General features: G+C 72.1%; 49 protein-coding genes and 6 pseudogenes (1 of these 55 cut by a window edge). 26 read left to right on the top strand and 29 right to left on the bottom strand.

Annotated elements, in window-relative coordinates:
* The 3 genes from IE273_RS36655 to IE273_RS36645 all read left to right on the top strand — a co-directional run.
* Positions 1-197: the end of an ATP-grasp domain-containing protein gene (locus IE273_RS36655; RefSeq protein WP_189819443.1), read on the top strand. The gene continues 1,066 nt to the left of window position 1, outside the view; 197 of the gene's 1,263 nt are visible here — the last part of the coding sequence; its start codon lies off the left edge, out of view; the stop codon is at positions 195-197.
* A 70-nt stretch (positions 198-267) separates the two neighbouring features.
* Positions 268-1,974 (top strand): DUF885 domain-containing protein, encoded by a 1,707-nt coding sequence (locus IE273_RS36650; RefSeq protein WP_189819442.1) that lies wholly within the window; start codon positions 268-270, stop codon positions 1,972-1,974.
* 16 nt (positions 1,975-1,990) lie between these two features.
* Positions 1,991-2,515 carry a hypothetical protein gene (locus IE273_RS36645; RefSeq protein WP_189819441.1) on the top strand — a complete coding sequence of 175 codons (525 nt, stop codon included), beginning with the start codon at positions 1,991-1,993 and terminating at the stop codon, positions 2,513-2,515.
* A gap of 20 nt (positions 2,516-2,535) precedes the next feature.
* Here the strand turns inward: IE273_RS36645 and IE273_RS36640 are convergent, their stop codons facing one another.
* The gene (locus IE273_RS36640) at positions 2,536-3,009 is read right to left on the bottom strand and encodes a winged helix-turn-helix transcriptional regulator (protein ID WP_189819440.1); all 474 of its coding nucleotides are present in this window, start codon (positions 3,007-3,009) and stop codon (positions 2,536-2,538) included.
* A gap of 87 nt (positions 3,010-3,096) precedes the next feature.
* Between IE273_RS36640 and IE273_RS36635 the strand changes: the two genes are divergently transcribed.
* The 3 genes from IE273_RS36635 (at position 3,097) to IE273_RS36625 (ending at position 6,950) form a co-directional block, all read left to right on the top strand.
* On the top strand, positions 3,097-4,365 hold the full coding sequence (locus tag IE273_RS36635; RefSeq protein WP_189819439.1) for an MFS transporter: 1,269 nt from the start codon (positions 3,097-3,099) through the stop codon (positions 4,363-4,365).
* A 99-nt stretch (positions 4,366-4,464) separates the two neighbouring features.
* Positions 4,465-5,772, top strand: a complete 1,308-nt coding sequence (locus IE273_RS36630) for an aminotransferase class V-fold PLP-dependent enzyme (protein WP_229887903.1) — start codon at positions 4,465-4,467, stop codon at positions 5,770-5,772.
* Positions 5,773-6,104: 332 nt separating this feature from the next.
* Positions 6,105-6,950 (top strand): EamA family transporter, encoded by an 846-nt coding sequence (locus IE273_RS36625; RefSeq protein ID WP_189819438.1) that lies wholly within the window; start codon positions 6,105-6,107, stop codon positions 6,948-6,950.
* A 23-nt stretch (positions 6,951-6,973) separates the two neighbouring features.
* Here the strand turns inward: IE273_RS36625 and IE273_RS36620 are convergent, their stop codons facing one another.
* The 6 genes from IE273_RS36620 to IE273_RS36595 are packed head-to-tail and all read right to left on the bottom strand — an operon-like array spanning position 6,974 to position 16,224.
* Positions 6,974-8,410 carry an aminobutyraldehyde dehydrogenase gene (locus IE273_RS36620; RefSeq protein WP_189819437.1) on the bottom strand — a complete coding sequence of 479 codons (1,437 nt, stop codon included), beginning with the start codon at positions 8,408-8,410 and terminating at the stop codon, positions 6,974-6,976.
* Complete coding sequence (gene thpD / locus IE273_RS36615) at positions 8,407-9,318, bottom strand: ectoine hydroxylase (protein WP_189819436.1); 912 nt, start codon at positions 9,316-9,318, stop codon at positions 8,407-8,409. The genes IE273_RS36620 and thpD overlap by 4 nt, the downstream gene beginning before the upstream one ends.
* Entirely contained in the window at positions 9,315-11,321 is a 2,007-nt protein-coding gene (locus IE273_RS36610; protein WP_189819435.1) for a primary-amine oxidase, read from the bottom strand. The genes thpD and IE273_RS36610 overlap by 4 nt, the downstream gene beginning before the upstream one ends.
* A complete protein-coding gene (locus IE273_RS36605) occupies positions 11,318-12,145 on the bottom strand; it encodes a thioesterase II family protein (RefSeq protein ID WP_189819434.1) in 828 nt (275 codons plus the stop codon). Before IE273_RS36605 ends, IE273_RS36610 begins: the two co-directional genes overlap by 4 nt.
* Positions 12,138-15,086 (bottom strand): amino acid adenylation domain-containing protein, encoded by a 2,949-nt coding sequence (locus tag IE273_RS36600; RefSeq protein WP_189819433.1) that lies wholly within the window; start codon positions 15,084-15,086, stop codon positions 12,138-12,140. Before IE273_RS36600 ends, IE273_RS36605 begins: the two co-directional genes overlap by 8 nt.
* 1 nt (position 15,087) lies before the next feature.
* Positions 15,088-16,224 carry an acyl-CoA dehydrogenase family protein gene (locus IE273_RS36595; RefSeq protein WP_229887901.1) on the bottom strand — a complete coding sequence of 379 codons (1,137 nt, stop codon included), beginning with the start codon at positions 16,222-16,224 and terminating at the stop codon, positions 15,088-15,090.
* Positions 16,225-16,679: 455 nt separating this feature from the next.
* On the opposite strand from IE273_RS36595, the gene IE273_RS36590 reads away from it, so the two are divergent.
* Positions 16,680-17,996, top strand: coding sequence for an arginine deiminase (locus IE273_RS36590; RefSeq protein ID WP_229887899.1), 1,317 nt, complete (start codon positions 16,680-16,682; stop codon positions 17,994-17,996).
* A 77-nt stretch (positions 17,997-18,073) separates the two neighbouring features.
* Positions 18,074-18,922, top strand: a complete 849-nt coding sequence (locus IE273_RS36585; protein ID WP_189819432.1) for a class I SAM-dependent methyltransferase — start codon at positions 18,074-18,076, stop codon at positions 18,920-18,922.
* A 678-nt stretch (positions 18,923-19,600) separates the two neighbouring features.
* Here IE273_RS36585 and IE273_RS36580 read toward each other — a convergent pair.
* The gene (locus IE273_RS36580) at positions 19,601-20,188 is read right to left on the bottom strand and encodes a TetR/AcrR family transcriptional regulator (protein ID WP_189819431.1); all 588 of its coding nucleotides are present in this window, start codon (positions 20,186-20,188) and stop codon (positions 19,601-19,603) included.
* 217 nt (positions 20,189-20,405) lie between these two features.
* Here IE273_RS36580 and IE273_RS36575 point away from each other — a divergent pair, with 217 nt between their 5' ends.
* Positions 20,406-21,170: an SDR family NAD(P)-dependent oxidoreductase gene (locus IE273_RS36575; protein ID WP_189819430.1), complete on the top strand. Its 765-nt coding sequence runs from the start codon at positions 20,406-20,408 to the stop codon at positions 21,168-21,170.
* An 82-nt stretch (positions 21,171-21,252) separates the two neighbouring features.
* Here the strand turns inward: IE273_RS36575 and IE273_RS36570 are convergent, their stop codons facing one another.
* Positions 21,253-22,476, bottom strand: coding sequence for an aminotransferase class V-fold PLP-dependent enzyme (locus IE273_RS36570; protein ID WP_229887897.1), 1,224 nt, complete (start codon positions 22,474-22,476; stop codon positions 21,253-21,255).
* Positions 22,477-23,399: 923 nt separating this feature from the next.
* On the opposite strand from IE273_RS36570, the gene IE273_RS36565 reads away from it, so the two are divergent.
* A complete protein-coding gene (locus IE273_RS36565; protein WP_189819429.1) occupies positions 23,400-23,819 on the top strand; it encodes an ester cyclase in 420 nt (139 codons plus the stop codon).
* Here IE273_RS36565 and IE273_RS36560 read toward each other — a convergent pair.
* Complete coding sequence (locus tag IE273_RS36560) at positions 23,803-24,198, bottom strand: beta-sandwich domain-containing protein (protein WP_506005281.1); 396 nt, start codon at positions 24,196-24,198, stop codon at positions 23,803-23,805. The genes IE273_RS36565 and IE273_RS36560 overlap by 17 nt on opposite strands.
* Before the next feature lie 71 nt (positions 24,199-24,269).
* Entirely contained in the window at positions 24,270-24,953 is a 684-nt protein-coding gene (locus tag IE273_RS36555) for an SDR family NAD(P)-dependent oxidoreductase (protein WP_189819460.1), read from the bottom strand.
* Between the two features lie 195 nt (positions 24,954-25,148).
* Here IE273_RS36555 and IE273_RS36550 point away from each other — a divergent pair.
* A pseudogene (locus IE273_RS36550) lies at positions 25,149-25,292 on the top strand (IS5/IS1182 family transposase); the annotation flags it as partial.
* 12 nt (positions 25,293-25,304) lie between these two features.
* Here the strand turns inward: IE273_RS36550 and IE273_RS36545 are convergent.
* The gene (locus IE273_RS36545) at positions 25,305-25,484 is read right to left on the bottom strand and encodes a hypothetical protein (protein ID WP_189819427.1); all 180 of its coding nucleotides are present in this window, start codon (positions 25,482-25,484) and stop codon (positions 25,305-25,307) included.
* Between the two features lie 132 nt (positions 25,485-25,616).
* Between IE273_RS36545 and IE273_RS36540 the strand changes: the two genes are divergently transcribed.
* Together IE273_RS36540 and IE273_RS36535 are read left to right on the top strand one after the other, a co-directional pair.
* Complete coding sequence (locus tag IE273_RS36540; RefSeq protein WP_189819426.1) at positions 25,617-26,396, top strand: hypothetical protein; 780 nt, start codon at positions 25,617-25,619, stop codon at positions 26,394-26,396.
* 103 nt (positions 26,397-26,499) lie between these two features.
* Positions 26,500-27,129: a nucleotidyltransferase family protein gene (locus tag IE273_RS36535; protein WP_189819425.1), complete on the top strand. Its 630-nt coding sequence runs from the start codon at positions 26,500-26,502 to the stop codon at positions 27,127-27,129.
* 376 nt (positions 27,130-27,505) lie between these two features.
* On the opposite strand, the gene IE273_RS36530 is transcribed toward IE273_RS36535, so the two are convergent.
* The gene (locus tag IE273_RS36530) at positions 27,506-28,006 is read right to left on the bottom strand and encodes a hypothetical protein (protein WP_189819424.1); all 501 of its coding nucleotides are present in this window, start codon (positions 28,004-28,006) and stop codon (positions 27,506-27,508) included.
* Positions 28,007-28,116: 110 nt separating this feature from the next.
* On the opposite strand from IE273_RS36530, the gene wrbA reads away from it, so the two are divergent.
* The 4 genes from wrbA (at position 28,117) to msrA (ending at position 30,493) form a co-directional block, all read left to right on the top strand.
* Positions 28,117-28,728 (top strand): NAD(P)H:quinone oxidoreductase, encoded by a 612-nt coding sequence (gene wrbA, locus IE273_RS36525; protein WP_189819423.1) that lies wholly within the window; start codon positions 28,117-28,119, stop codon positions 28,726-28,728.
* A 331-nt stretch (positions 28,729-29,059) separates the two neighbouring features.
* On the top strand, positions 29,060-29,362 hold the full coding sequence (locus IE273_RS36520; protein WP_189819422.1) for a muconolactone Delta-isomerase family protein: 303 nt from the start codon (positions 29,060-29,062) through the stop codon (positions 29,360-29,362).
* A 55-nt stretch (positions 29,363-29,417) separates the two neighbouring features.
* Positions 29,418-29,789 (top strand): SgcJ/EcaC family oxidoreductase, encoded by a 372-nt coding sequence (locus tag IE273_RS36515; RefSeq protein WP_189819421.1) that lies wholly within the window; start codon positions 29,418-29,420, stop codon positions 29,787-29,789.
* Between the two features lie 188 nt (positions 29,790-29,977).
* Entirely contained in the window at positions 29,978-30,493 is a 516-nt protein-coding gene (msrA, locus tag IE273_RS36510) for a peptide-methionine (S)-S-oxide reductase MsrA (protein WP_189819420.1), read from the top strand.
* 100 nt (positions 30,494-30,593) lie between these two features.
* On the opposite strand, the pseudogene IE273_RS36505 reads toward msrA, so the two are convergent.
* The 3 genes and pseudogenes from IE273_RS36505 to IE273_RS36495 form a co-directional block, all read right to left on the bottom strand.
* A pseudogene (locus tag IE273_RS36505) lies at positions 30,594-31,547 on the bottom strand (FAD-dependent oxidoreductase); the annotation flags it as partial.
* Between the two features lie 378 nt (positions 31,548-31,925).
* Complete coding sequence (locus tag IE273_RS36500) at positions 31,926-32,540, bottom strand: TetR/AcrR family transcriptional regulator (protein WP_189819419.1); 615 nt, start codon at positions 32,538-32,540, stop codon at positions 31,926-31,928.
* A gap of 122 nt (positions 32,541-32,662) precedes the next feature.
* A complete protein-coding gene (locus IE273_RS36495; RefSeq protein WP_189819418.1) occupies positions 32,663-33,349 on the bottom strand; it encodes a hypothetical protein in 687 nt (228 codons plus the stop codon).
* A 286-nt stretch (positions 33,350-33,635) separates the two neighbouring features.
* On the opposite strand from IE273_RS36495, the pseudogene IE273_RS36490 reads away from it, so the two are divergent.
* Positions 33,636-33,812 (top strand): annotated as a pseudogene (locus tag IE273_RS36490) (preprotein translocase subunit SecY); the annotation flags it as partial.
* On the opposite strand, the gene IE273_RS36485 reads toward IE273_RS36490, so the two are convergent.
* Positions 33,791-34,228, bottom strand: a complete 438-nt coding sequence (locus tag IE273_RS36485; RefSeq protein WP_229887895.1) for an NADPH-dependent F420 reductase — start codon at positions 34,226-34,228, stop codon at positions 33,791-33,793. The pseudogene IE273_RS36490 and the gene IE273_RS36485 overlap by 22 nt on opposite strands.
* Positions 34,229-34,341: 113 nt before the next feature.
* Between IE273_RS36485 and IE273_RS45345 the strand changes: the two are divergent.
* Positions 34,342-34,479 (top strand): annotated as a pseudogene (locus IE273_RS45345) (hypothetical protein); the annotation flags it as partial.
* 374 nt (positions 34,480-34,853) lie between these two features.
* On the opposite strand, the gene IE273_RS36475 reads toward IE273_RS45345, so the two are convergent.
* The 4 genes from IE273_RS36475 to IE273_RS36460 form a co-directional block, all read right to left on the bottom strand.
* Complete coding sequence (locus IE273_RS36475; RefSeq protein ID WP_189819416.1) at positions 34,854-35,435, bottom strand: TetR/AcrR family transcriptional regulator; 582 nt, start codon at positions 35,433-35,435, stop codon at positions 34,854-34,856.
* A 49-nt stretch (positions 35,436-35,484) separates the two neighbouring features.
* Positions 35,485-36,837, bottom strand: coding sequence for an MFS transporter (locus IE273_RS36470; RefSeq protein ID WP_229887893.1), 1,353 nt, complete (start codon positions 36,835-36,837; stop codon positions 35,485-35,487).
* Positions 36,838-37,248: 411 nt separating this feature from the next.
* Complete coding sequence (locus tag IE273_RS36465; RefSeq protein ID WP_189819415.1) at positions 37,249-37,785, bottom strand: cysteine hydrolase family protein; 537 nt, start codon at positions 37,783-37,785, stop codon at positions 37,249-37,251.
* 285 nt (positions 37,786-38,070) lie between these two features.
* Positions 38,071-38,349: a GlsB/YeaQ/YmgE family stress response membrane protein gene (locus IE273_RS36460; RefSeq protein WP_189819414.1), complete on the bottom strand. Its 279-nt coding sequence runs from the start codon at positions 38,347-38,349 to the stop codon at positions 38,071-38,073.
* Between the two features lie 448 nt (positions 38,350-38,797).
* On the opposite strand from IE273_RS36460, the gene IE273_RS36455 reads away from it, so the two are divergent.
* From IE273_RS36455 to IE273_RS36440, 4 genes are all read left to right on the top strand, one after another.
* Complete coding sequence (locus IE273_RS36455) at positions 38,798-39,271, top strand: hypothetical protein (protein ID WP_189819413.1); 474 nt, start codon at positions 38,798-38,800, stop codon at positions 39,269-39,271.
* Positions 39,229-39,519: a transposase gene (locus IE273_RS36450; protein ID WP_189819412.1), complete on the top strand. Its 291-nt coding sequence runs from the start codon at positions 39,229-39,231 to the stop codon at positions 39,517-39,519. Before IE273_RS36455 ends, IE273_RS36450 begins: the two co-directional genes overlap by 43 nt.
* 162 nt (positions 39,520-39,681) lie before the next feature.
* On the top strand, positions 39,682-40,140 hold the full coding sequence (locus IE273_RS36445; RefSeq protein ID WP_189819411.1) for a nuclear transport factor 2 family protein: 459 nt from the start codon (positions 39,682-39,684) through the stop codon (positions 40,138-40,140).
* 19 nt (positions 40,141-40,159) lie between these two features.
* Positions 40,160-41,389 (top strand): epoxide hydrolase family protein, encoded by a 1,230-nt coding sequence (locus IE273_RS36440; RefSeq protein WP_189819410.1) that lies wholly within the window; start codon positions 40,160-40,162, stop codon positions 41,387-41,389.
* A 740-nt stretch (positions 41,390-42,129) separates the two neighbouring features.
* On the opposite strand, the gene IE273_RS36435 is transcribed toward IE273_RS36440, so the two are convergent.
* Positions 42,130-43,008, bottom strand: coding sequence for an alpha/beta fold hydrolase (locus tag IE273_RS36435; RefSeq protein ID WP_189819409.1), 879 nt, complete (start codon positions 43,006-43,008; stop codon positions 42,130-42,132).
* 137 nt (positions 43,009-43,145) lie between these two features.
* Between IE273_RS36435 and IE273_RS36430 the strand changes: the two genes are divergently transcribed.
* Positions 43,146-45,083, top strand: coding sequence for an AfsR/SARP family transcriptional regulator (locus IE273_RS36430; protein ID WP_189819408.1), 1,938 nt, complete (start codon positions 43,146-43,148; stop codon positions 45,081-45,083).
* A gap of 253 nt (positions 45,084-45,336) precedes the next feature.
* Here IE273_RS36430 and IE273_RS36425 read toward each other — a convergent pair whose 3' ends face one another.
* Positions 45,337-45,966 carry a helix-turn-helix domain-containing protein gene (locus IE273_RS36425; RefSeq protein ID WP_189819407.1) on the bottom strand — a complete coding sequence of 210 codons (630 nt, stop codon included), beginning with the start codon at positions 45,964-45,966 and terminating at the stop codon, positions 45,337-45,339.
* Positions 45,967-46,111: 145 nt separating this feature from the next.
* Between IE273_RS36425 and IE273_RS36420 the strand changes: the two genes are divergently transcribed.
* Positions 46,112-47,098 (top strand): alpha/beta fold hydrolase, encoded by a 987-nt coding sequence (locus IE273_RS36420; protein WP_189819406.1) that lies wholly within the window; start codon positions 46,112-46,114, stop codon positions 47,096-47,098.
* Between the two features lie 48 nt (positions 47,099-47,146).
* Here IE273_RS36420 and IE273_RS44115 read toward each other — a convergent pair.
* The 5 genes and pseudogenes from IE273_RS44115 to IE273_RS36400 all read right to left on the bottom strand — a co-directional run.
* A pseudogene (locus IE273_RS44115) lies at positions 47,147-47,291 on the bottom strand (alpha/beta fold hydrolase); the annotation flags it as partial.
* 134 nt (positions 47,292-47,425) lie between these two features.
* Positions 47,426-47,658, bottom strand: a pseudogene (locus IE273_RS36415) (SOS response-associated peptidase family protein); the annotation flags it as partial.
* Between the two features lie 21 nt (positions 47,659-47,679).
* The gene (locus tag IE273_RS36410; protein ID WP_189819405.1) at positions 47,680-48,582 is read right to left on the bottom strand and encodes an NADP-dependent oxidoreductase; all 903 of its coding nucleotides are present in this window, start codon (positions 48,580-48,582) and stop codon (positions 47,680-47,682) included.
* A gap of 345 nt (positions 48,583-48,927) precedes the next feature.
* Positions 48,928-51,225 carry an ATP-binding protein gene (locus tag IE273_RS36405; protein ID WP_189819404.1) on the bottom strand — a complete coding sequence of 766 codons (2,298 nt, stop codon included), beginning with the start codon at positions 51,223-51,225 and terminating at the stop codon, positions 48,928-48,930.
* 335 nt (positions 51,226-51,560) lie between these two features.
* Positions 51,561-54,266 carry a LuxR C-terminal-related transcriptional regulator gene (locus IE273_RS36400; RefSeq protein ID WP_229887891.1) on the bottom strand — a complete coding sequence of 902 codons (2,706 nt, stop codon included), beginning with the start codon at positions 54,264-54,266 and terminating at the stop codon, positions 51,561-51,563.
* 24 nt (positions 54,267-54,290) lie between these two features.
* On the opposite strand from IE273_RS36400, the gene IE273_RS36395 reads away from it, so the two are divergent.
* Positions 54,291-54,431, top strand: a complete 141-nt coding sequence (locus tag IE273_RS36395) for a hypothetical protein (protein ID WP_189819402.1) — start codon at positions 54,291-54,293, stop codon at positions 54,429-54,431.
* Between the two features lie 1,239 nt (positions 54,432-55,670).
* Here IE273_RS36395 and IE273_RS36390 read toward each other — a convergent pair.
* Positions 55,671-56,780, bottom strand: a complete 1,110-nt coding sequence (locus IE273_RS36390) for an MFS transporter (protein WP_229887889.1) — start codon at positions 56,778-56,780, stop codon at positions 55,671-55,673.
* Positions 56,781-56,992: the final 212 nt, after the last annotated feature.

The following is a 56,992-nucleotide window of genomic DNA, read 5'->3' as shown; positions in this document are numbered from 1 at the left end:
TCGCCTGGAACGAACTGCCGCCCGGCTCGCCGCTGCCCGACCACATCACCTACCAGTCCGGCGAGACGGTGCTCGCGGGGATCGTCGCGGGCGACACCCCCGAGGGCGGCCGGCGCTGGATCGCCGATCTGTTCGCCTCGCTCTCGGTCCGCACCCGGCCGGCCGCTCGTACGACGTCGGAGCAGGTGCCGGCATGAGCACTCAGCACCTGTCGTGCGCGGTGGCCGTCACCGCCGCCGGGCTGCCGTCGCAGAAAGGGTCCCGATCGTGACGGCGTTGAACGATCTCGCGGATCAGTACGTGGACGAGCTGGCCCTACTGGACCCCTGCCTCGCCGCGGCGATGGGCATCGCCGGTCAGGAGACCCGTCTGACCGACTTCGGCCCCCAGGCGGTGCAGGAGCGGGCGGCGTCGGCGCGCCGCATGCTGAAGGCCGTCGAGGACACGCCCGTGGCCGGGGACGCGGAGCGCGTCGCGGCGGCGGTGCTGCGTGAGCGGCTCGCCACGCAGGTGGCGCTGGCCGACACCGACGCGTACGGCACGCTGCTGGACACCCTCGACGGGCCCGTCCAGCGTGTGCGGCAAGCGGTGGGTCTGCTGGATCAGGGCCGCGACACCGTGTGGGAGGTGTTGCTGGCACGGCTGTCGGCCGTACCGGAGGCGCTGGCGGGGCTGCGGGAGAGCCTGGAGGCGGCACGGCGCGGTGGCCGGGTGGCACCGTACCGCCAGGTGATCCGCAACGCCCGGGAGTGCCGTGACATGCGGCAGTACCTGGCGGGGTTGCCCGCCGGGCACGGGGACGGTGTGTTGCGCGGCGCACTGGAGCAGGCCGTGGCGGCCGCGAACGACGCGCTGGCACGGATGGCCGCGTACCTGTCGCGGGAGCTCGCGGCCCACGCCCCGGAGCTGGACGCGGTGGGCGAGGAGCGCTACCGGCTCGGGGTGCGGGAGTTCCTCGGCACCCGGCTGGACCTGCGGCAGACCTACGCCTGGGGCTGGGAGGAACTCGGCCGGGTACAGCGGGACATGGCGGTGACGGCGGCGCGGATCGCGCCCGGCGAACCGGTGCCGGCCGTGCTGGCGGCGCTCGACGAGGACCCGCGCCACCAGATGACCGACAGGGCGCAGTTCCGCGACTGGCTCCAGGAACTCGCCGACGCCGCCATCACCGACCTCGACGGGACACACTTCGCGATCCCCGAGCCGCTGCGGCGGATCGACTGCCGGATCGGCCCCGCCGACGGGCCCGCCTTCTACCTGGCGCCCAGCGAGGACCTGTCGCGTCCCGGCACGGTGTGGTGGACCAGGCCCGAACCGGGCGCGCCGATCCGGACGTGGACCGTGCCGGGCACGATGTTCCACGAGGGTGTCCCGGGCCACCACCTCCAGCTGGGCGTGACGACGCTCAACACCTCCGTGCTCAACCGGTTCCAGCGGCTGTCGTGCGAACTGCACCCGGGGCACGTGGAGGGGTGGGGCCTGTACGCCGAGCGGCTGATGGACGAACTCGGATACCTCGCCGAACCGGCCCACCGGCTGGGGATGCTGGCCACCGGGCAACTGCTGCGCGCCGCACGGGTCGTCCTGGACATCGGGCTGCACCTGCAACTCCCCATCCCCGCGGGCACCGGGTTCCACGAGGGCGAGCGGTGGACGCCACAACTGGGCCGCGCGTTCCTCACGGAGTACTGCGGGCTCGGCCCACCGGGGTTCGTCGAGTTCGAGATCGACCGGTACCTGGGACGCCCGGGGCAGGCCCTCGCCTACAAGCTGGGAGAGAAGGTGTGGCTGGAGGCGCGGGAGGCGGCCCGCCGCCGCGACGGCGCCGCCTTCGACCTCAAGCGGTTCCACCACCACGCGCTGAACCTGGGGCCGATGGGCCTGGACCTGCTGCGCGCGGAGCTGACGCGCGCGGACCGTCCCGCTGAACAGGTGTGGACGGGACGGATACGAGCGGAGCGCACCGCACGGTGAGAAAGCGAGCGATCGGATGATCACGGCAGTGGGACATGCCGACCTGACCCCGACCACGTGGGAGCTGGTGCGGGCCGAACTGCGGGAACGCCTGCGGGGCCTGCCGCCCGACGCGACGGCACTGGTACGCGCCGGCGCCGGACTGCCCCTGGCGTTCGGGCGGGTGGCGCACGAGGTGGGGCGGCGCCTGGTCGTCCTGCTCCCGGAACGGGGCGATGCCTTCGCCGACGCTCCGTGCCACGACCGGCGGGCGCACCGGGAGCTGCTGGCCCTGGCCGGGCGGATACGGATGCTCCCCTTCGACCCGCTGGACCGGGACGCCTGTGTGAGCGCGGACGAACGGCTGGTCAGCGGCTGCACCCGGCTGCTGGCCGTCTGGGACGGTTCACCGTCCAGCGGGCAGGACGCCACCGCCCACATGGTCGCCTACGCCCGTGCCCGCGGTATCGCCGTGGAGGTCGTCTGGCCCGCGGGCGCCGCCCGTGAGCCGGCCGGGCACACCGCGTCGCCGCGCGTGCCCGAGCACGGGCGCGGGCGCTGACCGTCTCGCCGGCCGTCGCCTCACCGCTGTCGTGCGCCGCCGGTCTTCCGCACGTGAGTGGTGTCGGCGTCGAGGAGGGCACCGTCGGCGCCGGTCGGCCTGATGTCCGGCACACGGGCGCCCTGCCGGTCGACCAGGGTGGAGTGCGCCTCGCCGGGTGCGAAGGCGTGGCGCTCCCCCCACTGGCGGAGGGTGAGCAGGACGGGGAAGAGATCGCGGCCGACGTCGGTGAGGACGTATTGCAGGCGGCGGCCCGAGGGCGCGGTCCGCTGGGCCAGGACTCCGTGGGCGGTGAGCTTGCGCAGGCGGTCGGTGAGGATGTTGCGGGCGATGCCGGTCCGTTGCTGGAACTCGGTGAAGGACCGTGCGCCGTCCATCGCGTCCCGGACGATCAGCAGGCTCCACCGGTCACCGACGAGGTCGAGCGTGCGGGCCACCGGGCAGTCGGGATCGGTCCAGGCGGGGCTCGGAGTGCCCGTGGAGGGGCGCGGCATGACACCTCCCGATGAGTTGCGGATTGAGACCATCATGCCCTACGGTCAAAATAGTTTCACTTTGCTACTCATTTTGTAAGGAGTGCGATGGACGTCTGGCGACGGTTACTCCTCGCGACCGTGTGCGGTGTCGCGGTGGCGAGCATCTACGCTGCGCAAACGGTGCTGCCGCCCATGGGAGACAGCCTCGGGGTGTCGGCACAGCACGCCGGGTGGATCGTCTCCACCGGCCAGTTCGGCTATCTGGTCGGTCTGGTGCTGCTCGTGCCGCTCGGCGACGTGGTCGCCAACAGGCGCCGGCTCATCGCGGTGCACATGGCCGTCACCGCGGCGGGCCTGTTCGTGACGGCCGCGGCTTCGGCCGCGTGGGCGGCCTTCGCCGGGCTCGCCCTGGCCGGCATGTTCGCGGTCGTGGTACAGACCACGGTGGCCTACGCCGCGACGGTCTCGCCGCCCGCCGAGCGCGGACGCAACATCGGTGTCGTGACGTCGGGTGTGGTGGTGGGCATCCTGGGCGCGCGGTTCGTCACCGGCGTGCTCGCGCAGGTGTGGGGCTGGCGCAGCATGTACGCCGTGCTCGGCGTGCTCGCCCTCGCCCTCGCCGCCCTCGTCCTGCGCGCACTGCCGCCCGAGGACGGCTCCCGTCGGCCCGCGGGGTACCGACAGGCCGTCGTCTCGCTCGGCGGGCTGTTCGGGCAGCGTCTGTTCCTGACGCGCGGTCTCATCGCGTTCTTCCTCTTCGCGTCGTTCGGCACCCTGTGGAGTGGCCTGTCCCTGCCGCTGGCGCACGCACCGTGGCACCTGAGCGAGAGTCAGATCGGACTGTTCGGCATCGCCGGACTCGCCGGCGCTCTGGGCGCGGCACGTGCGGGGCGGTGGGCGGACGCGGGACGGGCGATCCCGATCAGCGGCCTGGCGCTGGTGCTGCTCATCGCCTCCTGGGCCGCGACCGCGCAGCTGTCCTGGTCCCTGTGGCTGCTCGCCGTCGGCATCGTGGTGCTCGACTTCTCGGTCCAGGTCGTGCACGTGAGCAACCAGCACGTGCTCACCACCGCGCACCCGGAGCGCACCAGCAGCGTCATCGGCGGCTACATGGTCTTCTACTCCCTCGGCTCCGCCCTCGGCGCAGCCGCCACCACCTCCGTCTTCTCCTCCCACGGCTGGGCCGCCTCCAGCCTCCTCGGGGCCGTGTTCGCGACCTGTGCGCTGATCGTCTGGGCAACCGACGCACGCCGGCGCTCCGGGACCGCGTCGGCCGGCGCCGAGGCGGCGGACGCGCACCGCGACGAGGAGGAGAGGCAGAGGAGCGAAACGGAGCAGGTCGGCCCGAGGGCGGACCGTTCCGAGGTCCTCTGAGAACTCCCCCCGGCTCGACCCCCATGCGCGACCGGCAGGTCCGGGCCGTGGTCCGGCGCCCGCACACATGCAGCCCAGTCACAGTCAAGAGGAGTGATCGTGTCCCTTACGAACCCGGAAAGCCTTGTCGACTCCGACACCGCGAGTGTCTCGCAGGTCACGCCGCAGAGCGCACCCCAGCCCTTCGATCCGGGCGACTGGAAATCCGTCCGTGCGCAGTTCCTCCTGTCGCCCGACCTCGTGCACCTGTCCAACTTCTACCTCGCCTCGAATCCGACGCCCGTCCGTGACGCCATCACGAACTACCGGCGCGCGTTCGACGAGAACCCGCACAGCTTCCTCGACGACAACATGTTCGCCCGGGAAGAGGACATGCTGTGGCGTACCGTCTGTGCCGAGGCGGCCGAGTACGTCGGCGGGCAGGCCAACGAGATCGCCCTGACCAGCAGCACCACCATGGGACTGGCTCTGACCTACAACGGCCTGCGGCTGAAGCCGGGCCAGGAGGTCCTGACCACCACGCACGAGTTCTACCCGCACCACGAGGCGATCCGCCTGGCCGTCGACAAGTGGGGCGCGACCATGCGCTCGATCCCGCTCTACGACTCCTCGTTCGACTTCTCCGCCGACGAGGCCATCGCCCGGTTGCGCGCCGCCGTGCGCCCCAACACCCGTGTGTTCGGTGTGGCCTGGGTGCATTCCAACACCGGCGTGCGCCTGCCGATGTCCAGGATCGCCGACGCCATCGCCGACCTGAACCGGAACCGCGACGAAGCCGACCGCATCCTGCTGGTGGTGGACGGGGTCCACGGGTTCGGCGTCGCGGACGAGGACGTCGCACAGATGGGGTGCGACTTCTTCTCCGCCGGTACGCACAAGTGGATCCTGGGACCGCGCGGGACCGGGATCATGTGGGCGAAGGCGGAGAACTGGGCGCTCCTCCAGCCGACGATTCCCAGCCTGATGAGCAAGGAGACCTCCGCGGCGTGGCGACAGGACCGCCGGCCGGCCGGCCCCACGGAAGCCGCGTGGGTCAGTCCGGGCGGATTCTTCTCCTACGAACACCAGTGGGCCGCCGCCGAGGCGTTCCGCTTCGTCCGGCAGATCGGACGCAAGCGGATCCAGGACCGGATCGCGGAGCTGAACAGCCAGATCAAGGAAGGCCTGGCCGCCATGGAGCACGTGACGCTCCACACCCCGCTCGACCCCGAGCTGTCCGCGGGCATCGTCACCTTCGACGTGGAGGGTTACGCACCGCAGGAGGTGGCACGGATCCTCCGCGAGAACCGGGTCATCGCCAACGCCACGCCGTACGGGATTCCCCACGTACGTCTGTCGGCGGGGATCGTCAACTTCCCCGAAGAGATCGACCTGACCCTGAACGTCATCCGGTCGCTGAAGGGCTAGCGGTCCGGCGCCCGGGAGCCCGGCGGACCGAGGGCCCTGCCGTCGCCGGTGCGGATGTCGCGGTCCGCGGCCTTCCAGCCGATCCTGGCGCGTGGCCGCGCCGCGACCCTCCGACCAGACAGCCTGGGAGCGGGGGACACCTCGCCCACCGTTGCAGCACGCTCAACGGCACAGCCGGGACTGCCTGGGTGGGACGTCCTTCGCCGACGCCGGGGAGCGGTCGGTCAGCCGGGTGTCATCATCGTGGGGATCCCGGGTAGGGCGCTCGGTATGTGTGCGCGCCGATGCCTTACCGCCCGGGGAGAGTCCGCAGCCGCCCGCGGGGAGGGCCCGTGAGTGAGACGCTGGCGCTGGCCTCCGCGCTCTGCTTCGGAGTGACCCACTTCGCGAACGGGCTCGTCTCCCGCCGGGTCGACGGCATCACCGTGGCCCTGTACGCACAGCTTGCCGGGACCGCGGTTGCCCTGGTGGCGGCCCTGTCGTCCGTCGGCGGCTCCGCGACGCCGGGTGACTATTGGTTCGGGGCGCTCTCGGGCGTCGGCACGGGCGTGGGGGTCGCCTTCCTCTACCGGGCGATGTCCCAGGGGCAGATGAGCGTCGTCGTCCCGGTCAGCGACGTGGGCGCCGTCGCCCTTCCCGTCCTGGTGGGGGTGGCCCTGCTGGGCGAACGGCCGGCCGCTGTCGCCTGGGTCGGCATCGTGGCGGCGGTGCCCGCGCTCTGGCTCGTCTCCCAGGCGTCGGGTTCGGGCCCGGGCGGGGGCCCGCCGGGGACGGCGGGTGTGCCGGCCGCGCTGGCCGCGAGCGTCGGCTTCGGGGTGCAGTTCCTGGCGATGGCTCAGGTGGGCGCGGGCGGCGGCCTGTGGCCCGTCGTCGTCAGCCGGGTCGCCTCCGTGCTGGTCATCGCTGCCGTGCTCGTCCTCTACCGGTCCCCGGTGACGATGCCCGGCCGGCCGGCGGCGGTGGCCGCCGCGGCCGGTGCGGTCGGCACGGTCGCGATCATCCTGTACCTGGCCGCCACCCGGCACCAGCTGATGGCCGTGGCCACCGTGCTGTCGGCGCTCTATCCGGCCATCCCCGTGCTGCTGGCGCTGGTCTTCCTGCACGAGCGGCTGACGCGGTGGCAGGCCGCCGGACTGGTGTGCGCGACCGCCGCCATCGCGCTCATCGCCCTGCGCTGAACACACCGGCCGCACCGGTCACTTCAGGTGCCGGTGCAGGTCATGACGTGCTTGACGCGCGTGTAGTCCTCCAGTCCGTACGCCGACAGGTCCTTGCCGTACCCGGACTGCTTGAAGCCGCCGTGCGGCATCTCGGCGGCCGTGGGCATGTGACAGTTGATCCAGACGATGCCGGCGTCGATGCGCCGGGCCATGGACACGGCACGGCGGTGGTCCCGCGTCCACACCGACGAGGCCAGGCCGTACCGCACGCCGTTGGCCATGCGCAGCGCCTCCTCGTCGTCGGCGGACGCCTGCACGGTCAGGACGGGCCCGAAGATCTCCTCCTGCACCGCCTCGTCGTCCTGGCGCAGCCCCGTGACCACCGTGCCCTCGTGGAAGAACCCCTCACCCGGCAGCGCCGAACCCCCGGCGACGGTACGGGCGTGCGCGGGCAGCCGCTCCAGGAAGCCCCGGACCCGGTCCCGCTGCGCCGCGCTGTTGAGCGGTCCGAACCAGGCGCCGGGATCGTCGGGCGGTCCCGGCGTCAGCTCCTTGACCTCGCGCACCAGGTGCTCCACGAACGCGTCGTGCACCGAGGCGTCGACGACGATCCGGCACGCCGACGCGCAGTCCTGGCCGGCGTTGTACAGGCCCGCCTCGGCGATGCCCCGCGCGGCGTGCGCCAGGTCCGCGTCGGCCGCGACCAGCACCGGCGCCTTGCCGCCCAGCTCCAGGTGGACGCGTTTGACTTCGGCGGAGGCGGCCGAGGCCACGTCGGTGCCGGCGCGCACGCTGCCGGTCACCGACACCATGGCCGGCCCTGGATGCCTCACCAGCCGCCGCCCGGTCTCCCGGGTGCCGCAGACCACGTTGAGGACGCCCGGTGGCAGGAACTCCGCCGCCAGCTCGGCCAGCATCAGCGTGGTCACCGGGGTGGTGTCCGAGGGTTTGAGCACCACGGTGTTGCCGGCCGCGACGGCGGGGGCGAACTTCCACACCGCCATCATCAGCGGGTAGTTCCAGGGCGTCACCTGGGCACACACGCCGACTGGCTCCCGGCGGACCGAGGAGGTGTGGCCGGGCAGGTACTCGCCCGTGGACCGGCCCTCCAGCATCCGGGCGGCCCCCGCGAAGAACCGGATCTGGTCCGTCAGGGGGCCCATCTCCTCGCGCACGACGAGATGCAGTGGCTTGCCGGTGTGGACCGTCTCCGCTGCCGCGAACTCCGCGGACCGCTCCTCCAGGGCGTCCGCGATCCTGAGCAGGGCCCGTTGCCGCTCGCCGGGCGGGGTGTCCCGCCAGCGCTCGAACGCGTCCTGGGCGGAGCGTACGGCCGCGTCGATGTCGGCCTCGCCGGAGACGGGAGCCGTTCCGGCCGGGCGCCCGGTGGCCGGGTTCACCAGAGGCGTGGTCTCGTCGGTGCGGGCCGGACGCCGGGCTCCGCCGACGAAGTTGTGCAAGGGTTCGCCGAGGTTCACCGGGCCTCCCCGACGGGTGTGAAGTCCCGGGAGGCGATGTACGACGGCCGGGGGGCGGGCGCGGCGTACGGTGGCCCGAGCGTGTTCTCGACGCTGCTGTACACGAGGAAGATGTTGGAGCGCGGACAGGGTGTGATGTTGCCGTTCGAGCCGTGCATGCAGTTGGAATCGAAGAACGTCGCGGACCCGGGCGGCCCGGTGAACTGGTCGATCCCCCCGGCCTCCTCGGCCAGCTCGCGCACCGCGTCCTGGTCCGGCATGCCGACGGTGGGGGAGTGGGTGCGCAGTGACGTGCGGTGGTGACCGGGCGGGGTACGGCCGACGCAGGGCACGAAGGTGCGGTGCGAACCGGGGATGATCAGCAGACTGCCGTTGTACGGGAAGTTCTCCGTCAGGGCGATCGAGACGCTCAGCGCGCGCGGTCGCGGCATGCCGTCCTCGGCGTGCCAGGTCTCGAAGTCGGAGTGCCAGTAGAAGGGCCCGCCGGTGAAGCCCGGCTTGTAGTTCACCCTGCTCTGGTGCACGTACACCTCCGAGCCCAGGAGTTGGCGGGCCACGTCCGCGAGGCGCGGGTCCGCGGCCAGCCGGGCGAAGGCGGGGCTGACGCGGTGCACCTCGAAGACGGAGCGAACCTCCTGGGAGGCCTCCTCCACCACCGTGCGCTCGTCGGCGCGCAGGGCTGGATCGGCGGCCAGCCGGGCGGCTTCCTGCCGCAGGGCGTTCACCTCGTGCGGGCCGAACAACGGCTGCGGAGCATGGCGGTAACCGCGGTCGGCGTAGTCGGTGCACTCACCGGGGGAGAGCGGCCCGTCCGCCGGGTCACCCCACACCACCGGATCGTGCCGGGGCACGCGCGGACCGGGTTCCAGCAGCCGGGTGGGATAGCGGTCGGTCAGTGTGGTGCTCATGGTGCGCTGTTCCTTTCCGGGGTGCGGTCGTCGGGCAGTGGGTCGTGGCAGGAGCCGGCCCGGCAGGCGTCGGGCGCGGGCAGGTCCAGGGCGGGGTTGCCGTCGAAGAAGCCGTTCGGCCGCAGCGTGAACCCCGTGGCTACGACCGGCATCGCCGGCCAGTCCTCGGGCCGTACGACGTGGTGCTCGCCGAAGGTGTGCCACAGCACGATGTCGGTGTCGGCCGTGGGCCGGTCGTCCCGCACGTACTCGGGCAGACCTCCGTCGCCGGGATGCTGGTTGGGGTAGTCGCCGGCGGCGTACATCTGGGCGGGGTCGTGCGCGGTGACCCAGAGGTGGCCGTAGGTGAAGCGGGCCCGGTGCCAGGCCTGGCTGCCCCGGGGCTGCATGGGCAGCAGACCCGAGGACGGGACGAGCTTGTAACCGACCGGCTCGCCGAGGCCGTTGCGCCGGTGCGGGTTGACGATGTTCCAGAAGCGGCCGGTGGCGGACTGCGCGGTGCGCTGCTCGGCCTGCCGCTCCGTGGCCAGCAGGCGCGCCTCGGTGCGCCAGGCGTTGCCGTACGGATTGTGCTCGTCCACCGGCAGCGGCACCGAGTCGACCTCGTACACCGAGTTGCGCGGTCCGTCGACGGCCATGTCCAGGCGCATGGAGAAGAAGTGCTGGTGGTGCGGGCCGTACAGACCGGGCGCCACCGCCGCGCCGTACGGCGGGCAGGGGCCGGAGAACGCCCCCGTCGAGATCATCCCGGTCAGCTTGACCTCGAAGCCGATCGTGCCGTCCAGGTACAGGTACCAGAAGTACCCGTACTGGTAGTTGCCGAGGACGGCGAAGGAGGAGACGACCAGTCGGCGCTGCCGCCGGGTGACGACCCTGCCGGTGCGGAAGTCCGTGTGCTTCCAGGCGATGTTCATGTCCTCTTCGTGCATGCAGATGGCGTGGGGCAGTGTGACCGGCTCGCCGTCCTGGTCGTGCACCACGGCGTCGAAGTAATGGATCTCGCCGAGGCAGTCGCAGCCGAGTTCGAGGGCGTTGACCATGAACCCGGCGCCGTACTCGCCCTCGTCGAAGGCGTTCTTGCGGTAGTGGGTGAAGCCGGGGTCGCCGTACGGCGTGTACATCTCGGCGAGGGAGGCACGGTGCAGCACCGGCCGGACCCGGCCCTTGTCCTCGTATCCCAGCTGGTGCAGCACCAGACCCTCACGGACGGTGAAGCCGAGACGCAGCCGCCACTTCTGCCAGCGGACCGCGTACCCGTCGACCGTGAAGCTCGGCCCCTCGGGCTGGGTGATGTCGATCGGTTTCAAGTCGGTGCGTTCACGCACGGCGGGCGGCCAGTTGCCCTCGTCGTCGCGCTCGTCCGGGTCGTAGTTCCCGGAGAGCGGCGGCAGCGGCACCACGCCCCGGTCGGTGACCTCCAGGACCTCCATCGAGTCCAGGTCCACGAGCGCCACCAGGTTCTCGACCGGGCGGGCGTAGCCGTTGTCGCGGGGACGGGCGCGGAGGAAGGTGAGCGCGTAGGACAGCCGTCGTCCCGGCCAGTCCGGGTGGTCACCGGTGTGGCCGGTCGGCCAGGCGTCGACCATGGCGAGGGAGAAGTCCCCGGCACCGCGCCGGCGCATGCCCTCCTGCCAGCGGGGGTCCGCACGGACCGCGGCGTCGCACTGCGCGAACTCCTCCTCGGTGATGGCGGTGTGGACACCGGGACACGGGCGCCAGAGGGTGACCTCCTCGGTGTCCAGGCAGACCACCGCCTCGTAGGTACGGCGGTGCCGCCGGTCGCGCAGGACGACGCTCACCTCGCGTGGCGGACGGCGCCGCGGATCCTCGTCGGCCAGCCGGCCCTTGTCCGGCTCCTTGAGCGACATCATCACGAAACGCACGTCCGCCGTGAGCCCGCGCCGGGACTTCAGCAGCGTGGCGGCGAGCCGGATCTCGTCGGCGGTCAGCGGCTGGAGCGGATGCCGCGTCGCCACGGTCGTCGTGGCCGGGGAGACGGTCACAGGGACCTCCTGGACAGGTGGGCGGTCGGGGTCCGGGGCGGGGCGTGGTACGGCGTGGCCGCCTGCATCAGGTCGTGGCGCAGAGCCTGCAGGACGAGCGGGCGGCCTGTGTCGAGGTAGAAGTGGCCGCCGGGAAAGCGCCGGTGCCGCACGACGGGGACGCGGGTCAGCTGGCCCCAGTCGTCCAGGCGGCGCGGTACGAGCGTCATGTCCTCGGTGCCGGCGTAGACGGCGATCGGGGTCGGCAGCGGAAGACCGCCCGGGCGGTGCCGGTAGGTCTCGGCGGCTGCGAAGTCCGCGCGGAGCGCCGGCAGCATCAGCCGCAGCAACTCCGGCTCCTCACGGATCTCCGGTGAGGTGCCGCCGAGCCGGATCACCTCCGCGAGGAAGGCGTCGTCCGGCAGGTCGTGGCAGGGGCGGGCCGGCGGAGTGAGGCGGTGCGGGGGCTCGCTGCCCGAGACCACCAGCATCGCCGGCGGCCTGCCCCGGCGCAGCAGGACCCGGGCGGTCTCGTAGGCGGTGACGGCACCCAGGCTGTGCCCGAACAGGGCGTACGGCCGGTCGTCCGCCGCGTGGTCCAGGACCTCGGCCACGTCGTCGGCACAGCCGCGGGCGAGGGCCGTCACACTGGAGCGGGGCGGCTCGGTGTAGCGCCCGTCCCGGCCCGGCAGCACCATCGGGTGGACGTCGATGTCGGGGGCGAGCGCGGTGATCCAGGCGCGGTGGGCGCCGCTGCCCGCCCCGGCGTGCGGGAAGCAGAACACGCGGATCCGGGCGTCGGCAGGCCCCTCCTGGCGCCGGGTGCGGGGCTGTCGGTCAGTCATCGGGGTGGTCGCCTTCCCGTGCGTGCGCTGCGCTCTTGACGAGGTCCCGGACGGTGGGGGACGCGAGGAAGTGCTCCAGACGGACGTCCAGGGCGTGTTCGGCGCGTGCCCGGGAGACGAACCGGGCGGCGTGCAGCGAACTGCCGCCCGCGGCGAAGAAGTCCTCGCCCGGATCCAGCCGGTCCCGGCCGAGCAGCCGGCCCGCGAGTCCGGCGAGCGCGTCCTCCAGGGCGTCCGGCCCGCCGCTCCCGGTCTCCGTCTCGTGGCGCTCCGGCCGCAGGCGCGGCAGCGTGGCGTAGTCGGTCTTGCCGTTGCCGGTGACGGGCAGCGCGGGCAGGAAGCCGTAGGCCGCGGGGAGCATGTAGGCGGGCAGGGTGCGGCGCAGGTGCCGGGTCAGGCCGGTGGTGTCCGGGGCAGTGCCGTCCGCGGCGACGACATGGGCCTCGATACGGTCGTCGACGGCACGGACGGCCGCGGCGCGGACGCCGGGGTGCCGTTCCAAGGCGTGCTGGATCTCGTCGAGTTCGACGCGGTGGCCGCGGATCTTCACCTGGCGGTCGGTCCGGCCGAGGAAGTGCAGGACCCCGTCCCGGTCCATGCGCACGAGGTCGCCGGTGCGGTACATGCGCGCGTCGGGCCGGCCGGCGAACGGGTCGGGCAGGAAGCGCCGCGCGGTCAGGCCGGGGCGCCGGCGGTAGCCGCGGGCCACACCGGACCCGCCGACGTACAGCTCGCCCGGCCGGCCGGGCGGCACCGGCTCGCCGTGCTCGTCCAGCACGTGCACGCGGACGTTGGCCAGCGGCGTTCCGATCGGCACCGGCGCGTCACCGGCCCCGGGACGGCACTGCCAGGACGTGACGTCGATGGTGCACTCGCTGGGGCCGTAGAAGTTGTGCAGCTCCGCGTGCAGTCCCAGCGCGTGGAACCGGTCGACCAGCCGCGGCGGCAGGCTCTCGCCGCCGCAGAAGACGTAGCGCAGGCCGGTCACGTCGGCGAGGGCCGGACCGTCCTCGTCCAGCAGCACGTCCAGCAGGGAAGGGACGCAGGCCAGCACGGTGACGCCGGTGTCCCGCATGAGGGTGAGCATCCGGTGCGGGTCGCGCAGCGCTCCGGGCGGGGGGACGACGAGCGTGGCGCCGGAGATCAGCGGGGCGAAGATCTCCCACACGGAGATGTCGAAGCCGAGGGACGTGTGGTGCAGGACCGCGTCCGACGGGTGCAGCGGGAACGTGGCGGCGTCCCAGTACAGCCGGTTGGTCAGATTACGGTGTTCGACCTCGACCCCTTTGGGCGTACCGGTGGAACCGGAGGTGTAGAGGACGTACACGAGCGAGTCGGCAGCCGCCGGCCGCCTCGCGCTCCGCGGACCCGCCGCGTTCCGGGCGGGCTCCGGCAGGGGCATGACCGGGACGCGCAGCGGCGGCAGACGGTCGAGCAGCCGGGCGTCGCTCAGGACGAGGGCGGCGCCCGCGTCCTCGGACACGAAGGCGTTCCGCTGCGGTGGATGGGCGGGATCGAGCGGCAGATAGGCGGCACCCGCCTTGAGCACCGCCAGGATCGCCGTCACCGCCCCGGGACCGTGCTCCATGTGCAGCCCTATGAGGTCACCGGCGCCGATGCCGCGCCGGGACAGGGCCTCGGCCAGGCGCTCGGCGTCCGCGTCCAGCCGCGCGTAGGTGAGGTCGCCCTCGGCGCTGCGGACGGCGGCGGCGCCGGGATGGCGGGCAGCGGCCGCCTCGAACAGCTCGTGCACACACCGGCCGGCCGGATACCGCACCTCCGTGTCGCGTACGCTCGCCGGTTCCCGCAGTCGGGCCAGCCGGAGCGGGGCCGGCTCGCCGCGGGGACCGGGGTCCGCCGCGGACGGCGAGGGGAGCGGGCCGGCCGGCTGCCTGTACGGTCCCCAGCGCGCCGTCTCCGTCATCAGGCGGCGGTGGCAGGCGGCGACGGGACTCCCGTCGTACAGACCGTAGGCCCCGTGGACGTGCACGGCGTGACGCACGCAGTCCTCCAGCAGCGCGGTGACCGCGGCCGTCAGAGCCAGTGCGCCGGCCAGCGCCCGCCAGGCCCGCTCCGGGCTGATGCCCTGTCCGTCGGCGTCGAGTTCGCGCAGCCGCGCGTCGTTCGCCAGGCGCAGCCCCTCCAGCCGGGTGCGCTGGGCGGCGAGGGGAAAGGCGACGGCCTGGAACGAGCCGATCGGGCGGCCGAACTGCGACCTCCTGCGGGCGCGCTCGACGGCCCGGGTGAGCGCGGCGCGGGCCAGACCCAGCAGGTGGGCGTTGCGCAGCAGCGCGCACCCGGCCCACAGCGGACCGGCGGACACGTCCGCCAGGCCGGGGTACGCGGTGCCGGGACCGTCCGTGGCCACGGCCATGAGCGTGTCGCCCGGGGTCGGGTACGGCGTCGCGCCGGCCGGCCGCCACCCGGTCACGACGTCCGGCGCGCCGGCAGCCGGGAGAAGGACGAGGTCCGGTGGCTCCTGAGCGAAGAGGGCCGGCCCGCGGAACTGGGCGGTGTGGCTGTGCTGTGCGGTCGTCCGGCCGTCGTATCCGCCGCTCCGGCCGTCGAGTTCGGTTCGGTGAGCATGGTGGCACGTGCCCTGGGCGCCGGCGTCGGGCCAGGGTACGGCCACCCCGACGCCGCACGCGCCCGTACGGATTTCCCGGACCAGTCCGGGTGCCGCGCGGGTGAGGAACGGGAGTGCCGCCAGGGCGTCCAGAGGGTCGCTCGGGCCCAGGGCGAGACCCAAGTGCTCGGCCAGTCCTGCGGCGTCGGCGGCCGTCAGCCCCAAGCCCCCGTCGTCCACCGGGAGACAGACGCCGGTCCAGCCGTCCCGCGCCAGCGCGCGGCGTACGTCGGTGACGCGGGAGGGGTCGCACGAGTCGAGGGTGGCGGCGAAGTCCCGGAGCAGCTGCTGCTGCCAGGTGCTGCGACGAGGCATGTCAGATCGGCTCCTCCCACGGGTCGCCGCCGTCCAGCAGGTCAGTGACGACGGTCGACAACTGCATTTCCGAGGTACCGGCGGCGAGCGTCAGCCCGGGTGCCTCGCGGACGGCCACCATCAGGTCGGGGAAGGCGGGAGAGCCCTGCGGGCCTAGCAGCTCCCACGCCAGCCGGGCGACCCGCTGGGCCAGTTCGCTGTTCCACCACTTGGCCGCGGCGGCGGCAGCGGCGCCCAGCCGCCCGTCCGAGAGGTCGGCCACGGCCCGCCAGCCCAGCAGGCGCGCCGCGGTCACCTCGGCGTCCAGCCGGGACAGTTCATACGCGCCCCCCGGTCCGCCGCGCGCCTCCAGCGCGCGGACGAGCTGGTCCAGCCAACGGCGGGCCCGCCCGGCGAAGCAGATGCCGGTGCGTTCCAGCCCCAGGGCCTCGGTGAGCATCGACCATCCGGCGTCAGGTGAGCCGATCAACGCCTCGTCGTCCACCTCGGCGCCGTCGAGGTGCACGGTGAAGAACGGCTCCGGGTTGACCGTCGGCAACGCCTCGATCCGCACGGCGGAATGGTCCAGCGGCACGACGAACAGTGCGGTGGCCGCGTAGGCGTTGTCCCCGCCGCCTGCGACACGTGCCGCGCAGATGCCGTACCGGGCGTCTGCCGTGGTGGCGTTCCAGGTCTTGGTGCCGGTCAACCGCCAGCCATCCGCGATGCGTTCGGCGCGGGTGGCCATGCCGCCGAGGTCGCTGCCGGCGTCCGGTTCGGTGTACAGCACGCAGAAGATGACGCGGCCCGCGGCCATCTCCGGGCAGTGGCGGCGACGCTGCCGCTCGGTGCCGAACGACAGCAGCGTGGTGCCGGCGTTGTCGATGGTGTTCACCCGTGCGCTGTCGGGGACACCGTGCAGGGCGAGCTCCTCGGCCACCGCGGCGCCGGCGGACACACCGGCGCCACGGCCGCCGTACTCCGGCGGCCAGTGCGGGGCGAGCAGTCCACGGCGGCCCAATTCCCGGTAGGTCAGCCGGGGGACCGGACACTCCCCATGCGGCGGTGTTCTCCATATGCCGTTCAGTTCTTCGCGTAATTCCGGCTCTGCCAGCAGATGCCGTACTTCGTTGCGTAAATCGGAGTTCTCAACGGGCATGAGTGAACCGGGCACGAGAGATTCCCACTCGATAGGTGTCCTGTCGGCAGTCCTGCCTTTCCTCCAGTGTGAGAACGTCGCTGGACCGTGTGTCAAGGGCTGTGCAGCGTCGTTCGCAGAGGCCGCCATCACGCTGTTCCCCGTACACAAGATTCAAACCCGCGAATTTGCGCCGCCTTTTTCCAGGGTGTTCGAGCAGGTGAACGGAATGCCTTCACACAACCTTCAGACCGGGCGACTTCACACAGGTCAACGCCGTACCCAGCAGGGATTCAACGGCATTTCACGCGCTCGTCCTAGATCATTTATGGGGTAGGCCGTTGACGCATGCACGCGGTTTTCCCTACGTTGGCCGGACACGGCACCGCTTCCCCGACCGGGGTAATGCGCCGCCTGCTATTCGCGTGCTTTCTTCGGCCGGCCCCGGTCATCCCTCCCTCATCCCAGGAGCGGTCATGAGGCGTTCTCCCGCCCTCTTCGACAACCATCGTCCGCGACAACGCGCACCCACGGGCGGCCCGCCCCCGGAGCCCGCCCGATCACCGGCCCTGAAGGCCCTGCGCGACACGTGCGTCGACAACGAGACCGGCGTCCTGCGCCGGGTCCTCACACACCGCCCGGGAGCCGAACTGAGCCGGCTCGGTCCCGGTAACTGCCACGATCTTCTCTTCGACGACGTGCCCTGGGTACAGCGTGCCCAGGCGGAACACGACGCCTTCACCGGGCTGTTGAGGAGCCACGGCGTCGATGTGGTGGAGCTGGAGTCGGTCCTGGCCGCCGCCCTGGCGGAACCCGGCGCCGGCCGGTCGATGGCGCGGGCGGTGGTGGCCGACCAGCGGCTCGGCCCGCCCGTCGCCGCGGCGGTGGACGCCATGTGCCAGGCGGTGCCGCCCCGTGACCGGGCCGGACTGCTGCTGGCGGGCATCACCGTGCGGGAACTGGCCGCGGAGCACCCGCGCGCGGTCGCGGCCTCGCTCAGCACCCTGACTCGTTCCCCCGACGCATTCGTGCTGCCACCACTGGTGAACTCCCTCTTCGTCCGGGACAGCAGCAGCTGGCTGGGCCGGACTCACATCGCCCACCCCATGGCGAGCACGGCACGGCGGGCCGAGGGACTGCTGTTGGGGACGGCCGCCCGCGCCGCCGGAGCACATCCGCTGGCCGTCCCCGGGCCGGGCGAACCTGTGGAGGGCGGCGACGTCCTGCTCGCGGGCCCCGGATGTGTCCTCGTCGGCGTCGGCCAACGCACCGCGGCCGCCGCCGCGGAGCAACTGGCCCGCGCCCTGCTCGCATCCGGGCAGGCCCGGCACGTGTTCGCCGTCCTGCTGCCACGGGCCCGCCAGTGCATGCACCTCGACACGGTACTGACCATGGTCGACGGGGACACCTTCCTGGCCAGCGGCCCGCATCTGAGCGCGTGCCGGTGGTTCACGCTGCGGCTCGACCGGGACGGGGCGGTGGTGGCCGCGAGCGTCGACGACCCGCTGACCGGGCTGGCCAGGTCCCTCGGCCTGCCCGCGGTGCGGCTGATCGCGGCCGGCGGCGAGCGCACCGATGTCGCCGCGGAGCGGGAGCAGTGGAGTGACGCCGCCAACGTCCTGGCCGTCCGCCCACGCACTGTCATCGCCTACGACCGCAACGTCGTCGCCAACGAGCGTCTGGCCGCCGCCGGCATCGAGGTGCTCACCACCCCCAGCGCCGAGCTGGTCCGGGGCAGAGGCGGTCCGCACTGCCTGTCCTGCCCCCTGCTCCGCGACCCGCCGGAAGCCTGACCCCGCACCCGCCCCGCACCCCTCCTTCCCGTCCTCCCCCTCCCGCTCTCCCGTTTTCCTGTTCCGAGGAGGAACACATGACGACGTACGACCAACGCCCTCGCACCCTCGCCGACCGGGCCGAACAGCAGAAGGACCAAGTCCGGTCCGTGTACCGCCGGGTGGCCGAGGAGTACGACGAGCGCATCCCCGGACTCGGCCCGTGCGACGAGCTGTTCACCGCCACCGAGCACCGCTTCCTGTTGGAGAAGATCCGGCCCGGCGAACGCGTCTTGGACATCGGCTGCGGCACCGGCCGCTTCACCGTGCCCATGGCGGAGCTGGGCGCCCAGGTCAGCGGGCTGGACCTGTCGGAATCGATGCTGGAGGTGGCGGCGGGCAAGCTCCGCGAACGGGACCTGACCGCGGACCTGCGCGAAGGCGACATGGCGCACATGCCCTTCCCGGACGGTTCCTTCGACACCGTCACCAGCATGCTCGCGCTCATGCACCTGCCGCTGGAGGACAGGCCGGCCGTCTTCGCCGAGGTGCACCGCGTGCTGCGGCCCGGCGGCCGGATGCTGCTCGGCGTGAAGAACGCCCTGTTCGAGGAGATGTTCACCGGCGACCGGTTCGCCTCGGTCGACGTCACGGACGTCGCGGCCAAGCAGCTGCAGTTCACTCGGACCCGCAGCGGCGAGGACTACCTCGCGCCCTGGTACAGCTTCAGCCCGCAGGACCTGACGGCGCTGTTCGCCGGCGCCGGGATGACCGTCACCAGGATGCGTGGCAACTCGCCCCTGGCCGCGTGGCTCGCGGACGAGGTCCTGCGGGACGCCTCCGTCCGCTCGTTCGTCGACCGGATCGAGCGGTTCCTCGGCGAGATACCGCCCTTCAACCACCTCGGCTACCACCTGCTCGTGGAGGCGGTGAAACCAGCGGTCTGACCACGGTGTCCACGTGCGGCGGTTGCCCACCACGGCTGCGCGCCTGGTGGAAGACCAGCGCGAACCTCACCTCCGGGGTGGCCGCCGACGTCATCAACTCCCTCCTTCGGTACGTCCGTGCCGCGGCTGCGGCGATCCGGGCCCGTGTCGCCGCCGTGGTCGACATGGTGCCGGCGGCCGTCGACGTCACCGCGACGGTGTTCGTGATGACCGACGGAGGCCGCTTCCACCGCCGGCACCTGCTCGCCGAAGCCCGCCGCCACCTCGCCCTCGTCCCGCGTGGCCGCCGCCGCGACCCCGGCCTGGACGACCGGATCGTGGCCGCCGCCATCTCCACTCACCGCCTGGACATCAACGAGCCGACGACTTCACGCGGTGGAAGCCGACTACCGCCTCTACACCGCCCGATGGTCGCTGTCCGACGTTCCCGCCCGGCGCCGCCCACCAGCCCCCGCGCCCGACCCGGACCGACAACCCCCGGACGACCCTGGCGCGCAGGTCGCACACACAGCGGGGGAGTGGGAGACACCCCGCCTCCCGTTGCCGTACGAGCGGGCTGTCCTCGCAGGCGCGGCGGTCCGTACGGGGAGACCGTGAACCAATCCCCCCGGCGGCCATGCGTATCTGCTGACAGACTCCCGCCACCACCCCCGTGTGGCGGGACGGGGCGGCCGTCCTTCAGCGCGTCAGGACGCCGTGCAGGAGCAGATCGATCAGGGCCGGGGCCAGGCCGGGCTGTTGTTCGGTGTCGGCCATGACGCTGATGCCGCCGAGAGCCATGAGGACGTCCTGCGCCTCGACCTGTGACCGGGTGACGTTCTGACTCGCCCCGGCGGCGAGGAGGTGACGGACCGCCTCGGTGAGGTGGGCGCGGGTGGTCAGCCGCTCGCCCTCGTCGGTCAGCACCACTCGGAGCACGTCGGCCATGCCGTGCTTGGCCGCCATGAAGTCGATGAAGCGTTCCATCCAGGTCCGGAGTGCCTCCGCCGGGGGCAGCGAAGCGGTGAGTTCGGGTGCCGCTGCGCACAGCACCTCCACTTCATGCCGGTACGTCGCCTCGATCAGCAGTTCCTTGGACGGGAACCGGCGGTAGAGCGTGCCGACACCGACGCCGGCCGCGCGGGCGATGTCCTTGACCGAGGCGCCCGTGCCTTCCCGGGCGAACGCCTCTGCCGCGGCGCTGAGCAGCCGGTCCTCGTTCCGTCGCGCATCGGCGCGCAGCGGCCTGTCCTGCCGTCCGGCGCTGTCCGTGCCCTTCCCGGTCAACCTGTTTCCTTCCCCTCGCCCTTGCAACCGGAACCAGTTCCGCTTAGTGTGCGTGCGGTGCATGCGGAACCGGTTCCGGTTACGAGATTACCGTGCCTTCGCACGAGGGGCGAAGGGCGACGCCGGACTACGGCGGACGCCCGGCTCGCCGCCCGTTTCCCGTGTCGCCGGCAACCGGGGGCGACCTGCCCGACCACCCCCATGAGGAGGAAGACACATGACCGCGCGACTGCAGAACACGGTGGCCCTGGTAACCGGTGCGAGCAGCGGCATCGGTGAGGCGACCGCGCGCGGGCTCGCCGCGGAAGGCGCGGCCGTCGCCGTGCTGGGACGGCGGCGGGCACGACTTGAGGCGCTCGCGGACACACTGCGGGCCGAGGGGGGCACGGCCTTGGTGGTGGAGGCGGACATCACCGACAAGCAGCAGGCCGCGAGCGCGCTGGACAGCGTGGTGGCAGAGCTCGGCCGCCTGGACACGGTCGTCAACAACGCCGGCTTCATGGGCGTCGGGCAGGCCGTGGACTCTCCGCTGGAGGAGTGGGAGCACATGCTGGAGGTGAATGTGCAGGGTCTGCTGTACGTCACCCATGCCGCGCTGCCGCATCTCCTGCGCGCGGCGGAGGACTCGCCGCGGGGAGTGGCGGATCTGGTGAACATCAGCTCCACCGCGGGACGGGTCGCCCGCCCCGGGACCGCCGTCTACAACCTGACCAAGTTCGGGATCAACGGCTTCACCGAGGCGCTGCGGCAGGAGCTCGGCCCGAAGCGCGTACGGGTGAGCGTGGTGGAGCCCGGCACCGTGGACACCGAACTGAGCACACACCTGCGCGACGGCGTACGACAGGCCGTCGAGCGCCAGATCGCGGGCATGGAGCCGCTCCGGCCCGAGGACATCGCCGACGCCGTGTCCTACATCGTCACCCGGGACCGCCGGGTCGCCGTCAACGAGATCCTCGTCCGCGCCGGCGAACAGACCTGGTAGCCGGCGGCCCGCGGGCGCGCCGCGCGACGCTCACCCGGACCGGCGACCCCCATCCGACGGGTCCGAGCCCGATCCAGCGGGCTCAGCTCCGCAGCGACGACAGCGCGGCGGCGACCCGCTCGGAAACCTCCGGCGGCGTCGAGGCGTGCGGGGAGAAGCGGAGCGAGTCGGCGCGCACCGTCGGAGTGACACCCTCGGCGTGCAAGGCCTTCGCCACGAGGGACGGTTCGTGCCCCGGCATGGTGAAGGAGAGGATGCCCGCTCGCCGCGCAGGGTCGGCGGGGGAGAGGACGCGGCCCCCGCACCGCTGGACGGTGTCGGAGAGTTCGGCGATCCGCGCGGCGATGGCGCCCTCGATCGCCGCTACCGTGTGCCGCTCCACGATGGCGAGCGCGGACGCGAACGCGGCGGCCGTCACCGGGCTGAGGTGGGTGATCGACCACCGTCGCGCGTCCGGGGCCGGTGGGTGCGCCGTTCCGTCGAAGAGACCGGCGTCCTCGACCCCCGTCCAGCCGGTGAGGACGGGGTCGAGGCGTTCCAGCGCCCGGTCGGACAGCGTGGCGAAGCCGGTGCCCCATCCCGCGCGCAGCCATTTCTGGCCGCCCGTGACCAGTACGTCGGCCGTGTCCCAGGGCAGCGCGGCCACGCCGAATGCCTGGATGCCGTCCACGATCAGCAACCGGTCCGGCCCGATCGCCTCGCGCAGCGCCGCGAGGTCGGTGCGGAAGCCGGTACGGAAGTCCACGGCGCTCACGGACAGGGCGACCACGTCATCGGTCAACGCGGTGCGGACCAGGTCGGGGGTGACACCGGCGCCGGGCGCCGGGTCGAGCCAGCGTGGTGTGGCCCGGCCCAGCTGCGCGGCGCGGTGCCAGGGATAGTGGTTGGCGGGGAAGTCGGTCTGCGGTGCGAGGACCACGCCTTCCCGGATGCCGAGAGCCGCGTGGAACAGGCCGGTGGACGTGTTCGGGAGCAGCACGGTGTGCCGGACGTCGGTGCCCGCCAGGCGGGCGGCCGTGCCCCGTGCGGACTCCTCCGCACGCATCAGGGCGTCCACGGTGGTGTGGTCGGCGGTGGCGGATTCCGCCACGGCTCGTGCGCCGGCGGCGACGGTATCCCGTGACGGCGGTCCGAAACGTGCGAAGTCCAGGTACCCGGCGGGCGTGTCGAAGTGGGCGGCGTACGACGTGAGCACGGGGCTCGTCCTTCCGGGCCGATGCGGTGTGGTGTGGGTGGCGCGGCGGGTGAGGATCGTACGCGTGCCGTGGACCGCCTCCTCGCCGCCCACCACCGCGCGTGTCGCCACCCGCCCCGCACCGTACGCGGTTCGCGGCGCGCGGCTCTCCCCGGGGTGCTGGTCAGCGGGGGGACCCCCGTCATTCCGCCCTGCGACCCGCCCTGCGCATGAGCCGCGCGAGGGACCCACCGATCCGCAGCACGCCGCTTCCGGCGCCGACCGGCACCCTGCCGTGGTCCCGGCGGGCGAGCTGATCAGGACGCGCGGGGCGCCTCGTCCCGCCTCCAGCAGGTGCGCCCACCACCCTCCGCACAGCGGCTCATGGGCCGAGCAGGGGGCGTCGGTGCCTGCCACCACCGGTCGCAGCAACGCCCTGTCGGCTTCGCGGGCCCGGAACGGGCGTTCACCCCAGAGCGGTTCCTGCGGTGCACTCGCCGAGGCGGCTCGACCTCTCCGGTGGCGGGTGGAACGGGCGTGGCCGCCGTACCAGCGGGCCCCTGGAGGTGGTTCGCCGGACCGGCCGTCGCCGGGGACGCCCCACACGGTCGCGTCCGGGCCCGGCACGGTGCTCCCCGGCCGCCCGCATTCGTGCGACGCCAGGCAGAGGACGCCTCACACGAGCCCCTACGGCGGCGGGCGCCCCGGCCGCGGCTCGCGCGACGGTCGTCCCGCCGCCGCTCGGGCGTGTGCCGCGGCAGCGCACGGCTGCTGATCGCCCTGCCGGAGTGCCCCCGCGTGGCCACAGGGAGAGACTGGAGAGACCGTGGCACAGGGCCGCTTCGCCGGGTCACACGTGTGCCGGGCCCGGGTGTCCGCCGCGCGGCCCCGGTCGGCCGGGGAGCGGGGCGGGCCGTTGCGGCGGGACGCGCGGCAGCCCCCCGGCGAGCACGCGGACCGGCGGATTCCCCACCGTCCGCCATCCCATACCCGCGGGCGCCCGCGGAAGTCCGGCCGCTTCGGATCGGTGGCCTACTCGGCGCAGGAGGAGCGCTATGTCGAGACAGACGAACATCACCGCCCAGACCGCCTTCGCGGAGGCCGTCGTCTCCGGAGACCTCGACGCCCTGGACAGGGTCGTGGCACCCGGTTCGATCGATCACGACCCCGCCCCCGGCCAGGGGCCCGGTCCCGCCGGGTACAAGGCGATGTTCGGCGAACTCCGCGCCGCCTTCCCGGACCTGAACGTGGCGGTGGAACACCTCGTGGCCACCGACGACGAGCTGGCCTTCGCCTACACCATCAGCGGAACACACCTCGGACCACTGATGGGGCACCCGCCCACCGGCAGGAAGGTGAGTTACCGGGGTATGCAGATCAGCCGCTTCGACAGTGACGGCAGGCTCGTCGAACGCTGGGGCAGCAGTGACGAGCTCGGCATGCTGCGGCAACTGGGTCTCACCGGGGACGGGTGACGCCACGGACGCACAGACCGCGGCGGATGGTGACGTCGGCGCGCTGGTCCCCGTTCATGGCGGTGACCAGCGGGTCGAGCGCGGAGTAGCGGCCGGGTGTCAGATAGGTCCACCGACCGCGCAGACCGAGGAAGTTCCCGGCCGTGCCCGAGGTCCCGGGGATGCGGTAGTCGTGGCCGCCGGCCGAGGTGAGTCCGGGGCGCGGCAACTGGTCCGCCGGGAAGCTCCACCCTTTGCCGTCCAGGTCGCCCCGCTGCTTGGCGTCCAAGGTGGACACACCGTCGGTGTCGTACTGGCCGTTCAGGTCCCTCGGTCGACGGCATCGCGTGTGCGCCGATGACGTGCCGTGCCTCCGCCGGCGGAACAGGCCGCTGATCATGCTTGTGATCAGCGGCGTGCCGATGTGCCTGAGAGGTCGGGCGGTGATGGGTGTGACCGCCGGACCCGGCGTCAGTGACCGGCGCCCTGGCCGCCGTCGACGTGCAGGACCTCGCCGGTGACGAACGGCGCGTCCTCCAAGTAGAGAACCGCGTCGACGATGTCGCTGATCTCACCCATCCGCCCGACCGGGTGCAGGGCGGCGAACGTCTCGAAGTACTCCTCGGAGTGCATCGGGGTCTTGATGACGCCCAGGGAGACGGCGTTGCTGCGGATGCCCCGGGTCGCGTACTCGACGGCCAGAGCCTTGCTGGCGGACTGGAGGCCGCCCTTGGTCAGGGAGGCCAGCACCGAGGGCACCGCGGAGAGGGCGTGGTGGACCAGGCTCGTGGTGATCTGGACGACGTGGCCGCCGCTCTGACGGAGCATCTGCTCGACGGCGAGCTGGGTGATCCGGAAGAACCCGGTCAGGTTGACGCCCGTCACCGCGTCGTAGTCCTCCTGCGTGTATTCGGTGAACGGCTTGGCGACGAAGATGCCGGCGTTGTTGACGAGGGTGTCGATGCGCCCGAACCGCTCGATCGCGGCGGCGGCGACGCGCTCGGCAGTGGCGGGGTCGGCGATGTCGCCCTGGACGGTGACGACGTCCGGGTCGTCCGAGGCGGCGACGGTCCGCGAGGTGGCGACGACGGCGTAACCGAGCTTGCGGTACGCCTCGACCAGACCCGCGCCGATGCCCTGGGAAGCACCGGTGATGACGGCTACCTTCTTGCCGGAGTTGCTCCGTGTTCGGAGTTGTCCTGCGCTGAGGGCTGAGGGCCAAGGCGTCGATTCTGGTTGCGGGACATGTCCCGCGCGGTGGTGTTTCCAACCGAGGTCATACGCCCGTAAGGCGGGGGCTGTCAGCGGGGCTGCACCGGGCGGCAGATCCCGTCGTTTGGGCCCTGGCCTGGCCGCCACCGATGGGTCGGGAGAGAACCGCGTCCTGGCCGGCCGGCCGGCTGCCGCCGCCTCCACCGGCGCTACGAACGCAAAGCCGACCACTTCCTGGCCTTCACCGGCACCACCCGCACCCTCATCTGTTGCCGCAGGCTCTGGGTGGCACGTTCAAGTCCCCCCACGGGCGTAACCACCTTCGCCGCCCCGCAGGTTGGCCGCCCACTTGTCGTCCTGCGTGCGCTTCACCGGCCGCTCCTCCTCGGTGGCAAGGGCCAGGGAGAGCGGGGTGCGGCCGGACGGGGGACGCAGGTGCCACGGTACGAGGGCGTGCGGGAGGTGGCCGATCATCGGCCCGGCCGTCGGGATGTGTCCTCAGGCCCTTGACCGGGTGCTGCTTCGACGGAGGATGGGGAGGAAAGCGGGTCTGCGTGGTGAAGTGTGGGCCTCTGACAACTCCGACAGCAGGGAGCGTTTCTTCCGATGGCCACACAGCCCGCACGCCCTGAGCGCAGCGGTACCGAGACCGCCTCGGTCATAGGTGTCTCGCCGTTCAAGCCTTCTCTCGTCAAAGCGGTGTTCAGGGACGTGACCTCGATGTACGTCTCTCGGTCGGCCGCGTGGGCCGCAGCCTCGGTGACGCGGACAGTGCTGACGGAGATCATCGACGGCGCGAGGAGAGTGGCGGCGGAGGAGGCCCGGAAGAAGCTGGTTCCCGGTGACCTGCTCTCGGCGATCGACCGGAACGTCGAGCTTGAGGTGGGGAACAAGTGGTACGACCACAGCCCGACGTTCCAAGGGCTGACCGGTGTCCTGTACGACGCCGAGGGTGTCATCGTGCCCTCCCGCCAGCGCAGCAGGTCGCGCAAACCGAGTGCTGTGGTCGGCGCCCACAGGTTCGAGGCTGGGGTCAGGAAGCTGCTGCGGAGCCGGGGGGCGACGGCCGTCCCGGCGATGCTCCGCGACCTGGACGGAATCGCGAGCGTGTTCCTGACGGACGTCGCCCGGGACGCGGCCATGGTCGTCCGCGAGGGCGGGGTCAAACGTTTTGGTACGGTCACCCCGGTGCTGTCGGGCGAACCGGCCCCATCCCCGTTCCTCAAGGGTTCCCTCGGAGCCCCGTCCACCCGCAGGGGGGACGGGCGAACCATCGACAGGGATGACATCCTGGCCGCCACCACGATTCAGTTGTTCGGCGGCCACCTCAGGCAGCGAGCCCTCACCGAAGCACGCGAGGCGACGCGGAACGTTTCGGCCGGCTGAGCGGGTGCGACCCACATCGCCGCCTGCACCCTCATCTGCCGTCAAGAGGGCCTCGATGGCTGAAGGCAGAAGCCATTGGCCTGCCGCGTGGTAGGCATGGGCGGTGATTGGTCGCCTCCCGCTCGACGAGCAGCTTGCTGCCCTCAGGTCTGTGCTGTCCCGTAACGAGGTACTGGTGGAGGTGTTGAACCGCACGGCTCGAATGGCGCTTCCGGGCTGGTACCTGACGGCAGGCTGCCTGTTCCAGACCGTCTGGAACGTGGTCACGGACAGGCACCCCACCAGCGGGATCAAGGACTACGACGTCTTCTACTTCGACGACCACGATCTGTCGTGGGAGGCGGAGAACGCTGTGATCAAGGCCGCCGACGATGCCTTCGCCGGCTTGCCGGCAGAGGTCGAGGTCCGCAACGAGGCCCGCGTCCACCTCTGGTACGAGCAGAAGTTCGGCGTCGCGTGTGCTCCCTACACCTCCACCGAGGCTGCCATCGACAGCTTCGCGGCTACTACCTGCTGCTTGGGCGTTCGCCTGGAACGGGATGGGCAGTGGCGCGTCTATGCACCGCATGGGCTTGCCGACGTGTTCAATCTCGTCGTCCGGCCCAATCCAGTGCTTGCTCCGCGCGAGGTGTACGAGACCAAAACCGCCCGCTGGCGGCAGCAGTGGCCCGAGCTGACCGTGCTCGACTGGCCTTCAGAGCCCACCACCCTGACGCCTGCCTCGACAAGCTGACAACGATCCCCCGCCGACGGCCGGGGACAGCCGCCGGCCGTCCTGCTCACGGCCGCCCGCCGTCAGGTCGGCGTCAGCGTACGCCCGCTTCTCAAGTGCGTCCGAGGGTCCCGCCTCCGCGGAGGCCGACCCCCCTGCCGACCGGCTGTTCCAGATCTTCACCGAGCGCCAGGTGCAAGGCCAAAGCCAAGGCCACCGCCCTCGCTGTGGCCCTCCGCGGGCCGAGTGGAACAAGATCTTCGACGCCCCACACCGCTGCCCGGCCGTCGCCGACCGGTCACCTTCCGCCGCGCCCCTATCCAGACCGGCACCGAGTCCTGCCGCTCCCGCGTCACCGAAGCCGAACGACTCAACCCCTCACCGGCGTCACGTGCGTTCAACCGCGGTCCGATCGAGGAAGACGGAGTTCCAGAGCACGCGACGCAGCCTGGGCCGTCTCTCCTCCCTCCGCCCGGGCCGGCGACTCCAGCCTGTCGAGGTCAGCCCACGCACACACCTCGCGCAGCTCGGCAGTGAGATCGAACCCGATTTCCTGCCCGACCCAGTCCGCGATGACCAGCGCGTCCGCCACGGCGGTCGGATCGCCGGCGATCTGAGGTCCTGGCAGGGACAGCCCACCGCCATTGGCGCCGTGGGCGAGCGCGAGCGCCACAAGGGCCCACCGCGCCGTCGGATCTGTGGGATCGCGGTCCAGCAGTTCGGCGGCGAAAGCGCCCAGCTTGTGGGTCGTGGCGTGATCATTCGCCCAGCCGTGCCAGAACTCGTCGTCACGCGGGAGGGCTTCCAGGGCTCGAAGCCCCTCACTCAGCTTCCGCACCATCCGCTCGGCGAACTCGACGTGGCTGGTGCTGCGGCCAGCCTGCCTGCCAGGACCCACGTCGACGTGTGTGCCCCGGGGCGAGGTTTGATTAAAGTAGACCGGTCGTCTAGCTTGGATGGCCGGACGGCTCACCTGGTCGCCGCCGTTCCTCGAAATGGAGAAATCCCGTGTCCACTCCGATCAAGCTCGCCATCGTCTTCTACTCGTCCACCGGCACGATCACCGAGATCGCCAAGGAGCTGCACGACGCCGGTGTCAAGGCGGGTGCCGAGGTCCGTCTGCTGAAGGTGGCCGAGCTCGCTCCCCGGGCCGCCATCGACTCCAACCCGGCCTGGGCCGCCAACCACGCGGCCATCGCCGACATCCCCGAGGCCACCCCGGCGGACGTCGAGTGGGCCGACGCCGTCATCTTCGGCACGCCGACCCGCTTCGGCAACGTCTCCTCGCAGTTGAAGCAGTTCATCGACACGCTCGGCGGCCTCTGGGCGCAGGGCAAGCTCGCGAACAAGGTGTACAGCGGCTTCGTCTCCACCGCCACGGATCACGCCGGGCACGAGTCCACCCTGCTCGCGCTCTACAACTCCGTCCACCACTTCGGCGGCATCACGGTCACGCCGGGCTTCACCGACCCGCAGAAGTTCGTCGACGGCAACCCCTACGGCACCTCGCACGCCGACGGCCAGGGCACCAAGCCCGTCGGTGAGGTCACCCGTCTCGCCGCCGGCATCCAGGCCGAGCGCGTCGTGCGGGTCGCCGCAGCCCTCCAGGCCGCCGCCTGACCGGACCACCGGACGTACCGGTCGGCGCCTGTCGGCGTCGCCGCCTGGTCGCCGACAGGCCGCCGGGACGGCCTCGACGGGGCGGGACGCGACAGGACGGTGCCGGGCACATGCGGTGTCGTCCGGCGGTGGCTGACCGACCATGTTCTCTGTGCGCGGCTTCCTTTGCTCCACAGCCCAGACTCCACAGCCCAGACTCCGCAGCCCGCAGCCCGCAGCCCGCAGCCCGCAGCCCGCAGCCCGCAGCCCGCAGCCCGCAGCCCGCAGCCCGCAGCCCGCAGCCCGCAGCCCAGCCCCGCACCCCCGCGGACCCCAGAGAGGCCGAACGACGATGAAGGAATTCCTGGTCGTGCTCACCACCACCGTGCCCGAGGGCACCGACCCCGCCGAGGTCGACCGGCGACGCGCGGCCGAATCCGTCCGGGCCAGGGAACTGGCCGCCACCGGACACTTGTTCCGGCTGTGGCGCCCGGTCGGCGAACTGCGCAGCGTCGGCGTGTGGCGCGCGGACGACGAGGCCGACCTGCGTGAGAAGGTGCTCGGCACCCTGCCCCTGTGGCCGTGGATGACCGCCGAGATCACCGCCCTGCAGCCACACCCGAACGACCCGGGCCCCACCGGCCTCACCGCCTGAACCACATGGGACGCGCATCCACCGCGCGCGCCCTGCCTGCTGGAGGAGGAAACCGATGAGCGGCACAGCAGCACAGGAAGCCGTCCTGCGCGGCGTCATGGACCAGTGGAAGACCGCGGTCGACGCGCACGAGCCGGAGAAGGTCGCGGCGCTCTTCACCGAGGACGCCATCTTCCAGGGACTCCACCCCTACAGCGTCGGCCGGCAGGGTGTCTTCACGTACTACGACTCCCAGCCGATCGGGCTGGCGGCCGAGTACCGGGTGCTGGAGACGCGGAGCCTCGCGGACGACGTCCTGCTCGGGTATCTCGACGTGGACTTCAGTTTCACCGACCGGCCGGACATCCACGTCACTCTCAGTGTCGTGCTCAAGCGGGTGGACGACCGCTGGTACATCTCCCACTACCAGGTGACGAGGCTCGGCTGACGCGCTCCCCGCGCCGCGATTTCCTGCCTCGCAAGCGGACGGCACCGACAGCACCGGCCTGTTGCCCGGCCTTGGCCGGCGCCGTCGGCCGGGGGCGAGTGCGTCACCTGTTTGACAGGTGACGATCTATGCGTCATAGTAGTGCTGTAACTCCTCCGGTCGCTGGGGGAGGGGAAGGGTGAGAACTGATGACCGACGTCGAGGAAAGGGCGCTGCTGGCCGGCGGCTGCTTCTGGGGCATGCAGGAACTGATCCGCAAACTCCCCGGTGTGACCCGCACCCGGGTCGGTTACAGCGGCGACGACGACCTGGCCAACCCTACCTATCGCAACCACGGGAACCACGCCGAGTCGATCGAGATCACTTTCGATCCGACCGTCACCGACTACCGCACGATCCTGGAGTACTTCTTCCAGATCCACGACCCGAGCACGAAGAACCGACAGGGCAACGACATCGGGGCCAGTTACCGTTCCGCCATCTTCTACCTCGACGAGGAGCAGCGGCGCGTCGCGCTCGACACCATCGCCGACGTCGAGGCGTCGGGGCTGTGGCCGGGATCGGTGGTGACCGAGGTCGTGCCGGCCGGTCCGTTCTGGGAGGCCGAGCCGGAGCACCAGGACTACCTCCAGCGCTACCCGGAGGGCTACACCTGCCACTTCCCGCGCCCTAACTGGCGGCTGCCGAAGCGCGCGGAAGCCTGAACACCACGGGGCGGTGAAGCCGCCCTCCACGCGGTACGGCCGCGGGACGAGCCGGTGAGGCTCGTCCCGCGGCCGTTTTCGCGTCTGGCACCCCTGGAGAGTCCACGCCCTCGACCCGGCGTCCGGCCCGTGCGGCCTCGCGTGTGGTGCGGCCCACGGACGCGACCTCGGGGTCCGTGAAGACGACTTGGGGAATTGTCACGAGGTCGGCGGTGGTCGTGTGCGCGCCCCACCGGGTCTTGTCGAGGGTCTCGCCCCGCGCGCGTGAGCCGATGACTGAGCCCGCGATCCGGGCCTGGTACTTGCCCTGGTGAGTCATCGGCGCCCGGTGGTCGACGTCACCCACGGCGTAGAGCCAGCCAGCGGGGACGGCGGTCACCCGGCAGGTGTCGCCCCCCGCAGCCGGTCGCCGGGCGTCAGCCCAACGGTCTCCAGCCCCGGCTTCCCTGTCTGCGGGGTCCGGCCGATGGCGAACAGCATCTCGTCCGCGGTCATCTCGGTCCCGGCCTTGAGCTCGACCCCGACCTCGCCGGGCGCCGGCTCCTGGCGCGTCACGGAGATCACCGAGGTTCCGAGCCGAACGTCGACCCCTGCCTCGCGCAGGCCCTCCGCGACCAGTCCACCGGCGAACGGTTCCATCCGGGGGAGCAGTCCGGCCTCGCTGCGGACCAGCATGGTCACCTGGGAGCCGAGGGCCTGCCAGGCGGTGAGGCGGACCGTGTCGCCCTCGGGTGTCTCCACCGCCACCTACTTCTCGTCGGTGAGCCGGCCGTGACCGCGGATCAGGTCCACGCTGACCGAGTCCAGCCAGTCGACCTGGTCGTCGTCCTTCCAGTGCTCGGCCATCGTGTCCCGGTCGCGAGCACCGCGGGAACGTCCAGAGGCCCGTCCGCCGCGTGGTGGACCAGGGGACCCTGCGGGCATCAGCCCCGCGCCATCACTGGCCGCAGCAGCGCCTTGCTGGGGTCGCAGGCCCAGAATGAGCACTCACCTCCGAGACGTTCGTGCTCGATGATGACTGTGCTGAGCCCGGCGACCCGGGGCGGTCGGCCACGTTCTCACCGGCCGGGCCGGCTTCACTGCTCCTGAGGCTTGGTCGTGCCTCGTCGGCCGGAGCCGCCCGCTCGCGTTCGGAGCGAGGTGAGCGTCCCGCTGATAAGCGCCTGCGCGCGGAGGAAGTGGCCATCCCGGCCATGCGATGTCTCCTCGCCGGGCTGTACGAGGAGACACGGGAGAACGGATGGTTCACACCCTAGGTCTTGGTCTGTGCGAGCGCGCCGTCTCACCGTGACGGCGCGGTGCCATGCGCGCAGCGGCCGGTACGCCGTGTCCCGGCCCGGCGCGAAGGTGTCCGGCGGGACGACGGCGGCGCCCCTGGCCACCAGGGACCAGGGGCCGCCGTCGTACCTGGACCTCCGGTCCCGTCGTGCCGTCAGGAAGCGGCCGGGACGGCCGGCCTGGCGTTCAGCAGCGCCAGGCAGTTGGCCCAGAGCGCGCCGAGCGTCGAGGTGGTGTTGTAGAGCTTGGCGAACATCACCTGGCCCTCAAGCTGGGCGACGATCGACCGGGCGGCCTCCCGGGCGTTGCCGACCGTGACCTCCCCACGCTCCTGGGCTTCGGTGACGACCTTCTCGACCATTCCCACCTGGGCATCGAAGATGTGCTGCAGGCGTTCGCGGATGGGCTCCGTCTGGTTGCTCAGCTCCAGGGTGAGGTTGCCGAACATGCACCCGGAGACGGTCCCGCAACTCTGCTGCCCGGCGCGCAGGCCGGCCTCGGTCTCCTCGAACAGCCGGCGCAGCCGCGCCAGCGGTTCGCCCTCGCCCTGGAGAACCCGGGTCCAGTCAGCGCGCTGGGCCTCCCAGTGTTCGTCGAGGACGGCCAGAGCGAGAGCCTCCTTGGACTCGAAGAAGTAGTAGAAACTGCCCTTCGGCACCCCGGCGGCCTTGCAGATCTCGGCCACGCCCAGCGCCGAGTAGCCACGCAGCTCGATGAGTGACTGCGCAGCGTCGAGGATCTTCTCCCTGGCGTCACTTGTCCGTCCCATGCCGCCATTATACGACCGACCGACTACTCCCCGGTCGGCCACATGCGTGCCGCCCGTCCCCGGCGCCTACTTGGCGGCCCGGCCTGCTACTGGTCAGTCCGGGCTCACAGCTTCCGTGCTCGTCAGCGGCGGCGTCCCAGGCTGTCCAGCGGTGTGCCGGCCGCCCAGCGGCGCAACCGGCGGCCGTCCACGAGGTGGACGTCGGTCTGCCGGGAGGCCCAGCGCGCCTCTGCCTGGCTGAAGGCACCGCGGTGGACGATGAGCCGGCCGGGCCGCTCCGCGCCGGGCCGGCTCATCGTCCACCGCACGGTCTCCGGCCAGCGGGCGTCCTCGTCGGCCGTCGCGGCGGGACGGAACCTGACGTCGAGCGCGCGACCGTGACGATCCCGGGCGTACAGATGCATGTCCCCCTTGCGCAGGCTCAGATCGGCCACCCGCCAGCCGTCGCGCTCCAGCATGCGCGTGGTGGCCTCCACCAGCCCGCGGTCGTCCAGCCGTGCGAGTTCCTGGGCGGTGTAACGGCCGCGGCGCCGGCGGAGGGCCCTCCGGCGCAGGCGCAGGCCCGCCGGGGCGGCCGTCACGCACAGGAGGGCGCATATCAGCAGGCCGGGGACCTCGAACGCGTGGCTGAGGCGGCCGGCCAGCAGCACGAGTGTCAGCAGCACCAGGCCGAGGCCGACGAAGGAGGGGAGGACCTCACGCAGCTCGGGACCGTACCGGCCCTGCGCCCGCAGTTCGGCCACCCGTTGTTGACGCAGGGACCGGCGCGTCGTCGGGACGGACGCGTCCGGGTGCCGCGACCTCGTCATCCCGCCCGCCCCCGCTCTCTCGGTTCCTTCGGCCCCTCGCCGTGCCCCTCCACCGGTCCGACCGTACATCGGTGACCATCCGGCTCAGGACCTCGCCCCACCCGCGCGCCGCCCCTGACACCGCCCAGGGACTGGTGGTGTCAGGGGCGCCGATTGTTCCACGTGTCGCCCGGTGCCTCCATGGGGTTCGCCCTCCGCGTCGATACGTGTCTGTCGGGGCCGGCGCCAGGCTGCTCTCCGGTTGCCGGACCACGGGGGGCGACCGTGCATCCCGCTGAAGGTGACGGGTTCGCCGTACCTGGGCTTGATCGCGCCGGTGCCCCCCGCGGCGTTCGCCGGTCTGGGCGGCGCCAACCAGCTGACCGGCACCAGCATCCTGATCATCGTGAGCGTCGGCCTGGAGGCGGTCAAGAGGATCAACAGCCGGATCGAACAGCACAGTTACGAGGGCTTCCTCCGCTGACGTCGCCCTGGGGCCCTGCTGACGGCGCGGCCCGGCTCCGATGCGGGGGAGCGGGCGAGCATGGCGCGCAGCTCCCCGGCGCTCACGTCGGCGTCGAAGGGTTCGGTGCCCGGTTGCGGCCGTACGCCGTCGGCGAGCGGGCCGGCGATGACGGGGTCGAAGCCGAGGGCGTGGACCAGGCATGCGATCGTGGCCCTGTCGTCGGGGTCGTCACCGGCGAGGGCGATCCCCTTGCGGTCGGCCGCTCCGGCGGGCCGGGCCTCGTCCTCAAGGTCGTGGCAGCCCATGTGGTTGAACGCCTTGACCACGCGGGAGCCAGGCAGGAACGCCTGGACCAGTTCGCTGGTGGACGTGCGCGGGTCGGTTAAGTCGTCGCGAACACCGTTGACCTCCCACCAGTAGTTCATGGCGTCCACGACGAGTTTGCCGGGCTGCGGCCTCCGCCGCGGTGACCGCGAGGGAGGCCGGGGGCGAGGATCTCCACGGTGAGAGCGATGGCGTCGGCCTCACCCGAGCCCGCGAGGGCCACATGTCAGCCCAGTTGGGGCGCGGCGACCGTCCGCCCCTCAGGTCGGCGCGCCTCGAAGAAGCGGAGGCCGACGAACTGGCCCGGGCGGCGGCCGGCTACGTCTCCTACGGCGGGGCGTTCGAGGCCGTGGACCCCACCACCGTGGAGCACCACGTCACCACCAGCCTCTTCCCGAACTGGATCGGGTGCTCCCAGGTGGGAAGGTGCGTTTCGTGGGCTCGTCCCTCCGGCTCGCCGTCGCCACTCCCACCCGGCTCTGGGGTACGGAGCGCACGGCCGAACTCACCTGGTACAGGCTGACCTGACCACGACGGGCAAGCGCGAGCGGATCTCCGCTCCCGCGTGCTCGAACGTTGAGGCGCTGGTGAGCAAGGCCCTCGTCGCTGGCCCGGGCGAGGGCGGGGTAAGGGAGCGGGGGAGGGCGGGGCCGGCCATGGGACCGCCTCCGCCCCCAGGGTCACCGTGGCCCAGGACCCCGTGCAGGCGTCGGAGAACAGCGGGTGTGGCCGTCCTCAGCCGACGATCGGCGCCGCGTCGAGCAGGGCCGCAGCCGCACCGCGGGCGGTCGTGGCGGCGGAGGGATCACGATCCATCCGCGCGGCCTGACCCGCACCGTCGTAGAGCAGGAGGAGTTGTCGGGCCAGCTCCTCAGGCTCGGCGTACCCGCATGTGGTGGCCAGTTCGGTGAACAGCTCTCGCACCCAGGACCGATAGTGCTCGGCGGTGCGGCGGATGGCACTGTCCTCGGCCGTCTCGGCGCTGGCCCGGACGAACGCGCACCCGTTGTACCCCGGGTCGGTGAAGGCCTCGCCCAGCGCGTCGAAGACACCGAGGATCTGCTCACGAGGAGTGCGGAAGCGCGTCAGGGTACGGATGATCCGACTCCGCGCGCGCTCGAAGCGCTGCTCCAGGTAGGCGCAGACGAGCCCTTCCTTGCTGCCGAAGGTGTTGTAGAGGGACGCCTTCGCCACACCGGCATGCTCGATGACACGGTCGATGCCGACCGTTTGCACACCCTGCTGGTAGAAGAGCTCGTCAGCCGCCTCAAGCAGGCGCTCACGTGCCGACACCTTGATCGCGGTCCTGGTCGCCATGACCACCACCCTCTCAGACAGACCTGTCTATTCTAGCGCGGCCCCTGTCTCACCCCTGGGAGCTGGCCCGTGCCAGCGGTGCCGCCTCCGGGACGGAGGCGGAGACGGAACCGGCTTCCGGGCGTACGACCGCCACGTGCTCCGCCCGGCGGCCGTTGAGCACCAGACCGGTCAGGGCCGCGAGGGCCAGCACGATGACGGCGATGCCGTACTCCCAGGACGTCCGCACCAGTCCGCCGCCGTGCACGACCAGGACCCCGCCGATCACCGCCGGCACACCGAGCCCCGTGTAGCACACGACATACAGAAGGGACAGAACCCCGGCTCGTTCGTGCGGCTCCACCTGCGGCACGACCAGCCTGATGCCCCCCTGGAACCCGCTGCCGAAGCCGAAACCGGATATCGCGCCGCCGATGAAGAACCCGATCACGGACGGGGTGCCGCCGGTCCCGGAGCCGATGGACACCAGGGTGATCACCACGCCGACGGCCAGCGAACCGATGCCGATCAGCATGACGCTCCGCGTCGCCGCCTTGCGCAGCAGGACGACGGCCAGACCGGCGGAGCCGGCGAGCACGAACAGGGGCAGCCCGCCCCACACCACGGAGGTGGAGTGCACCAGGGTGCGGGTGAGAGCCGGTCCGAGCGCGCCGTACAGACCGGTCAGCGCCCACACGGCGAACATCACCGGTGCGGCGATCGCCACCGACGCGCGAGCGGACCTGGGCAGCTTGAACTCGGGGGCCATGCTGGCCAGCGCGCCCGGCTTGCGGCCGACGGTCTCGTTCAGGCGCGTCACGGCCACTGCCTGCACGACGAACACACCGAGAAGCACGTAGTAGACGAGGTGCGTCGGGGCCGGCAGGTACTGCACGATCAGCCCGGAGACCAAGGCACCGCTCGCCGTCCCGATCGTGGGCGCGAAGGAGTTGAGGAAGCCGCCCTTACGCGCGTCGAGGTCGAGCATTCCGGCGCCGAGCGCGCCGACCGCCGCCCCGGTGCTCAGCCCCTGGACGACGCGGGCGGCCAGCAGCGCGTCCACACCACCGGCGGTGATGAAGGTCGCCATGGCCGCCGTCTGGCCGATCAGGGCCACGAACAGCACCGGCCGTCGGCCCACGTGGTCGGAGATCTTGCCGAAGATCAGGAGCGCGACCAGCACGGCCACCGCGTAGACGCCGAAGACGACGGTGACGGTGATGGGCGAGAACCCCCAGTGCGCCTGGTAGAGCGCGTAGAGGGGGGTCGGCGCGCTGGACGAGGCCAGTAGCGACACGAGGATCGAGGACAGGAGCCCGAGGGAGGCGATGGGCCCGAGGCCCCTGCGTCGCGGGGCTCCGTGAGCGGGAGACCGCCCGACCGAGGTGCCCTCGGAGGCGGGTCGCTGCGTCGTGCTTCTCATGACTCTCACTCTCGGTCTGGTAAACGAACCCACTCCATACTAGACAGGTCTGTCTGATTCGCGAGAGTCCTGGACCGTGAGAGATGTCGCAAAGAAGCGGGGCACACCCGTTCGGGAGGGCCGCGGGACTGGGGCGCGTCGCGTCACTGATCTCCGCCGGAAGGCGCGGTGGACGGCCTCTTCCGCGCCGTCGAAGACATCGGCGCCGCGATCCCACACGTGGTAGGCGTGATCACCGGTGTCGGCCTCGTGGCCCCCTCGTCGGGCCCATGTCCGGGGACGCGCGGGTGTGCGCGAGGTGGAAGACCTGCCCTCGGTGACCGGGCAGTCGCTCCGCGCTGGGCGCCGGGGCGTACCTGCGGCGGCGTGCAGGACGGTGAGAATCAGGTGATCAGTCCTGGCGCCCTGGCTTCACACCCAGAGTTCCCGGCTTCCGCACACCCGCGCACCCATGTTGCGCTCCATCATCCGCAGTGCGGCCTGAGCGAGGTCTTCGTGGATGTGCGCGACGGCGTCGTGCGGAACGATGACTTCGAAGTGCCGGATGTGAGCGTCCAGGGCTGAGTACAGCACGCACTGTTCGGTCACCTGTCCGGCGAGTACCAGCCGGTCGATACCCTGCTGCTGCAACAGGTAATGCAGTGGTGTCTCGAAGAAGATGGAGTGGCGGGCCTTGAGGACGAAGAGCGAGTCCGCATCGGGCTTCACAGGCTCGACAAGATGGGCATGAGGAGTGGCCAGAGCCCGCTCCAGCAACTCGCCGTGATGTGAACGCCACTCGCCGAAGTTGTCATTGACGTAGATGACCGGTACCCCGCGACCACGTGCGCGCCGCAGTAGATCGGTCAACACCGGTACGACCGGTTCTACCGAGCGGATCAGCTGATCGGCGTCCTTGTGGTCGTAGGTGTTGATCATGTCGATGACGATCAGGGCAGTCTTGCTCATACGACCAGGGTTCCACCGATGGACAGCGAGCCAACTTCTGCACACCGCGCGAGATGCGGACGGCTCATCGTCCTGCGGTCCGTGGCAGAGCGTGGCCGTCGGAAGTGTCGTGGGAGCGGAGCGTGCGAAGGGCCCGCTGCGGGATGCGGCAGCCCCGCCCGCGCCCGTGGGCCGGCCGTACTGCCGTGGCCTCCTGCCGTCCGGTCGGCTCGTACACGCCGATGGCTCCCCCTGCGGATCGGGGGAGCCATCTGGAGAGGCCCGACCGTGTGCGGCGTCAGTGGATCACGCGTGTCGGTGCGAGTGGCGGTTGCCGGCGATGAGGCGGTACAGAGCGAGCAGGATGAGGGAGCCGACGATCGCGGCGATCCAGGTGGAGAGTTCGAAGAACCCGTCGACGGAGTCAACACCGAAGATGACCTTGCCGAGCCAGCCGCCGAGCAGGCCACCGGCGATACCGATGAGCATGGTGACGATGATGCCGCCGGGGTCCTTGCCCGGCATGAGGGCCTTGGCGATGGCGCCGGCGAGCAGGCCGATGATGATCCACGCGAGGATGCTCATGATGTGTCTCCGTCTCGCTGCATAAAAACTGTGTTAGCTCCTCGTCTGTACCGTCCGCGCTCATACAAACGTGGAATCTCGGTCTGCGGCTCCTGGGGTGAAAAGACGCGGTGCCATGGTTGATCCCCGGGTGCTCGGCCAGCCAAGCTGCGACGGCGTCCGCAGGCCGACGACGGGACCAGTCCAACAGGGCTGACCCCGCTCACCTGCAACGAGACCTAGCATCCGTTCACCGCCGTGATCGCACAGCCCACCCGCGACCTCGCCGATCGACTGCGCTGGTCTACCTGGCACCGACGTCATCAAGCTCGCGCCCAACGCCGGCATCGGGGCACCCGCCGCGGTCCAGGTCGCCGACCGGTCCGACCTCTGGCGCAACCTCAGCGAAGCGGCCGAGCGGTGCGTCTTGCGCCACCGCTCATGTCTCCGCACGACCTTCGCCGAGTCGGTGCTGGAGAAGGCTCCGGCACCGGCCGGAAGCGGGTCGCCATGGCCCACCGGGCACCAGTTCACCGAGCGCGCCCGAGCCGAGCGCGCCGCCGTCCACGCGCTGCTGGCCGTCGGCCACAGCCGACGCGCGATCCAGCGACGGCTCGGCATGACCTACCGCGCCGTCCAACGGCTGGCCGACGCCGCGAGGCCGGAAGACCTGTTCCAGGGGCAGTGGCAAAACCGCCGGACCAAGCTCGACGACTTCAAGCTCTACTTGCACGAGCGATGGGTCGAGGGCCACACGAACGCCTGGAACGTCTGGGGAGAGATCAAGACCCAGACTCACTCTGACACTCTGCCGGAGAGCGAGGGCCTGGAACTCAATGCGTCCTCGCTGGCTGTCCCGAACTGGATGCCCTCGCCGGACACGTCCGAGCGTTCGGGAGGATGCTCAGCCAGCTCAAGGGTGACCAGCTCCCGCAATGGATGAAGGCGGTCCGCGCCGATGACCTGCCCAGCCTCCAAGCCTTCGTCAACGGCCTCGAACGCGATCTCGCCGCCGTCACCGCCGGCCTGACACTGCTGTGGAGCTCCGGCGTCGTCGAAGGCCACGTCAACCGGATCAGCATGATCAAACGCCAGCTGTACGGCCGGGCCGGCTGCAGGCTCTTGCGGAAAAGAGTCGGCAGCCCCTTGGCGATCCAGTCGTGGATCCGCCGTACGGCCATGTCCGGGTAGCCGGCCGCAGGGGCGTCCGCGACGAGGTCGTCGACGGCGCCGGGCCCGGCCGTGGCGTGCCCCGGCGGGGCATTGCTTCTGAACTCGCCGGTCCAATTTTTTCGGAGCAGCATGGGCGCTCCGGGCAGCCGCCGACGACGTGAACGAACGGAAGCGTCACTCATGGATGAGATCGAACGTCTGGGCACCATCGAGGAGTTGCGCCGGCTGATGGCGCGCTACGTGTACAACGCGGACCACCAGCGGTGGGACGAACTCGCCGCCCTGTTCACACCCGAGGGCACCTTCACGCCGCACAACGGCGACGGAACCGTCGTACGGCACATGCGCGGAAGGCAGGAGATCGCCTCCTCGATCCCCGCGAGCGTGGGACCCGAGGCCGTCCTGGTCCACCACCTGTTCTCCGACGAGATCGACATCGAGTCCGCGGTCTCGGCCCGCGGCGTCTGGGCGATGGAAGACCTGATCAAACGGCCCGCACGCACCGACGACAGCGGCAACGCCCAGTTCACCGAGATGCACGGATTCGGGCACTACCGCGCCCGGTTCGCCAAGGCGGACGGTGAGTGGAAGATCGCCGAACTGGTGCTGACGCGTCTGCGCATGGACCTCACCTACTGAACCCGAAAGAAGCAGCCCTGTGAGCAGTACCGCATCCCGCCCATCCCTCGACCGCTTCACCATCGACGTCGACCAGGAGGTCCTGGACGACCTGCGGACCCGCCTGAAGGCCACCCGCTTCGCACCCGACCCCGAGAACGACGACGAGATCTACGGCCTGAGCACGGCCGTCCTCCGGCCGCTCGTGGAGTACTGGGCCGACGGCTTCGACTGGCGCGCGGTGGAGGCCCGACTCAATACCCTCAACCAGCACCGCCTGGACGTCGGAGGCACACCGGTGCACTTCGTCCACGAGCGCGGCAAGGGACCGGCACCGATCCCGCTGCTCCTGATGCACGGCTGGCCCTGGACCTACCACCACTGGCACAAGGTCATCGGTCCGCTCACCGACCCGGCCGCCCACGGCGGTGACCCCGCCGACGCCTTCGACGTGGTGATCCCCTCGCTCCCCGGCTTCGGCTTCTCCACGCCGCTGACCAACCCCCGGGAGAACTACGCCAGTATGGCGGACCGCTTCCAGACCCTGATGACCGAGGTGCTCGGCTACGACCGATACGGCGTCGGCGCCGCCGACTACGGCGCCCTCGTGGGGGCCCGGCTCGGCCACAAGTACGCCGACTCGCTCTACGGCATCCACCTGGGCAACGAGATGCCGCCCGCGATGTTCCAGGGCGACCGCTTCTGGGACCTGTCGGGCGGCCAGCCGGCCCCGGGCACGCCCGAACCGGACCGGTCCCGCCTCATCCGCCGCAACAACGCCTACGTCTCACACGTCACGGCGCACCTGCTCGACGGGCAGACCCTCACCCACGGGCTCAACGACTCCCCGGCCGGCCTGCTGGCCTGGGTCCTCAAGCGGTGGCGGACCTGGAGCGACCGGAACGCCGACTTCGAGGCGGAGTGGCCGGCCGACGACATCCTCACCTTCGCCACGATCTTCTGGGTCAACCAGGCGATCGGCTCCTCGATCCGCGCCTACCGCAACGCCAATCTGTATCCGCCCGAGCCGGTCCACGACGAGACCCCGTACGTCCGGGCGCCGGCCGGCTTCACGTTCCTCCTGGGCGACTCCTCACCCGGAGCGGAGACCCCCGGGGAGCGCATCGCCATCTTCGAGGCGGGCGGTGGGCAGTTCTACGCCGACATACGTGACGTGAACGTCCATGAGAAGGGCGGCCACTTCGGCCCGTACGAGAATCCCGAGGCCTGGATCCAGGACCTCCGCGCGACCTACCGCAAACTGCGCTGACCACCTCGGCCGTCCGCCGTCACAGCCAGCGAGCGGTCGGTGGAGCGCCGGCGGCGGGCCCGGCGCCGGGGCGGGGCAGCCGCCCTGGCCTCGGCGTGCCCGCGTTCAAGCTGCCCGAGCCGGCCGATGACCGGTTCGCCGATCTCGGGAAGGAGCTGTCCGGAGGCCCAGCCGTGCGCCGCTGGAAGGCTCAGCCAATGAATGAGCTCGTCGGAACCCACGGCCGTCCACCGCACCCCCGTCGAGGGAGCCGACGGCACCGCGTAGGCCCGGATGCCCGAGATGAACACCGGATCGCATGGCCGGAGCGCGGCCTCGGCGGACCTGGTGGTTGCGGGTGACCAGGTCGGCGGGCAGGACGTCGTTCGTCGCGAGCTACTCGCACTCGACATCGAGATTCGTCTACGTCGAAATGGCCTGACCGCGCGGGGCGGGGACGACCGGCTTCCCGGCGCTCCTCAGCCGCCCTCCCCGCCCACGGCACCCGGTTCGTGCCGCCATCGTGACGATCGGTCTGCCCGGAACGGGCGTCGCCCCCTGCCCCGGTCCGCCCCGCCCGCGGGAGGGATGCGGCCGTGGACCCGTGAGGCGCGTGCCACGCCCTGGTGGGCGGCGCCGCAGTTCCCGAGCTGCGGTAGCGGCCGTAGGGAGGCGGGCGGGTCAGCGGTCGCCGGATCGCGGGGCCGGTCCGGCGCCGCGATCGCGGGGCTCGCCCGCCGCCCGTGGCCCGGGTGGCGGGCTCAGCGGCCCAACAGGTCGCGGATCGCCCCCGTGATCTCGTCGGGTGCCTCCTCGGCCATGAAGTGCCCCGCCCCGGTCAGCCGGTGGTCCAGGTCCGGCGCCCACGCGTGCCAGACTGCGGCGGCGTCGTAGCCCAGGTGCGCGCCCCAGTCCTGCTGGACGACCGTCACGGGCATGGCCAGCTGGGAACCGGCGTCCCGGTCCGCCTGGTCGTGTGTGACGTCGATGCCCGCCGAGGCCCGGTAGTCCGCGACGATCGACGGCACGGCCGCGGCGCTCGCCCGCAGGTACGCGGCCCGGACCGGTTCCGGTATGGCGTCCGGGTCCCTGGCCCAGGCGTCGAGGAAGGAGCCGAAGTAGGCGTCCGCGCTGTTGGCGATCATCGTCTCCGGCAGCCCCGGCGGCTGCGCCATGAGGAACAGGTGATAGCCGACCGCCGCCGGGACACCGTGCAGGACGTTCCACATGTCCAGCGTCGGCACGACATCGAGGACGCCCAGGTGTGTGAGGGTCTCTGGATGGTCCAACCCCGCCCGGAAGGCGACCAGGGCGCCCCGGTCGTGGCCGACCAGGGCGAAGCGCTCATGCCCGAGCGCCGCCGCCAGGGCGACGACATCGGCGGCCATGGTGCGCTTGGAGTACACCTCGGGGCCGGTGGCCGCCGGCTTGTCGCTGGCGCCGTAGCCGCGCAGGTCAGGACAGATCACCGTGTGCTCGCCGGCGAGCCGCTCGGCGACGTGCCGCCACATCAGGTGGGTCTGCGGAAAGCCGTGCAGCAGCACGACCGGGCTGCCGCTGCCGCCGACGGCGGCGGCCAGCTCCACTCCGTCCGCGCCGGGCAGGCGGACGTGGTCGAAACCGGGAATGGTGAGCTTCATGAAAGGCCCCTTCCTGGGGTTGGCGGACCGACGAAAGCCTTGGTCCGAGGACTGACGGGATCAGCGTGGGCGACGGCGATCAGCAGCCGATCAGTACGCTTCGAGGCAGCGGACCCGCGGCACGGAAGATGGTGGGCATGCGAATCGACGTACTCGGTGCCGTGCGGGCCCTCCACGACGACGGCACCCCGGTTGACCTGCGCGGACCCCGCCACCGCGAGGTGCTCGCCCGGCTCGTCGCCGCCGGGGGACGGATGGTCGCCACCGACACCCTCGTGGACGACCTGTGGGCCGAGCCGCCGGTGCGCGCCGTGGGTGCGCTGCGTACGTTCGTCGCCGCGCTGCGCCGTGCCATCGAACCCGAGCGGCCGCCCCGCACTCCGCCGCGCGTCCTCGTCACGGAAGGTCCCGGCTACGCACTGTGCCTGCCGCGTGGCAACGTGGACGTCCACCGGTTCGAGGACGCCCTGGCCCGCGCCCGGCGTACCCCCGATGCGCTGACCGACCTCGACGCGGCCCTCGCGGCCTGGCGCGGCCCCGCCTACGCCGATGTGACCGGCTCCGCGTGGGCCCAGCGCGAGCGGACCCGGCTGGAGGAGCTGAGGCTGGAGGGGATGGAACTGCGCGCCCGCCTCCTCCTCGACTCCGGCTCAGGAGCCGAGCTCGTCGCCGAACTGGGCGCCCACGTCTCCGAACACCCCTGGCGCGAGCCGGCCTGGGGACTGCTGGCCCGCGCACTGCACCAGGCGGGCCGTCAGGCAGACGCGCTGGCCACCCTCCGCCGTGCCCGCACGATGCTCGCGGACCAGCTCGGGCTCGACCCGGGTGCCGACCTCCGACGCCTGGAGACGGACATCCTCCACGGAGCTACGACGCTCCAGCCCGCACGAACCGTGTGGACCGCCGGCGTACGACTCGGCCCGCGCACCACCGTCGAAGTGGCCCGCACCCTGGCCCTGGCGGGTGGTGACGCCCTGGTCCACTCGCGGCGCGACCGCCTCGCCGCCGTCCAGGCGGCGGAGCGCACCGGCGACATCGCCCTGACCGCCCGCGTCATCGGCGCCTACGACGTGCCCGCCCTCTGGAGCCGGGCCGACGACCCCGAGCAGTCCCGCGCCGTCGTCGCGGCTGCCGAGCGTACGCTCACCACGCTCGGCACCGACGGTCCCGCCGAACTGCGCGCCCGCCTGCTGGCCACCGTCGCGGTCGAGAGCCGCAGCGCCGATCTGTCCGGCACCGGACCGAGGCGCGCCGGACAGGCGGCGCGCGAGGCCGAGGCGCTGGCTCGGGAGCTGGGTGATCCCGCCCTGCTGGTGTTCGCCCTCAACGGCGTGTTCCTCCAGTCCTTCACCCGGCCCGGGCTCGCGGCGGCACGGGACCTGATCGGCGCCGAGATCCTCGACCTGGCCACCCGGCACGAGCTGCCGAACTTCGCCGTGCTCGGCCGGCTCATCCGCCTGCAATCCGCCTCCGCTCTCGGCGACCTCGACGCCGTGACCGCACACGCCGAGGCCGCCGAGCAACTCGCCGTCAGCACCGAGGCCTCCCTCGTACCCGTCCTCACCGCCTGGTTCCGGGCCCGGGTCACGGCCGCTCGCAGCGCCGCACCGGGCGGACCGGCCGCCGCCACGGCCGCGGCGCACTACCGCGCCGCCGAAACCGCCCTCGCCGGGACGGCGGGCATGCCGGGGCTGCACCGGGGCCTGTTCGCCCTCGCCCTCCTGGGCCTTCGTCTCCTGCACGGCCGTCCCGCGCCCACCGATCCCGCTCTCGACTGGGGCCCGTACCGCCCCTGGACACTCCCCTTGGTGCTGCTCGCCCGGAACCGGGCCGAGGAGGCCCGTACCGCCCTGACCACGGCGCCCGAACCACCCCTTGATCACATGCAGGAGGCACTCTGGTGCCTGACCGCCCACGCTGCCGCCCGCCTCGGCGAGCGCCCGGTCGCCGCTCGCGCCGCGACGGCTCTGCGCCCCGCCCGCACCGAACACGCGGGCGGGGCGAGCGGGATGCTGACGCTGGGGCCGGTGGCGCGGTACCTGGCGGAGGCGGAGGCATGCGCCGGCAAGGGGTGACCGGCAAGGCCGCCGGACCGGCCCAGTCACACGTGTCGAAGCGAGGCCGGGAGCCGTTCCACGATCGATGACGAGCTGAGGTCGGCGCTTGGGGACGCCGACTCGGCGCCGGGTCCGCCCGGGCAGCCGCCGGCCGCCGTCTGACCGGCGCGGCGGAGTCCAGCCGCCTGGGAACAGGGCGCCGCCGCGCGTCCTCCCCCGACCGAATGAAGCAACGTGGTTGTCACCGACGAGGCACGCTTGTCACACGTGCTCATTCAGCAGCCTTTCTGTCACCAGTCCCGCGACCAGCGGCTGGAGCAGTGCGCGGCCGTAGACGTTCTCCCTGAGGCCCGAACATGACCAGATACTCGACCGGTCCGTCGGATCCGGCGTTCGCGACTCCGTGGGGGATACGTGTGTCGAACTCGGCGACGTCCCTGGCAGCCAGGACGAGGTCCTGGTCACCGAGTGCGAGCCACAGCCGCCCGTACAGGACGCACAGCCACTCGTAACCCTCGTGGGACACCTGCCGGGGCCGCCCGGGCGGCCCCTCGACGGCAGGCAGGACATGCTTGTGGGCGTGCAGGCCGCCGACGTACCGGGTCAGCGGCAACACCGCCTTGTCGTCGCCGAAGCTGCGCGGCGCCGTGCCGCGGGGCTCGGCCGCAGGGGCGGGTGCAGTGCCGACCAGCTCGTCCAGGGAGACTCCGTATTCCTTCGCCAGCTGTAGCACCACCTCCAGGGTGGGCTTGCGCCGGCTGGTCTCGATCCGCGACAGCGTGCTGGGCGAGATGCCGGTCGCGCAGCTGACATCGGCGAGTGTGACGCCACGCCGCTTGCGCACTACCCGCAGCCGGGGCCCCATCGCCGCCAGTGTCTGGGCCACGTCGTCGCCTGCCACCGTCCCTCGTCCTTTCCGTCGTGCCGCTTCACCGCCCTGTCCTGCAAGTTTGCCAGGATGGCAACGCTGATCGCGCAGAGTGGCCGCAGGGCCGCATGATCGATGGGTACCCGCCGGCCGCCCGCGAACCGAGGAGAAGTCCCCCATGCGATCCGAGCCGACCGCTGCACTCCGCCACCGCACCGTCGAGGCCCCTGCCGGGCGCCTGCACCTGGTCGAGCAGGGCACCGGCCCGCTGGTCCTGCTCGTGCACGGCTTCCCCGAGTCCTGGTACTCCTGGCGCCGCCAGCTCCCCGCCCTTGCCGCGGCCGGGTACCGGGCGGTGGCGATCGACGTACGCGGCTACGGCCGCTCCTCCAAGCCCGCCGCGACCGACGCCTATCGGATGCTCGACCTGGTGGAGGACAACGTCGCCGTCGTGCGCGCCCTCGGCGAGGAAAGCGCGGTGGTCGTCGGCCACGACTGGGGCTCCAACATCGCCGCCGCCTCCGCCTTGCTCCACCCCGGAGTCTTCCGCGCGGTCGGCTTGCTGAGCGTCCCGTACGCGCCGCCCGGCGGCCCCCGTCCCACCGACATCTTCGGCCGGATCGGCGGCCCCGAGCAGGAGTTCTACGTCTCCTACTTCCAGGAGCCCGGCCGCGCCGAAGCGGAGATCGAGCCCGACGTCCGGGGCTGGCTCGCGGGCTTCTACGCGGCCCTGTCCGCCGACACCATGCCCGCCGAGGGCGAGCCCGACCCGCACTTCGTCGGCCCGGGCTGTCAGCTGCGCGACCGTTTCCCCGCCGGCCCGCTCCCGGCCTGGTTGAGCGAGGAGGACCTCGACGTCTACGCCGGGGAGTTCGAGCGCACCGGCCTGACCGGCGCCCTCAACCGCTACCGCAACATGGACCGCGACTGGGAAGACCTCGCCCCGCACCGCGGAGCCCCGATCAAGCAGCCCGCCTTGTTCGTCGGCGGCGCACTGGACGCCTCCACCACGTGGATGTCCGACGCCATCGACGCCTACCCCACCACGCTCCCCGCGCTGTCCGCCTCCCATCTCCTGGACGGCTGCGGCCACTGGATCCAGCAGGAACGCCCCGACGAGGTCAACCGCCTGCTGACCGACTGGCTCGCCACCCTCCAGAGCTGAACGAGGCGGATCCGGGCAGCTTTGCGGTGCGTGGGCCGCGCCGAGGTAGAGCAGAGGATGAACCGCAACCTCCGCGAAGGAGGCCGGCGACGTGGCGCCCAGACCATGGACGTAGACGCGGGACGGCTCTTGTCCCGCCAGCTCAACCCAGCGGATCCGGCCGTCCGCCGAGCGTCACGGCGGCACTGCGCACAGCCTGGACGCGGCGCGGGCACCAGAAGCCCCGGATCTCGATCAAGACACCCCCACCCGATTTCGATCAGGGACCCGCGCCAAGCCGAGCCACGGCGGCGTGCGCGCGGGCGCCTTGCCCCGCCGCAGGCGCGGCTACGGGCCGACCGGGTCGAGGAGCTGGGGGCCTTTGTCGCGCACGTTGTTGACGGCCATGGAGACCGGACGTGCCTCCAGGCGCCCGTCGGCAGGCTGGCCGAGGAGAGCCCGCAGCTCGTCCGGCGCCAGACCTGGTAGTGGTCCGCGGTGAGGGCGAGGGGCATGCGCGGATGCACCCGGCCGGCTGCGTCGGTGGCCTCGGTGGTGATGATGGTGCAGGTCGTCAGCCAGGTCGCGCCCCGCAGGCGAACTCATTCGAGGGTGAGGATGATCCGGCTGCGCACTTCCCGGCTCTCCAGGAGCCGGTGCGCCTCGGCCGCGTCCGGCATCGGCAACAGGTACCGCTCCTTGATGCGGAGCCTCCCCTCGGCGAAGAGCCGCAGACCTTCGCTGACGGCGTCAGCCGCGTGCTCGACGGTCGGCCCCGACAGTACGACGCCGAAGCGGGCCGCGTCGTGGTCCGAGAGCGTGATGACCCGCTCCGGGCCGCCGGCCAGCGCGACGGCGTCCGCCAGCACCCCCGTCCCCGCGGCGTCGAAGACGGCGTCCACCGGCCCTGACGCCCTTACCGCGCTCACCAGTGCGGCGCCGTAGCGCACCGGGACGGCTCCCAGTTCCTCGGTGAGCGCGTCGTCCTGCGGACCGACGGCGCTGACCACCTCGGCGCCCATCGTCAGAGCCAGTTGCACTGCGATCAGACCGACGGAACCGCCGCCGCCCAGGACCAGCAGCCGCTCACCCTGCACGATGCGGAGCCGGCGAAGGACGCGGGCCGCAGCCTCGACGGAGCCGGGGATCGCGGCGGCGTCCGTCCACGACACGGACGCGGGCTTGTGCGCCCAGACGGACGCCAGCGCGTACTCGGCGTAGCCGCCGCGCCCCAACAGGAAGGCGCCGACCTCGTCGCCCACGGCGGTGCCCGTGACACCGGGCCCCACGGCGTCCACCGTCCCGGCGACCTCATAGCCCAGGACCGCGGGGTCGCCCAGCGGGAAGCGAAGCGCTCCGGAGCGGATCGCGAGGTCGGTCGGACTGATTCCGGCGGCTTTCACGCGAATCCGGATCTGGCCCTCGGCGGGCTCTGGCACGGGCACCTCGGCCCACCTCAGCACGGACGGCGGACCGTATCCGTTCATCACCACGGCATTCGACATCAAGTTCTCCTTCTGCGGGCCTGCCGGCTCCGGGGAAGGAGCCCGCGGCTCCCGACCCGGAACAACGCTCGGGCGGGGCGAGGCGGCGAAGGTGACCGCCACCGCCAGCTCGCCCCGGTCCACGCCAGTGTGGCGGCAGGACCGCTACGAGCCATCAGCCGAATGACCAGGTGAGTACTACGAGGTTCGAGTGGTCCGGTGCAGGCGGGCGTCGATGGTGCCCAGGGGTGGCGTTCGACTGCCGGCCGACCGTCCCGTGCGACAACATCCGGCGGCCGGCGACTGCGGGGCTGCCCGAGGCCCGGACAGGTCGCGGCGCCCACAGCACCCCGGCACGCGGCCGTGTCAGATCCCGTCCTCTGACCCTCGAGGGACATCGACCGCTCGGTCCGAGACAGGGGCGCTCACAGCGTCGGCACGGGCTCGCATCGCGTCGGCTTCGGGGTTGCCGAGCTCGTCCAGCAGCGCGGCCGCGCGCAGCCACGTCGTGCGGGCGGCTTCGTGCTCGCCCAGGTCCAGGCGTGCCTCTGCCAGGTGGCCGAGCACCGCGGCCTGCTGGTAACGGTTGAACACCTCGCCGTACATCCGGGCGGAGGTCTCGAAGTGGGCGACCGCCTCGCCCGGCTCACCCAGTTGTTGGAGCGCGTAACCGAGGGTGTCCCAGGTGGCGGCCTCCATCAGGCGGTAGCCGACCGACTGGAGCAGCGGAATCGCCTCCTCGCATGCCGCCAGCGCCTCGCGGTGGCGGCCCGTCAGCGTCAGGCACCACGCGACGGTGTTGAGTCCCCGGCCGATGAAATGGGGGTCCCCCAGGCATCGGTCGAGTTCCAGTGCGGCTCGGGCGTGTTCGAGTGCCTCGGCATACCGGCCCTCCTGCTCGCGCACCAGGCTGATGAGATGCCGGGTATGAGACTGCTCCAGCACCGGGGCACGGTCGAGATGGCCCTCGGCCACCTCGATGACCGCGTCGGCCTGGTCATGGTCGCCGGAAGCGGCGAGCGCGTAGGCAAGCGCGCCGGCGCACGCGCAGACACTCCCGGCGTCGTCGAGGAGCAGCGCCGTGTCCAGGGCGAGGCGCTGGACGGCCCGTTCGTCGGCCCACCGCCCGCGCGCCTGGAAGTAGTGGGTGCACACGCGCGCCAGGTGCATCCGCAACCGCAGCAGGCGATCATCGTTCGCCGCGCGCAGGGCGGCCATGATGGTGTGCTCCTCTTGCGCGAACCACGCCGCGCCCTGCTCACGGTCGTGAAGAGGCACCACCGCGACGCCAGGGCCCGGCGGTTCGTACGGATCCGCGCCCTGGCGGGTACTGCCCAGGGCGCTGTTCGCGGAACGCGCGTGGTGATGCAGGTACTCCAGCAGGCGCTGCTGCGCTGCGAAGCGGTCGTCGTCCGCCTGCTGCCACAGGTCCTGCGCGTGGGCGCGGACCAGGTCGTGCAGGACGTGGCCGCCCTCGGCGTCGCGGGTGAGCAGGCTCGCCGTCGTCAGGGCGCGCAGCATGCGGCGCGCCTCGGGTACGGGCTCGCCCGCGGCCGACGCGGCCGCCTCGGCCGAGAACGCCGGACCGGGCAGTGCGGCGAGGTGCCGGAAGAGGCGGGCGGCGGCGGGGTCCAGTGCGCGGTAGGACCAGGACAGCACCGCCCGCACGTCCGCGCGCGGATCGTCGGTGGTGAGCGCGTCCAGCGGGGATGCGGCCTGGGCCAGTTCCTCGACGACTGCGCGCAGGGGGAGGGTGGGTTCGGCGGCCAGGCCGGCGCCGATGACGGCGACGGCCAGCGGCAGCCGCCCGCACAGCTCGACCAGTTCGGCCGCGTCCTCAGATGCTGCGGCCGTGCGGTCGGCACCGATGCGGGCCGCCAGGCCCGCCATCGCCTCTTCGTGCGTCCACACGTCCAGGTCGACGGTGTGCGCGCCGTTCAGTGCGGCGAGCCCCGTGAGCCGTTTCCGGGAGGTGACGACGGTCAGGCAACCGGCCGCACCCGGCAGCAGCGGCCGCACCTGCTCGGAGTCGCGGGCGTTGTCCAGGAGCAGCACCAGGCGACGCTGCGAGACCTGCTCGCGGAAGCAGGCGGCACGCGCAGTGAGACCTTCGGGCACCGCGTCGGCCGGCATACCCAGCGCGCGCAGGAACCCGCCCAGCACCTCCTGCGGCTCCACGGCGGCGTCGGCGGGGTCGAAGCCGCGCAGGTCGACATAGAGCTGGCCGTCGGGGAACCGGTCGGCGACCCGGTGCGCCCAGTGCACAGCCAGTGTGGTCTTGCCCACCCCGCCCATACCGCCCACCGCGGTGATCAGTACGTGTCCCGGCCGGGTACCGATCTCGTCGGTCAGCCGCAGCACCCGCGCGAGGACCTCCTCGCGCCCCCGGAACACCCGCAGGTCGGGAGGCAGTTGCCGGGGCACCGAGGCCACGGACGAGGTCTGGCCGCGGGCCGCGTCGGTCAGGGCACGGCGTTCGTCCTCGTCCAGGCCGAGCGCGTCCATCAGCTCGGCCAGGGTGCTCGGCCGGGGCACGCTGCGCCCACGCTCCAGGTTGCTGACCGCTCGTACGCTCAGACCTGAGGCCTCGGCCAGGCCCTCGATGGTGAGCATGGCCCGTGACCTGGCCTCACGCAGCATGCCGCCGAAGTCCGCCGCCTCCATCCGTCCCTCCGAGGTTCACCCGACATTGTCGAGACGGATCATATTCCTGCGGCCGGTCGCCCCTTTTCACCAGGTCAGCCGCGCCGGCGCCGTCCTGGCATCAGCAGCTCCCGGGCGGGCGCGCCGCGTAACCGGGAACGCCCGGCACGCCCGAGGGGAGCGGGTGGCGATCGGGGAGGCTGACGGTGCCAGGGTGTGTTTCGAAAGTAGCGTCGGCCGCGCGAAGCGCGGCGCAGCGGCGTCCGATGGGTGCGGTCGCAAGGCGGAGGATGGTCCGGATACTGGATGTGTCCGGGCGATGGCGACCATGCCGCGTGCGCGCGTGCCAGGCGTCGCTACGCGGACGGGGCCGTCGAAACACGCCCTGAGGGAGCCTGCCCGCCGTTATGAGGCCAGGCCCGGTCCTCGGCTTGGCGGAGCGCGTCGCGGAGGGCGGCTCTGGAGGTGATGCCGAGCTTGGGGAAGACCCGGTAGAGGTGCGAAGCGGCCGTGTGCGAGGAGATGTTCAGGCGCTTTCCTATCTCCTTGTTCGACAACCCACCGGCCGCGAGCTCCGCGATCCGCAGCTCGCGGGGAGTGATCGCCGACGTCTTCCCCGGCTCGGGCGCGGACACGGCGACTCCCGTCAAGCGCAGCTCCCCGCGCGCCCGCCTTGCCCACTGGGCGGCGCCGAGCCGGTCGAAGGCAGCGGCTGCGGCGGTCAGGTGGGGGCGCGCCGTCGTGTTCGCCCGGCGCCGGCGCAGCCACTCGCCGTACAGCAGTTGTCCGCGCGCATGCTCCCAGGCCCACTGGGCGGCCCCGGGCAGAGCCAGCGCCTCCTGGTAGCGCTCGCCGGCTGACGCCCCGTCGGCGAGCAGTGCCGTGCAGAGGCCGAGGATCAGCCGGTGGCGGACGGAGACGCCGCCGATCCCGGCAGTCCGCCCGGCTTCCAGGTGCAGGCGTGCCTCGTGTACGCGGCCCGTGCGCACGGCGGCCTCGATCAGGTCCAGGAAGGCGCGCTGGGCGTGGGGGACGGCCCGGGGCAGCCGTCCCGGCCGTGTGCACGCGGCGGCCTGCGCATAGGCCTCTTCGAAGTCGCCGCGCCCGACGGCGGCTCGCGCGAGGGTCTCGGGCACTGCGGACGCCAGGAGGCTGACCTGCCGCGGGGCGGCGAAGGCGTCGATGCGGCGGTGCGCCTGCGCCAGCGCCTCCTCGTCTCCTCGTCCGGCGGCCACCAGGGCCGCCACGTGGTCGAAGAGTGACGCGCGGAAATGGTCGAGGCGCTCCTCGCTGCGGAGCCGCCCCTCGTGGGAAAGTGTCCGGGCACGTTCCCAGTCGCCGCGCAGGTACGCGTCCCAGCAGCGGGCGAGGCCAACGGTTCGGCTGTTGTCGAAGGCGCTGCCGAGCAGGGTTCGCCATGCCCCTTCGTGGCCGCCGAAGCAGTCCAGCGCGATGCTCGCGCGGACCAGCGCCTCGATCGCCGGAGCGGGGGAATCCGGCCGCAGCAGCGCGCTGTGCCGTTCCAGTTCGCGGCGGGTGCCCTGGGGCGTCGCGGCCGGGCTGTTCACCGTCTCGAAGCAGATCCGGGCGGCCGGCGAGACATGCCCGAGCCAGCTGTGCAACCGGGTCCACAGTGCGGGACGGTCCGTCCATATGGCGGCGTCGAGAAGCAGGAAGAACGCCTCCTCCAGCGTGGCCTCGTTCAACGCTGCCGGGTCGAGCGGCGCCGCATCGTGCTCGTGCGACGTCCGCACACGGGCGCCGAGCAACGGTGCGAGAGTGCGGAAGACCCCGTCCGCGTCACCGTCGCGGTGGAGCATCACGTAGCCGGCCGCTGTCCTGCCCTCCGGCGAGCTCGGGACGCCGCCGGCCAGTGCCTGCTGCGTGGTGGCGATCAGCCCGGCCCGGCCCGCTGCCAGGGCGGACTGTTCCATGCGCCGGGTGCGCACCGGCTCCTCTCCGCTCAGCTGCGCCGCGCGCCGGAAGGCTGCGGCCGCCTGCGCGGCCTCACCGCGCGCCAGAAACCGCCGTGCGGCCGAGACGAGTCCGCCTGCGACCGATTCGTCGGGGTACTCAACCGCATGGGCCAGGTGCCAGGCGCACCAGTCCGGTCCGCCGCCCTGTGCCCCGGCCAGGTTGGCGTGGGCGACGCGGTGCCACGCGCGAGGCGAGGTGGACAGCACGGCGGCGCGGAAGAGAGGGTGCCGGAAGGTCAGTTTCCCGGCGGCGTGGTCGAGGTGGATCACACCGCCGGCCGCGGCAGGGTCCAGGCATTCCTCCTCCCAGGGCTGCCCGGCGCCGGCCATCGCCGCGCGCAGGCCGGCCAGGTTGCCGGCGCGCTCGCCCGTCAAGGCCGCCGTCAGCAGCGCCATGCGGGCGCCGGCGTCCAACCGCCGCACGGGCTCGGCGAACGCGTCGTTCAGACCGGGGCCGAACGGCAGGTGCGCGGGCGGCTCCTGCGATCCCTCACGCTGTGCCGGTGTCAGCTGCGCGGGGAGCTCCACCAGGGCCAGCGCGTTGCCCTGGGCCTCCGCCAGCACCCGGCGCCGCAGCGACTCGTCGAGTTCCGGGTGGCGCAGGTCGAGCAGTTCACGCGCGGCCCCTGGCTCCAGCGTCGCGACGTTCAGCTGCGGCACGTCCCTCGTGTCGACCGGCCCGGTTCGTCCGGTGCGGGCCGCCAGCAGGAATCGCGGTCCGCCGCCGCTCAGGCGGCGCAGCAGGAAGGTGAGTACCTCGGCGCTGGGTACGTCGATCCAGTGGATGTCCTCCGCCAGCACGGCGAAGGGGCACTCCTGGGCCGCTCGGCGCACGAGCTCGAGCACCGCGCTGGACAGGGCCAGCCTGCTGGGCCGATCCCCGCCCCGACAGGCGAGCGCCTGTTCCAGCACCGCAGCATGATGGGACCGCAGCCGCGCTACGTACCCGGCCAGTGGGTCCACCAGCTGGTGCAGCGTGGAGAAGGCGAGGTCGTGCTCGCTCTCCAGCCCCACCAGCCGCACCACCTCCAGCCCCGCCGCACGCGCCCGGGAGGCCGCGTACGCGACCAGAGCGCTCTTGCCCACCCCTGGGTCCCCGACCATCAGCAGGTGGCCGCTCCCGCCGCGCACCTGACCGAGCTGCCCCTCGGCACGGCCGCCCGCCGCACCGGCCTGATCTCCGGCTGCCCACCTGTCCACGAGGCGATCCAGCTCCCGCGTCTCAAGGCCCCGCCCCACCAACGGCATTGATGCCTCCACCGTGTCCTGCCCGCAGCTGATCGACACTTGCCGCAACTCCAATGTCCGCTCGGCTGCGCACAGTCGCAGCCGAGGTCTGTCCGCTCCGCTCTCGCCTCAGCACGGCTCCCGGCCTCAGCGGAAGGCGAGGAGGTCCTTGCCAAGGCACTCCCCGTGTCCGCGGCCCGCCACGAGTGCTGCTGCGGTCCCCGAGCGTCGGTGCTCCTTGCGCGGACAGGCGGTGCCGGTCGAACCCGGCGCACCGCCGCCGCGGAAGACGGAAGCGGTCTTCGCGGCACCAGCCTCGTCCGTGGCGCTCAGGGGGACCAGGCACTGCGCATGAAGTGTTCCGGCACTCAGCCGCTTCATCCTCGGCCGAGGCGCACGCCCGGCCGGCACGGCGACTGCCTACGGGCGTGTCGCCGGTCGCGGCACCGCGACGCCGAGCAGCACGGCGACCACCCCATGGCGAAGGCCGGATCGGGGTGGCGAGGCACTGGTGGCAGTGGCGGAGGAGCGGCCGGGGCCGGTGCCGGTGACGCCCCGTCGGCCACGCGTGTGCGGTCCGCGGGTGCTCCCCCCGCTCCCGCCGGTTCACCTGTTCAAGGGTTTGTGAGCCCGGCACCCGGCCGGGCTCACAATCCCTCCTCCCGACGCCTCCTCGAGTGTCATCGGCTCACCGTTCCCGGTGTGGCCGGCCCTACGAAGGCGTCGTGAAGCACGGCTTCCGCCGGCCTTCCCTGAGACGAGCCGAAGGCGAACAGGGAGAGCCGGTCGGTTCGCCACCGCCGCGATCGACCGTCGGTGTCCTCCATGCTGCCGCCCGCCGTGGACCCTGCCATCCTCAATTCGACTGACACGTGACTCAGGCCGGGAAAGACTGCTTCCCTCCCCCTCGACCTCGCGCGGTGACTGACGCGGGCGTGCGCGTGATCAGAGAGTCGGGTCTGTGGCCGCCCGCAGTCCGGGCGCTCTTCTGACGGCGGGCTCGCGGCGCGGGGGGCTCGGCCGCGTGGGCCGTCGATGCCGGCCGAGCGGTGTGCCCTGCCCCCACTCGGGAGGCGTTCCCAGGCGAGCGGTCCCCGCACTGCTGCGGATACCTCCGTACTGGGTGGAGCACTCAGACCGCACCGACGCCCGAGCCCATCGCCGCTCCTTATGGCCACCGGGGTATCACTTCGCGGGGAGCCCTCCGCGCCACGATGTCCGCTCACGGACACGACGACGCGGGGCGAGCGGCTGCCCGCGTCCTCATCGCCCGGCCGGCAGGCGCAGCGGGATGAGGGCGCTGACGAGCACCGCGAGGGCACCGGAGAAGAAGGCGGCCGTGGGACCGTGGCGGTCGGTCAGCAGACCGCCGAGGAGGGAGCCGGTGGCGAGGAATGTCTGCGAAGCCGTGACCAGCAGGGCCAGAGCGGCGTCGTAGGCCTGCGGGAAGGCTCGCATGACGCGGACCTGCGCGATCAGGGGCACGGCTCCGAAGGCGGCGCCCCACAGCAGGACGAACAGGACGACGCCGACGGCACCCGTGAGGACGGTGAGCAGGAGCACGGCGGCGGCGAGCAGCGCGGCGGTGACGACGGTGGCCGCGCGCAGTGAGCGTCCCGAAACGGCTCCGGCCAGGAGATTCCCGGCGAGGCTGGCCAGACCGTAACCGAGCAGTACAGCGGTGACGGCGCCGGGAGAGAAGTGTGCGTGCTGCCGGAGGTAGGGGGTGACGTATGTGTACGCGCTGAAGTGTCCGAGGAAGACGAACGCCGTGGCCAGCAGCGCGTACACGACCGGCGATGTGCGCAGCGCCTTGCCCAGGGTGGTCAGGCGCACCGCCTCGGTGGGTCTCAGGGCAGGCAGCACGGTGCCGAGGAGGACGAGGCTGAGCAGGGCCGCGACGGCAGCCACGAGGAAAGCGGTCCGCCAACCCGAGAGGTGGCCGACCAGGGCGCCGAGGGGGAGGCTGATCACGGTGCCGGCGGAAATGCCCGCCGTGATCAGCGAGGTGGCCCGGCCGGCGGCCGCGGGCGGCACCAGACGGTCTCCGACCCCTGCTCCCATGGCCCAGAAGCCGCCCACGCCCAGTCCGAGGAGCAGACGGGCGGCGACCATGACGGCCATGTCGGACGCAACGGCTGCCAGGGCGTCGGAGAGCGTGATCAGCGCGGCCAGCACGAGCAGGACGTGTCGCCGGTCGAGGCGGCCCGAGGCAACGGTGAGAAGCGGGGCCGCCACCGCCGCGGCCAGCCCGGGGACGACCACGAGCAGGCCGGCGGTTCCCGTGGCCACGCCCAGGCTGTCACTGAGGGCGGGCAGCAGGGCGACAGGCAGGAACTCCGACAGCACCAGGACGAAGGAGACCGAGGCCACGGCTCCCACAGCGGGCCAGCCTCCCGCGCGGCGCGGCCCCCGCGGGACAGCCGTGGATCGTTGAGGGACGCCGGTGGAGGCCATGGCCTCGGCGGATCGACTGTTCACGACTGTCCTCGCTTCTGCGGTTCCGGGGCCGTACGGAGTTTCTGGCGGGTGGGTGCGTTGGTGGTGGTCAGACTTGGTTGGCGCCGCCGTCGATGAAGATTTCG

Source organism: Streptomyces olivaceoviridis, from assembly GCF_014650115.1.
GTDB lineage: Bacteria > Actinomycetota > Actinomycetes > Streptomycetales > Streptomycetaceae > Streptomyces > Streptomyces olivaceoviridis.
This window is presented reverse-complemented; position numbering and strand designations above follow the sequence as displayed.

Excerpts from the sequence above, each read along its gene's own strand:
- IE273_RS36560 (WP_506005281.1), bottom strand. The coding sequence starts at position 24,198 with ATGATCAGCGGCCTGTTCCGCCGGCGGAGGCACGGCACGTCATCGGCG.
- IE273_RS36435 (WP_189819409.1), bottom strand. The coding sequence starts at position 43,008 with ATGAAGCTCACCATTCCCGGTTTCGACCACGTCCGCCTGCCCGGCGCG.
- IE273_RS36460 (WP_189819414.1), bottom strand. The coding sequence starts at position 38,349 with ATGAGCATCCTCGCGTGGATCATCATCGGCCTGCTCGCCGGCGCCATC.
- IE273_RS36545 (WP_189819427.1), bottom strand. The coding sequence starts at position 25,484 with ATGATCGGCCACCTCCCGCACGCCCTCGTACCGTGGCACCTGCGTCCC.
- IE273_RS36565 (WP_189819429.1), top strand. The coding sequence starts at position 23,400 with ATGTCGAGACAGACGAACATCACCGCCCAGACCGCCTTCGCGGAGGCC.
- IE273_RS36495 (WP_189819418.1), bottom strand. The coding sequence starts at position 33,349 with ATGACGAGGTCGCGGCACCCGGACGCGTCCGTCCCGACGACGCGCCGG.
- IE273_RS36645 (WP_189819441.1), top strand. The coding sequence starts at position 1,991 with ATGATCACGGCAGTGGGACATGCCGACCTGACCCCGACCACGTGGGAG.
- IE273_RS36450 (WP_189819412.1), top strand. The coding sequence starts at position 39,229 with ATGCTCAGCCAGCTCAAGGGTGACCAGCTCCCGCAATGGATGAAGGCG.
- IE273_RS36445 (WP_189819411.1), top strand. The coding sequence starts at position 39,682 with ATGGATGAGATCGAACGTCTGGGCACCATCGAGGAGTTGCGCCGGCTG.
- IE273_RS36470 (WP_229887893.1), bottom strand. The coding sequence starts at position 36,837 with ATGAGAAGCACGACGCAGCGACCCGCCTCCGAGGGCACCTCGGTCGGG.
- IE273_RS36635 (WP_189819439.1), top strand. The coding sequence starts at position 3,097 with ATGGACGTCTGGCGACGGTTACTCCTCGCGACCGTGTGCGGTGTCGCG.
- IE273_RS36585 (WP_189819432.1), top strand. The coding sequence starts at position 18,074 with ATGACGACGTACGACCAACGCCCTCGCACCCTCGCCGACCGGGCCGAA.
- IE273_RS36520 (WP_189819422.1), top strand. The coding sequence starts at position 29,060 with ATGAAGGAATTCCTGGTCGTGCTCACCACCACCGTGCCCGAGGGCACC.
- IE273_RS36420 (WP_189819406.1), top strand. The coding sequence starts at position 46,112 with ATGCGATCCGAGCCGACCGCTGCACTCCGCCACCGCACCGTCGAGGCC.
- IE273_RS36540 (WP_189819426.1), top strand. The coding sequence starts at position 25,617 with ATGGCCACACAGCCCGCACGCCCTGAGCGCAGCGGTACCGAGACCGCC.
- IE273_RS36405 (WP_189819404.1), bottom strand. The coding sequence starts at position 51,225 with ATGGAGGCGGCGGACTTCGGCGGCATGCTGCGTGAGGCCAGGTCACGG.
- IE273_RS36465 (WP_189819415.1), bottom strand. The coding sequence starts at position 37,785 with ATGAGCAAGACTGCCCTGATCGTCATCGACATGATCAACACCTACGAC.
- IE273_RS36595 (WP_229887901.1), bottom strand. The coding sequence starts at position 16,224 with ATGCCCGTTGAGAACTCCGATTTACGCAACGAAGTACGGCATCTGCTG.
- IE273_RS36515 (WP_189819421.1), top strand. The coding sequence starts at position 29,418 with ATGAGCGGCACAGCAGCACAGGAAGCCGTCCTGCGCGGCGTCATGGAC.
- IE273_RS36410 (WP_189819405.1), bottom strand. The coding sequence starts at position 48,582 with ATGTCGAATGCCGTGGTGATGAACGGATACGGTCCGCCGTCCGTGCTG.
- IE273_RS36640 (WP_189819440.1), bottom strand. The coding sequence starts at position 3,009 with ATGCCGCGCCCCTCCACGGGCACTCCGAGCCCCGCCTGGACCGATCCC.
- IE273_RS36605 (WP_189819434.1), bottom strand. The coding sequence starts at position 12,145 with ATGACTGACCGACAGCCCCGCACCCGGCGCCAGGAGGGGCCTGCCGAC.
- IE273_RS36600 (WP_189819433.1), bottom strand. The coding sequence starts at position 15,086 with ATGCCTCGTCGCAGCACCTGGCAGCAGCAGCTGCTCCGGGACTTCGCC.
- IE273_RS36575 (WP_189819430.1), top strand. The coding sequence starts at position 20,406 with ATGACCGCGCGACTGCAGAACACGGTGGCCCTGGTAACCGGTGCGAGC.
- IE273_RS36475 (WP_189819416.1), bottom strand. The coding sequence starts at position 35,435 with ATGGCGACCAGGACCGCGATCAAGGTGTCGGCACGTGAGCGCCTGCTT.
- IE273_RS36430 (WP_189819408.1), top strand. The coding sequence starts at position 43,146 with ATGCGAATCGACGTACTCGGTGCCGTGCGGGCCCTCCACGACGACGGC.
- thpD (WP_189819436.1), bottom strand. The coding sequence starts at position 9,318 with ATGAGCACCACACTGACCGACCGCTATCCCACCCGGCTGCTGGAACCC.
- msrA (WP_189819420.1), top strand. The coding sequence starts at position 29,978 with ATGACCGACGTCGAGGAAAGGGCGCTGCTGGCCGGCGGCTGCTTCTGG.
- IE273_RS36590 (WP_229887899.1), top strand. The coding sequence starts at position 16,680 with ATGAGGCGTTCTCCCGCCCTCTTCGACAACCATCGTCCGCGACAACGC.
- IE273_RS36500 (WP_189819419.1), bottom strand. The coding sequence starts at position 32,540 with ATGGGACGGACAAGTGACGCCAGGGAGAAGATCCTCGACGCTGCGCAG.